We start from the raw sequence: 52,031 nt of genomic DNA, 5'->3' as shown, positions 1-52,031 counted from the left end.
GAGGGGGGGTTACCGCCTGTACCTAATTTTCCGGAAATTTCATTCAAACTATGTATGGGCCCGGAAAGGTCTGAAAGGCTGCATAAAACTGGAAACATCCGACTTGGTGTTTTTTTGTAGGGCGATTCCTTTATGGTTGTGGGTTGGGTCTCTGCTTGCTGTTGCTTGGGGGGGAGCGCTATGCCAACTAGGAAACGACTAGGCTATTGTGCTTGCTCTGAATAATTCGAACAGCGAAATTGGACTTTCTTATGAATAAAGTGCTGATCGTGGATGATCATCCTGTCATTCGTCTTGCTGTGCGTATGCTAATGGAGCGTCATGGTTATGAAGTCGTTGCCGAGACTGATAACGGTGTCGATGCGTTGCAACTTGCACGGGAACATATGCCGGATATTGTCATACTGGATATTGGAATTCCCAAACTTGACGGACTGGAAGTTATTTGCAGGCTGTCCTCAACCAAACAACCTGCGCCGTTCAAGGTGTTGGTGCTGACGTCTCAAGCTCCCGGGCATTTTTCAATGCGTTGCATGCAAGCCGGAGCTGCTGGCTATGTGTGCAAACAACAGGATCTGACCGAGCTGCTCAGCGCGATCAAAGCCGTTTTGTCGGGCTACAGCTATTTCCCGAACCAGGCTTTGAACTCGGTGCGTTCCACTATGGGTAATGCCAGCGAGGCTGATATGGTCGAGCGTCTGTCGGGGCGTGAGATGATGGTGTTGCAGCAACTGGCCCGTGGTAAGACGAACAAGGAGATCGCTGACGGTATGTTCCTCAGCAACAAGACGGTCAGTACCTACAAGACGCGCTTGCTGCTCAAGCTCAATGCCCGCTCTCTGGTTGACCTGATCGAACTGGCTCAGCGCAACGGCCTAGTGTAGAGGAGGGTATAACACCCTACGTAGCCAGGGTGACCGGCAGAAAAAAGCCTCCGTCAGGGAGGCTTCCGGTGATCGACCGCTTGGTCAGAGGTCGAAATCGTAATCGGCCAATTGCTTTTGCAGGCGTCGCTCTTCCAGAAGATTGTCGATGGTGCGGCGTTTGCTCAGATTGGTCTTGGCCACTTCTGCAACAGGTGCATCAGTTCCATCGTCATCCGACTCCACAAGGTCGTCTTCGATTTCCAATTGTTCTTTGCCAGTGCTCATAAGGTTAACTCCAGGCTAAGACTGCCGTTGGCGCTCCTTATAACGATAATCCGCGGGCGGGTAAAAAAGATTTTTTCAATCGTGAGATGAAGAAAATCAATGATTCCTCAATCGTCGGATGTCTTGTCTTTGTATTCACACAAATCTTCGATCCGACAGCTCCCGCAACGGGGCTTTCGGGCTTGGCAGACGTAGCGTCCGTGCAGGATAAGCCAGTGGTGGGAATCAAGCAGGTAGGGCTTGGGCACGAACTTCATCAGTTGCTTTTCTACCTCCACCACGTTTTTCCCGCGAGCAATTCCGGTGCGGTTGCTGACTCGGAAAATATGCGTATCCACGGCCATGGTCAGTTGTCGAAAGGCGGTGTTGAGCACCACGTTGGCGGTCTTGCGACCCACGCCTGGCAGGGCTTCCAGGGCTTCACGGGTTTGCGGCACTTCGCTGCCGTGTCGCTCGATCAGCAAACGACAGGTCTCGATCACATTCTTGGCCTTGCTGTTGTAAAGGCCGATGGTCTTGATGTACTCCGACAGCCCCTCAACGCCCAGGGCATAGATTGCTTCGGGTGTATTGGCCACGGGAAATAACTTGGCTGTGGCCTTATTGACACCCACGTCCGTGGATTGAGCGGACAGGATCACCGCAATCAGCAGCTCGAACGGTGACGAGTAAGCCAGCTCGGTCTTGGGTTCTGGATTGTCTTCGTGGAGCCTGCGAAAAATTTCCAGGCGTTTTGCAGCATTCATGAGGCGAAATGTTCCTTGCAGACGGTCAGCGGGATGTCGAAGTGGAGAGCCCTGTGTGAGGCCCTGCGAGCGATAATCCAAGCAGAATAAGCCTGACGGGCATCAATATGTGTCATGGCCGCGCCGAAAAGGCCAGCAAGGCCGGGTTCCGTGCCTGTTACAGCTCAGTCACCATGGTTATCCACCTGGCGTTGAGCTTCATCGAGTCTGTGCTGTGCATCCGCCAGTTGCTGCGCGTCGGCCTGTTGGTCCTGGGCCTTCTTCAACTCGGCGCGGCGCATCGCCAGCTGAATCTTCGCGCGTTTAAGGTCAGCAGAATTGCGGTTGGATTGTTTGGCTACCGGAGCGCCACTGAACTCCAGCGCTGCCAGGGCCTGCTCCGCCGCCTCGAACTGCTGCTGGAGGACAATCAGTTGCGATTGTTGCTCAAACGTCGGCGGATGCCCAAAGGCTTTCAAGGATTTGTGCAGTTGGGCACGGCTCATGGTTACATTGACCTTGGCCTTCTTCACTGCCGCATCGCGTGCTGCTTGTGCTGCGTCTATCGTCGTTACTTCTACAGGTGCCGAGCGCTTGGGGCGGGCCAGGCGTTCGGCGAGTTTGTGTGCTTCTTCGCGCTGCAGGCGCGCGTTACGTTGTTCGAAGCGGCGACGGGCGCGACTGCGTTTGACCTCGCGCTCAAGGCGTTCTTTATCATCGCTCGCCAAACCACCCACAAGCGCAACGACGCTGAGCGGCGCACGCATCTCGATGCAATCAACCGGACAGGGCGCCACGCAAAGGTCACAGCCGGTGCACTCGTCGATGATCACCGTGTGCATCAGCTTGGCGGCGCCGACAATGGCATCCACCGGGCAGGCCTGGATACATTTGGTGCAGCCGATGCACTCGGCCTCGCGGATGAAGGCGATTTGGGCTGGCCCGTCTCCTCGGCTGGTGTCCAGTTCCAGCATCGGCACGTTCAGCAATTGCGCGAGTCCAGCAATGGTCTCCTGACCACCGGGCGGGCACTTGTTTATCGCTTCGCCCTGAGCAATTCCTTCGGCGTAAGGTTTGCAGCCTGGGTGCCCGCATTTGCCGCATTGGGTCTGCGGCAGCAGCGCGTCGATACGTTGAATGAGGTTCATGCTGAGATCGTTGTCATGCCGGTTGATTAAACAAACAGAGCCTGATTATCCGGCAGGCAAGAAGGGAGGCTAGCTGCAAAGCCCTGTCGCCGAAACGACAAGGCTTGTTGTGCAGATTTACTTGATGCGCTGACCCGGCTTGGCGCCACTGTCAGGGCTGAGCAGGTAGATTTCTTCACCGCCAGGCCCTGCCGCCATCACCATGCCTTCGGAAATACCGAACTTCATTTTCCGCGGCTTGAGGTTGGCGATCATCATGGTCAGGCGACCATCGAGTTTGGACGGGTCCGGATAGGCGCTCTTGATCCCGGAGAACACATTGCGCCGCTCATCGCCGATATCCAGGGTCAGGCGCAACAGTTTGTCGGCACCTTCCACCGCCTCGGCCTTGACGATGAGGGCAACGCGCAGATCGATGGCGGCGAAGGCGTCGAAATCGATTTCCGGGGACAGCGGATCCTTAGCCAGTTCGCCATTGCCGGCCGGTGCGGCGTCGCCGGTGTCGGTCTGGCTGGCGGCCAGGTCTTCTTTCGAAGCGTCGGTCATGGCTTGTACCTTCACAGGGTCGATGCGCGTCATCAGCGGCTTGAACGCGTTCAACGGGTGGTTGGCGAGCAAGGTGGCGTGGTCGTTCCAGGTCAGGGGGGCGACATTCAAGAATGCCTCGGCATCGGCGGCCAGCAGTGGCAGCACCGGTTTGAGGAAGATCACCAACTGGCGGAACAGGTTGACGCCCGTGGCGCAGATCGCCTGCACCTCAGCTTCTTTGCCTTCCTGTTTGTTCAGTGACCATGGGGCTTTATCTGCGATCCAGGCGTTGGCGCGGTCGGCCAGGCCCATGATTTCACGCATGGCGCGGGCGAAGTCACGGGCTTCATAAGCATCGGCGATGCTCGGCGCGGCGGCCAGGAAGGCGTCGGTCAGCTCCGGTGCGGCATTCTCGGCCACCATCACGCCGGCATTGCCCTTGTGGATAAAACCGGCGCAACGGCTGGCGATGTTAACGACTTTGCCCACCAGGTCAGAGTTGACCTTCTGCACGAAGTCTTCCAGGTTCAAGTCCAGGTCATCGACGCCACGGCCAAGTTTGGAGGCGTAGTAGTAGCGCAGGTATTCCGGCGACAGGTGGTCCAGGTAGGTGCGCGCCTTGATGAAGGTGCCACGGGACTTGGACATCTTCTGACCATTGACGGTCAGGTAGCCGTGCACATTGATGCCGGTCGGCTTGCGGTAGCCCGAGCCTTCGAGCATTGCTGGCCAGAACAGGGCGTGGAAGTTGACGATGTCCTTGCCGATGAAGTGATACAGCTCGGCCGTGGACTCCTTGCTCCAGAACGCGTCGAAGTCCAGCTCCGGCGTGCGGTCGCAGAGGTTCTTGAAGCTGGCCATGTAGCCGATCGGCGCGTCCAGCCACACATAGAAGTACTTGCCTGGCTCGCCTGGAATCTCGAAGCCGAAGTACGGCGCATCGCGGGAGATGTCCCACTGCTGCAGCCCGGCATCCAGCCATTCGGCGATCTTGTTGGCCACGGCGTCCTGCAAAGTGCCGCTGCGGGTCCAGGTTTGCAGCATCTGCTGGAAATCCGGGAGCTTGAAGAAGAAGTGCTGGGAGTCCTTGAGCACCGGGGTGGCGCCGGAAATCGCCGACTTGGGATCCTTCAGGTCGGTGGGGGCGTAGGTGGCACCGCATTTTTCGCAGTTGTCGCCGTACTGGTCTTCAGTGCCACACTTGGGGCAGGTGCCCTTGATGAAGCGGTCGGCCAGGAACATTTTCTTTTCCGGGTCGAAATACTGGGTGATCGAGCGAGTTGCAATGTGGCCGGCTTCTTTCAATCGCAGGTAGATCTGGCTCGACAGCTCGCGGTTTTCTTCGGCGTGGGTCGAATGGAAGTTGTCGAAGTCCACCAGGAAATCGGCAAAGTCGGCGCTGTGTTCAGCCTGCACATTGGCGATCAGTTGTTCCGGCGTGATGCCTTCCTTTTCGGCGCGCAGCATGATGGCCGAACCGTGGGCGTCGTCCGCGCAGACATAAATGCATTGATTGCCGCGATGCTTCTGGAAGCGCACCCACATATCGGTCTGGATGTACTCAAGCATATGGCCAAGATGGATGGAACCATTGGCATAGGGCAGGGCGCTGGTGACGAGGATCTTGCGTGGCTCGGACATGGGGCTCGGCTACTTGATGAAACGGAGGTCGGCCACTATAAAGCGCCGGCAAATTTATTTCACCCCGTGGCGTTGTTTCAGCATCCTGCAAACTGTCGAAAGCATGCCGTTACGTGGCCGGAACGGTTAGGATAGCCGCCTGTTTCAGTCAGTCTTTTTCGGGAGTAGCCCATGAGCGCCGTGAATCGCGCAGCGGTGGAAGCCGTTCTTCGCCAGTACACCGACCCCTATTTGAACCAGGACCCGGTGAGCGCCGGCTGTGTGCGAGCCATCGAGGTCCAGGGCGATCAAGTCTCGGTCCAGTTGGAGCTGGGCTACGCCGCCGGCCTGTTCAAGAACGGCTGGGCACAGATGCTGCAGATGGCCATAGAAGGTTTGGACGGCGTACGTTCGGCCAAGGTCGATATTCAATGTGTCATCGCCGCGCACAAGGCGCAGGCGCAGATCCCGGGCTTGGCCAACGTCAAGAATGTGGTGGCAGTGGCGTCCGGCAAGGGCGGGGTGGGCAAGTCTACTACGGCGGCCAACCTGGCCCTGGCCCTGGCCCGCGAAGGCGCACGTGTGGGCATTCTCGACGCCGATATCTACGGGCCGAGCCAAGGCGTGATGTTCGGCATCGCCGAAGGCACGCGGCCGAAGGTCAAGGATCAGAAGTGGTTCGTGCCTATCGAGTCCCTGGGCGTGGAAGTAATGTCCATGGCGTTCTTGACCGATGACAACACGCCAATGGTCTGGCGAGGGCCGATGGTTTCCGGCGCGTTGTTGCAACTGGTCACCCAGACAGCCTGGGGCGACCTGGACTACCTGGTCATCGATATGCCGCCCGGCACCGGTGATATCCAGCTGACCCTGGCGCAGAAGGTGCCGGTGGCGGGTTCAGTGATCGTTACCACGCCTCAGGATCTGGCGCTGCTGGACGCGAAAAAAGGCGTGGAGATGTTCCGTAAGGTCAACATTCCGGTGCTGGGCGTCGTGGAAAACATGGCGGTGCATATCTGCTCCAATTGCGGTCATGCCGAGCATTTGTTTGGTGAAGGGGGCGGCGAGAAGCTGGCCACCCAGTATGGCGTCGAGCTATTGGCCTCGCTGCCGTTGTCGATGCTGATCCGCGAACAGGCTGATGGCGGCAAGCCTACGGTAATGGCTGAGCCTGATAGCCAAATCGCCATGATTTATCAGGAACTGGCCCGCCATGTGGGCGCGCGGATCGTGCTGCAGGAAGCGGCCATGCCATCCATGCCGACGATCACTGTCAGCGAGGATTGAGGCGAGGAGGGGGCGATTACGCTTTTGCGCAATGTCTCATGTAAGCATTCGCTTACTTTTTCGTAAGCGAATGGTTTTTTTCCTCGCCCTGGGTGGCTAAAAAATGCGAAAGACTTTTCTATCTTATTGAAACATAACAATTATTTAGGGGTGTTCTGTTACGTCGGCGTGCTGGAGTGGATGTAGCATCCCGTTGAACTTCCCTTGGAACTCTCTAACATCAGTCCTGTGTCCACGGATTGACACGGCCATCAAGGAACGATGGTTAAAGGAATATCGCGGGATGCGATTCATCAGGATGATGAAAAGGAATAAAGGGACTAAGGAAAAAATGTGGGCGGGTCATACCGCCCCTTTTTTCGCCTGTAGAAAAGTAAAAGCAGGTCCAGGAAATGCAAAAAGGCCCGCAAGGGGCCTTTTGAGGAACGGTGAGGCTATCAGCGTTCGAGATCGGCGATTTTGCCGGTCTTGCCATCCCACTCTTCGGCGTCAGGCAGAGCGTCTTTCTTCTCGGTAATGTTGGGCCAAATGTCAGCCAGCTCAGCATTCAACGCAATGAAGTTCTCCATGCCGGCAGGCACCTCATCCTCAGAGAAGATCGCGTTGGCCGGGCATTCTGGTTCACACAGGGCGCAATCAATGCACTCGTCCGGGTGGATGACCAGGAAGTTCGGGCCTTCGTAAAAGCAGTCCACCGGACAGACTTCTACGCAGTCGGTGTACTTGCACTTGATGCAGTTGTCGGTGACGACGAAGGTCATTTCTAATTTTCTCCTCAGGCGGCGGCAGCGAAACCCTTAATGGTAGGGCTCGCGAGGTTCGGGAGCGATAGTCTGCAGGCCAGGCTAAAAGCCAGCAGCATCCCAAACCGCGCGAGAGTCTACCAGTTTGCAGGCCTGTGCGTTATATCCGAGTCTTCAGTGCATATAACATTTCGAGTGCTTTACGCGGTGTCAGATCGTCCAGCTCCAGCTTGGCCAGTTCATCCAGGACGGGGTGGGGCAGGCTGGCGAAGAGATCGCTCTGATGTGGCGCGGCACTTTGTCGCTGAGTCTTGGCGGGACTGGCAACCGCAGTTTCGTGGGGTAACGCAGTGGTTTCCAGGCGACTGAGGTGTTCGCGGGCGCGGCTGATCACGTCGTTCGGCACACCGGCCAGTTGCGCAACAGCCAGGCCGTAGCTTTGACTGGCCGGCCCCGGCAATACATGGTGCAGAAACACGATACGCTCGTTGTGCTCGGTCGCGTTCAAGTGCACGTTGGCCACCAGCGGCTCGCTTTCCGGCAGTACGGTCAGCTCGAAATAGTGGGTGGCGAACAGCGTGTAGGCGCGTAAATGTGCCAAGCGCTCGGCGGCGGCCCAAGCCAGGGACAGCCCGTCGAAGGTGCTGGTGCCGCGACCCACTTCGTCCATCAGCACCAGGCTGCGTTCGGTAGCGTTATGCAGGATATTGGCGGTCTCGCTCATTTCCACCATAAAGGTCGAACGCCCACCGGCCAGGTCATCGCTGGAGCCGATCCGGGTGAAAATCCGGTCTACCAGGGACAGCTCGCAACTGGCCGCCGGCACAAAACTGCCGATATGCGCCAACAACACGATCAACGCCGTCTGGCGCATGTAGGTGGATTTACCGCCCATATTCGGACCGGTGATCACCAGCATGCGGGTATCGTCATCCAGCGACAGATCGTTGGCGACGAACGGCGTGGTCAGCACCTGCTCCACCACCGGGTGACGCCCCTGCACGATGCGCATGCATGGCTCGGTGACGAACCGCGGACAGTTGAGGTCAAGGTTGAGGGCGCGTTCGGCCAGGTTGCTCAACACGTCCAGTTCCGACAACGCGGCAGCCGTGTCTTGCAGCGGTGCCAGTTGGCCGATCAGGTCTTCGAGCAGCGCCTCATACAGCATCTTTTCCCGCGCCAAGGCCCGGCTTTTGGCTGACAGTGCCTTGTCTTCGAACTCCTTAAGCTCCGGGGTGATAAAGCGTTCGGCACCTTTGAGCGTCTGGCGGCGCTGATAGTCGATCGGCGCCTGTTCGGCCTGTTTGCTGGGCAGCTCGATAAAGTAGCCATGCACGCGGTTGTAGCCGACCTTCAGATTGGCCAGGCCAGTGCGGGCTTTTTCGCGGGCTTCCAGGTCGATAAGGAATTGCCCGGCGTTTTCGCTCAGGGCTTGCAACTCATCCAGTTCGCTGTCGTAACCGGCCTTCAGTACGCCACCGTCACGGATGATGGCCGGCGGGTTATCGATGATGGCTTTTTCCAGCAGCGCCGCCAGTTCCGGGTAGGTGCTGGTGGTCACGGCCAGTTGTTGCAGGTGCGGCGCGTCCAGTTCCGTCATGGCTGCTTGCAATTGCGGCAGGGCGCCGAGCGCATCGCGCAGGCGCGCCAGGTCGCGCGGGCGCGCATTTCGCAGGCCGATCCGCGCCAGAATGCGCTCGATATCGCCGATTTCCTTGAGCTGCGGCTGCAGCTTTTCAAAGCGGTAACCATCCAGCAGGCAGGTGATGGAGGATTGGCGCGCTTGCAGCACCTTCAGATCCCGCAGCGGACGGTTCAGCCAACGGGTCAGCAGGCGGCTGCCCATGGCGGTCTGGCAACGGTCGACCACCGATTGCAAAGTATTGTCGCGCCCGCCGGCCAGGTTGGTGTCCAGCTCCAGGTTGCGACGGCTGGCGCCATCGAGCACCACTGTATCGTCCAAGCGTTCGTGGCGCAGGCTGCGCAAGTGCGGCAGGGCGGTGCGCTGGGTTTCCTTGGCATAGCTGAGCAGGCAACCGGCGGCGCCGATGGCCAGGGTCAGGGTTTCGCAACCGAAGCCTTTAAGGTCTTGCACGGAGAATTGCTGGCACAGGCTCTTGAGCGCCGAGTCACGCTCGAAATCCCACGGCGCGCGACGTTTGGTCCCACGCCGTTTTTCCGCCGGCAAGTCCTTGGGCCAATCGTCCGGGATCAGCAACTCCACGGGATTGATGCGCTCCAGCTCCGCCAGCAGGTTCTCCCACCCCTTGATCTCCAGGACTGTGAAATTGCCGCTGGTGATATCCAGCACGGCCAGGCCGAACAAGCGCTCATCGCCCAGCACCGCCGCGATCAAGTTATCGCGACGCTCATCCAGCAGCGCTTCATCACTCACCGTACCCGGTGTAATGATGCGCACCACCTGACGTTCCACCGGGCCTTTGCTGGTGGCCGGATCGCCGATCTGCTCGCAGATCACCACCGACTCGCCCAGTTTTACCAGCTTGGCCAGATAGCCTTCGAGGGAGTGGTAAGGAATCCCACACATCGGAATTGACTGCCCCGCCGACTGCCCGCGCGCGGTCAGCGTGATGTCCAGCAACTTGGCAGCCTTCTTCGCGTCTTCGTAGAAGATCTCGTAGAAGTCGCCCATGCGGTAGAACATCAACTGATCAGGGTGCTGGTTTTTCAAGCGCCAGTACTGCTGCATCATTGGGGTGTGGCTTGAAAGGTCTGTCATACGGGGCGTTCAGCTCTTCCTGTCTATTTGACAAAGTACATCTGTCTAATACTACAGGGATTTTTTCGGCATTGTCGGCGGGAGGCCCACGTTGATTTTACGCAGGCGCAGATAACGTTGCGTCATCTTTGCATCGGTATGGCCACCGAGCTTCTGTGCGTCGTTGCCCTGGTCGTCCGTGTCGGAAAGCGACTTGGCGCGCAGGTCATGGAGGCTTGCATCTTCAACGCCGGCCTTCCTGCAACTGATTGCGAAGGCATCTTTCACCGAGCTGTAGTGCACTGGCTTGCCGCCGCGCGGGGAACAGAACAGCGTGAGCCCACGGATCTTCCTAGGCAGCGCCTTTGCGCGCGCGATCAGGTCTTCCAGGTCTGGAGTCATTTGCACCAGCAACCTTGCGTTCGTCTTCTCCTGCTTGAATGCAATGCCTTCGGCGCTGATGTCGGCCAATCGGATGGACAGCACATCACCGATGCGCTGGCCGGTCAGGTAGCACATCTCGTAGATGACGCGCATGTTGTCGCTTGAGTTGGCGCAGATCGCCTGGAACTCGCCATGGGTGATGTACCTGTCGCGCTTGTGTTCTAGGTGCCGCCGTACGCCGATGCACGGATTCGAGTCGACGATCTGCTGCTCCAGTGCGTAGGTGAACACCGCCCGCAGTACCGAGATCACCCGGTTCGACATGTTCGGCGTGTCCGCCATGTGCAACTTGAGCGCCACGACGTGGCGTTGAAGCACCTCGCGCGGCTCGAAGTCGGCGAAGGTCTCCTTCAGCCGCTCGCAAGCCGCCTCGTACTGCTTGAGCGTGTTCGGCTTCAGCGGCGGCTTTGTCCTGGTGCGCATGTGTTCCAGCGCGTCGTCGATCAGTTTGGGCATTCCGCCCATGCTGCGCTTGTCCAGAAGCATGGCGTACTCAGCGAGAGACGCCTGAAAATCCGTGCCAAGGCGCAACCACTTGCCCTTGCGGACTAAGTAGTAGGCGCCGTGCTTCTGGTACATGCACGCTGGCAGGTGCCGGTCCTTCTTGCGCGGTCGCATCTATCTCACCTCAGCACAGCCGCAACTCCGGCCCCTTCCTTGATTGAATACCACCCAGTCGCCCGATGACAACTTGGCGCAGCACCTTCGGGTGACCATCACCACCTACCGCGAACCCGTATCGTTCTGCGGTCAGCCACTTTATCTGTGCCCCTGGCTTCTTGTAGCCGGTCAGGTCGGCAACTTCCTCTGCTGTCAAAAACATTTCTACCTCCCGCCCACCGTGGGCCGCGCTGTCTTGATGATGTGGATTGCCAGGCCGAAGCTGATCAGCAGCCAGGCGCATGTGCCGGCGAAGGCGTAGAGCAGTGCCCCGGTAGTGCCGGTGTTCAGCAGGTAAGGCCCGGCCCAGAAGAACCAGCCGATGGTTCCTACCAGGTACAGCAAAGCGCCCAGCAGTATCAGGGTGAGTTTCATAGCGAACATGGGGTGTCCTTGCCGCTATAGCGGCAGAAGGTGGGTTACAGGCGGATGCGGAAAACGCCAGGCTCTTCGTAGTTGCCGATTGCCTGCTCCATGAGGGCGTAGGTTTTCGGTGCGCTTTTTGCCTTGCACCAATCCATCCCAGCCTCATCGACAAAGGCTTGGCTGATCTCTGCCCAGCTGGCTGCCAGCCCAGCCCATGCAGGACTGCGCGACTTCATCTCCGGCATGCGCTCTTTCCACTCTGGTATCAGATCCAGCAGCAGGAGGCAGCGATTGAGGTCGTCAGGGTCGTGCGGGTGATTCCAGCGATCCTTGTCAGCATTGCCTGTCATGTGGCAGTAGATCGCCTTTGCAGACATGCCTACGCGGCCATTCAGGATCCATGCCTGGGCTCGTTCCGCCACTGTTGTGTCAGATCCCGGCATGGACGTGTCGTATCCCACTGGGCACCCAGCCGATTCAAGCGCCTTGACACACGCGTCTTCGAAGCCTTTCTGCTTAACCTTTCCCTGCATCAGCAGATTCATAACCGGGACGATTGCGTCCAGTTGGCGCTGATTCAGGATGTGGCCTTTCAATTCTACGGACATAGGAATACCTCGCCCGCCGCTCACCGGCAGGCATGTAGGGGGATGGAGTGATGGCGTTGTGCCTAGATATCTGTGTTGTTGGGATGGGTGTAAAACGGGTATTCATTCCACCCAATTGCCAGGAGGGCGTGTGTCACACCAAATAGATGTTCCGATTGCCCACGCATATCGGGGTCACACGATGTTCCTCAAGTTCGACTGGCGACGTCCGAACGACGATGCACCGGTTGCCGCGAAGATCATCGAGCCCGCGTCAATTGATGGGTTGGGCGAAGTTGCTGCTGAACTGACCGGGCCCTGGCCTGACTATCCGGCGGCGCTCGATGAGGCAATGGCTGCTGCTGAGCGCTGGGTTGATAGTCAATTGCCCTGACGCCATTCGACGGCAGGTATGCAGGGGATTGGGTTAAGGAAGCGTGCTGCCGATTTGAGCTGCTACGACGGTGACTGCTTGGCGTAGCGCGCCGGCTCGTCCTGCATCGTCGGTCCAGCCGATGTTCTCGCCAAAGCCGCGACGCTCGACCACCACGTACTGCAGGTTGGTGAGCCAGAGGATGCTGAGCTGAAGCTGCACCGCAATGCGGACAGCCTGGCCTTCATCGCTGAGTGGGTTCCATTGCTCCCGGCCAGATTCTGGATCATCGTAGTAGAAGGCATCGCTCCCGCGCCGGTACTCCAGCTCGAAGCCCATTGCTTTGGCTGACAGATTTAACAGTTCATGGTCTGTCATGGCCTGCCCACCTTGTAGATGAAGACGTAGGCGAACCAGAGGGTGGCGATCATAGTAGGTGAGCCCCTGCTTCGAGCAATCCGTCCCGATCCGCGCGCAAGCTGTCGCGCTCAGCCTTGAGCTCGACAACTATGCCCAGCAACTCATCGCCGTCGGCGTTCATTTCGGCGTTGAGCGCATTGCCAATTGCGCCCATTTCCATGCTGGCCGAAAGAAGCATGCGCTGGTTGCGCTCCAGGTCGGCGATCAGCTCAAGTACCACGGATGGCGGTACCGCCATTCCGTAATCATTCAGCGCGACATAGTCGCCGCAGTCGTTCTTGGCGGCCTCGGCCAGCCGTTTCAGTTCGGTGTAGTCGGTCATCAGCATTCGCTCCAGTTCATGGCCTGGATGTATTCGCACGGGACCACCAGTACGTCAGACGGTACGGTGTTTTCGATCCTGGCATCGCCGAAATAACCTATGGCAGCCTTAGCACGCTCAAGCGCAAGTTCGGCATGGCGCATCTGCCAGGACTTGCGCTGTTTGTACGAGCGAAGTGCCAGGGATTTGTCGGTATAGGCGAACCGGCGACCGTGCTCACCGCCTTCCTTCAGCACGCGTTTGCGGTACTGCTTTAGCATCGATTCACGATGCGGGCCGCCGAAGAGGTTGTTGTGGAATTCCTCCACGATGTACCAGCACTGATCGGTTTCGCCGATAACCACGTACTTTTTGCAGGTGACTTCCAGGCCTTTCGGGTCGAGCTCGTCGACGTAGCGATAATGGTCCGGGCCGAGTTTTATCTTTTCCATGGTCGAGCTCGTCCTTGCCGCTATAGCGGCTGACTTTGAAGGGGAGGGGTTACAGAGAGGGGTTGAGGCGTTTCAGCTCGTCGAGGCAGGCTTGGATTGGTAGATTCTTTTCGGCTAGCAGCACATAGCGAGCCCCGCATTTTGGGCATGCAGCTGCCATGCAGTTTTCCGAATCACAGCCTGGGCACTTGTCCTCTATTGGTTCAGGGCCTTGCCATTCGCAATCATGGCAGGCGCCAATGCCCACTCCAGAATCATTAATTCCGACATGGTTGCAGTTATCGCACTGGCGGGCCTCTGCGCGAAGGTGGCCGCCGGAACTAACTACCGCTACCGGCGCGGGCTGCTCGGCGTAGAGCTTCACCTGCTCGCCATGCTTAAGCGAGACAGTGCTGGCGTAGATCGCATGAGTTATTCCAACCGAGGTCATCACGCCCTCAATGATTGCGTCAGGGTGGCGCGCTACCGGCTCGCCATAGGGCTTGGCGGCTGGCTTGCATGGCTTCAGGAACTTGGCGATATCCCTTTCAAGATCAGTCCAGCCGCCACCCTCAACGACTGCGCGTGCGCGCCGGAGCAGGTCAATTGCCAAGTCATTCCTCTCATTCGCTGCGGTCAGGCGCTGCTGAAGGGCGTGACGTTCACGGATCGCCTGAGCGTGCTTGCCGCGCCAATGCAGCACGGCGTCCAGTTCTTCAACCGTTTGAATTACCTTGCTCATACTCAAAACCTCAATTGTCTGTGCCGGTGTAGGTGCGCCATGGCACCTTCACGCCGTTGACCAGAAAGCCCCAGTCACCACGCCACTTGCTGGTGATGAAGAGGGTGTAGACGCCGCCGGGGGATAGTTCGTCGATCCGGTGGTACTCGCCGTGGTTGAGCCTCGCGGTGTCGCCGGCGTGACGGTCGATGTATTCGGTGGCCTGGGCGCCGGCCGGCACGTTCAGCCCTGACAGCACCGGATCTTCATGGTCGAGCAGCCGCTGTTCCGTGTACCAGCCTCGCAGGATGATGGTGCGGGCGTTCCACGGGTGGTCATGCAAATCTCGGTCTTCGTCGGGCCGCATGATGTGGTGCACGCGGAACGACCAGGGACACCACCACAGCGCTGGCTTGTGCGTTTCGCGGGAGTAGGGGTTGAACAGCCACCAGCGGCCCATATACATCTCGGTGCCGTCGGCGGACATGATGTGAAGGTATGGGGTGCGCTGGGCGCGGCCGATGAGCCAGGCGGCAACCGCCGGGCGCGCAAGCAGCTTGGCGACCAGGCGCCAGAACAGGTTGATCACGGGGAGTCCTTGCCGGGCCATGCCCGGGCGGTGGAGTGAGGGAGTTACGCGGCGTATGCTTGGCGCTGCTCGGCGCGCCATGGGTCGTTGGCTCGAGCCAGGGCGGCCATCGGCGGCGGGCTGACGCTGTTGCCGCACATGTGCACCTGCTGAGTCTTGGTGAACGGCTTGCCGTCGGCGCCGTGGCTGATGACGTAGTCGGCGGGGAATCCCTGAGCCTTGTACAGCTCGGCCGGCTTCAGCATCCGCAGGCAGATGTCGACGATCACATAGGGCGTTCCCTTGACCATCACGGTGACCATGGCCAGGCGGTCCTTTGTGGTTATCGTCGGCGCCGGCGAGTCACATGCGCTGATGTTCTCGGTGCCGTAGTAGCTGATCAGGAAGGCGGCAACCCGCAGGGCGCCTGCTTCATGCTCTGGCGAGAGGGTGAGCGACACCAGCGAACTCTTGCCGCCACCACCGGCGGTGATGGTCGGCGCTGGATCATCGAGGCCCTGGCCAATGCTGCCGCCGAATGCCCGCTCCATGAATGCGCTGACCAACCCGTGGTGCTGGCCGCCGGCGCTGATGGTGTGCAGCGGGTCGTTGAGGTCGCGCACATCGCAGTTGCCACGCAAGTGCACCAGGTTTGCCACGGCCAGTTGCTGCTGGCTGCCAGTGTTGGTGACCGTCGTCATGGGTTCGTGCATGCCCTTGGCGTGCATGGTGTTGAACCCGCCGTTCGCCTGGATCATTACCGCGGCGCTGACTGCCTGTCCGCCGCCGCTGGCAGTGACGGTGCCGACCGGCCCGCAGATGTCATTGACCCCGTGGGAGCGGCGTTTGTTCGCGCCAGAGCCCTCGCCGTGCCCGGCCTGAACGATGCAGGCGGAAGCCAGTGCTCGATGGTTCTGTGTCATCAGTGTGCCCACCGGCTGGTCCATGCCCACCGGTTTGCCGGAATACTCAGGCCCACCGGCTCCAACCATCAAGGGGCTGATCAGGGTCAGCTCACCCCGATTCGCGCACGTAACCGTGGGCAGCGGATCAAGCGGGTCATTGATACGATCGCTGCCCTGGTGCGTTGCCGGTGCGATGATTGGGCTGACCACCGAAAAGGCGCCGCCCTTTGGGTAGGAGGTGATGGTGCGCAGCGGCTCGCTGGCCGACTGCACCGTCTCTCCCGACCAGTTGGCGATCGGCACAATGAACGGCGCTGCGCTATCGATGACGAACTTCTTCATGCCCTTGGCAACGCGGCGCAGGGTGGCCGGGGCCAGGTCCTTCTTGCGGCCGAAGATGCTTTTTCCCAAGTCGGTGAAGTCGATACAGTCGGCGGCGGTTTTCCACTTTTGCTGGCCCTTGGCGGGGTTTTTGGCGTGAGTCGCCTCCGGCCACACGATTGGCTGGCCGTCGCACCGGGCGATCATGAACAGGCGCTCCCGGCTGGTCGGCGCGCCGAAGTCGCACGCCTTGATCACCTTCCACTCAACGACATAGCCCATTGCTTCCAGCAAGGTCACGAAGCGGCGCCAGGTTCGTCCCCGCTGTTTCGGGTCCGGGATCAGGAACTGCTGACCCACCGGCACAACCTCACCAGGTGCAGCAACGTCGCCGCCGAGCTTCACCACGCGGCCGGTTGCCTTGTCGCGCTTGGCGATCAGGCGACCCCACTGCAGGATCTGCTTCACGTTCTCCAGGCTGATAACTCGGGGCCGCTTCTTGCCTCCCCACTTCAAGCCAATCCACGAAAGGTTGCGGATCTCGCGCTTACGCGGTTGGCCGCCGGCCGCCTGGCTGTGATGCGTGCAGTCCGGTGACATGTGGAACCAGCCGACGGCCTTGCCACCGCACTCGGTGTCCGGGTCACCCTCGAACACGTCGGTGGTGAAGTGCTTGGCACCCGGGTGATTCACGGTGTGCATGCTGATCGCTTGCGGGCTGTGGTTCTTCGCCACGTTCACCGTGCGGCCCAGGCCCATTTCCAGCCCGGTACCGGCGCCGCCACCACCGCAGAAGAAGTCGACAACGATCTCGTCGTCCTGAGGGTTGAAGCCGAGTCCGTATTGGGTTTTGAAATCGAAGGGGTGTTTCTTCTGTTGTGCGGACATAGGGGATCCTCGCCTGCTGGCGTGATTCGTAAATTGGGTTGATGATTTGCACTCAGCAAAAACCTGACGGTGACTGCGATGAGCACGAAAACCGATGTGGAAGCGATACGCCTGATCGGCGCTGAGGTTGTCCGCCTGCTGAGCCTTCCTGATGAAGCGCTCGAAGCTGAGGTGCGCCCAGGACTTAAGTTGATCGCTGACCTGGCGAAGTGGCGTGACCTCGCCGGCCTGCCTGCTACTGAGCCGGCTGGCGTGATTCGTTAATGAGTGGGCTCATATGATTTCCCGCAGAACCAAAATCAGAAAATGAAGTCTTCATATTGGTTTGCAGCCATTAATTAAAACGGACAAAAAATCATGAGCCTAATTGACTGCCCTGAATGCTCTGCAAAAATCTCTGATAAAGCCTACTCCTGCCCCCACTGCGGAAATCCTTTTCGCGAGCCGCCATCTGGCCGCTATTTCAGCGAAAAAAATATTGGGCAGATTGCCGGGGTTACCGGCGTCTGGCTAACAGCTCCTTGGCTCGCACGGATGGTGTTTGGAGTCGTCGCTGTGATTGCGATAGCGGCAGTTTTCATAGTTCGCTCAAGCTAGAATCTAAAAATATCTGCGTCCGAGATTGATATGGGGTATTACGGGTGACCGGCATGGCGCCGGATTAAGGAGTTTGAGATGGCTACTGATCGTGAGATTTCTTTAGAAGTTGCGCTTATTTCTGTTGTTAAAGCGGCACACAAGCAGGGTGTTGACCTTAAATCATTGCTGGATTTAGCGGCGGAGGTGGTATCCAGCTTTCCGCATGAGGATCCTGCTCGAGATGATCGAATTTCTTCCGCATGCGCAGAGATAAGCAATGCTCACACTGCTGTCCTGACTGGCGTGCGGGTAAAAGCATAGTCACCCTAAAGGGCTTCAACCCCGGTCTTGGCGAACTCATCAAGCTGTCGCGACTGCTTTTCTGTCATCTCGAAATCAGGTCGCGACATGCTGACGAAGCGGGCGGATTCTTCGGCTGACGCAGCTGCCAGGTTGATCAGGAAGGTCGATACCGTTTCCTGCCATTCCTCGAAGTCATGGCGCTCGCCTAGCACCTGAAGCGCGTCATCGAGCGCTTTGGAGACAATCAACGTTCGCTTCTCGGCGCCGATCCTGTCGAGCAGCGCCTTCTCTTTCGCACGCTTGTCCCGCTGGATCTGCGCGTTGTCCTTCGCCAGGGCCTACCTCTTCGATTTCATGTGCTGGCAAATCAAGCCATGCCTGCCGTCGGCGCTGCCGCACCTGTTTGCTGATCCGCCTCATGGGTTGCTGGGCAGCTTGAAGTTGTTTTCGCTGGCGATGAGTCTGGCGCGTTTGTAGTCAACGCCGGCTTCCAGGCAAGCCTCGTGCAGCGAATACCCCTCATCGACAAGGCGCTTTAACCGCGGCGCTATCTTGTCCCGCACGGCGCGCAGCTTCTCGCTACGAGTGCTTTTGATTGGTCCGCCTTTCTCGCCTGATACGCCGCTGGCGATCTCTTCAACTGACTTGCCCGCGCCGAAAAATGCATCCATCTGGCGGTTAAGGTCAGCAATCACAGCGTCTTTCGGGTTTGGCATCGGTACACCGATCATTGCGCACCGCCTGACAGCGTCACCTTCACGCCGTCTGCACGAGACTCCAGTGCCTGGGCGAAGTTGCTGGCCTCTTTCCATGTCCAGCGGAAGCCCTTCACCTTGCCGGTGGCGAGCTCGACGATGTGATACGCCCTACCGCGGGTGATGATCTGATAGCGGATCTTCTGCACTGGCTGCTCCTTGCCGATCAGGGCGTAGAAGTCTTCGGTAGCAATGCGGGAGCGAACATGCAGGGCCGCAACCCCGTCTACGCGCTGTTGAATTGATGCGTGCATGCTGGATACCTCAGTGGGTTGCGTTTATTCGTCAGCACCCTGACCGCCTGGTATGTGTCGGTGGGCCCAGGGGAGGGAGCTGACGGATAAAGGCGAGTAAAAAGAAAGGCCCGTTGGACGTTCGGGCCTTTCACCGACGCAGTAGTTTGAGTTTTGGGCGGGACCTTGAGCGCCAGAACGCCTAGACCCCGCCGGTACATCGCCAGCGCTCACGGTGGTAGCACAGTGGATCGGTTGGCAGGCCGTCATCAGGTGGCGGTTCTGGCCGCGCATGGCTGAGCGCTGCGCCGATCAGGAACAGTAGGAGCATGAGATTCTCCGGTTGGGTTTTGATGCAGGTGGCCGCATAGCGGTATTGGTCGTCCGCATCCCGCTGCCCACTCATTGAATGGGCAGAAGTGATGCTCAGCGCTGTTTGATCAGCGGCCAGATCAGAAGCAGGCTCAGCACCGCAAGGAACCCGTCGGCGCACATGCTGATGATTCGAGATACTGAATCGATCAGCACCACGCCGACGAGCAGAGCGACGATGAGAAAAGCCCGCAGGCTTTTCACCAGCTCTGTGAAGCCCGGCATTACAGGTGGTCTTTCAGGTTCAGGCCGAGCAGCTTCGCGCTGCGCTCCAGCGCGGTCAGCTCAGCGGGTTCGATCTCGCCGTCGGCCTCGGCCACCGTCAGCATCACGTTGAGTACGGTCAACGCTTCGGCTGGGGAGTGGGCCAGGTCACCAAGTTCTTTCTCGGCGTTCTGGCGCAGGATGCGAGTGCCTGATTTGAAGTCGGTCTTGGCACGGTCGATGGTGTTGGACAGCTCCGCGCCGAATCCCTGAAGCGCCGGGTTGTTGCTGAGGATGGTTTCGATTTTCGACAGCTCGCTCTCTTCAAGCTCGCCATCAGCGGCCGCAACGTAGATTGAGCCGTACACCACCGCTTCCATCAGATCGCGATTTGCCAGCTTGGCGACTGCTGCACGGGCCTGACCGGATTTCTTGCCGAACAATTTGCCTAACATGGTGATTCCTCTGGGTTGGGTTACATCCCGCTGCACCCTGTCGCCAAGGTGCAGGAGTGATGCTTTCGGTTACGCAGTGAGGCTTGGCCTTTCCGACTGGCGAACCACACGCACTTGCGCGGTGCGGCGTTCTGGTGCCCGGCGATCGCGGCGCATGGAGTCATCGCTGATCATTGCGTGCATTGCGATCAAGGCCGCCAATGTGAAGCACATCGGGGAGATAATCTGACGGCGCATCGCCTCGGCCACCGCGGCTGTCTGGCGGGTGACGCCGAGCTTGAACATCGCGCAGGAAAGGCGCTTGGCCACGGTGCAGGCCGCAACGTCGAACTGGCGGGCAATCTCCTTCGCCGTCTTGCCCTGGGCGGTGCCCAGCAGGTACTGAACTTCCTTTGGCGCAAGGCCGAGTCCGAGATGACCCTTCCATGCGCCGCTGACGATTGTTGATTCCATCAATGTGACTCCCGGTTGGTTTCCCGTCTGGCCCTGTCGCCAAGGCCAGCCAGTGAAATCTTCCGTTCTGTTTAAAGAGCTTGATCCAGTCGGTCCCGTTTTCAGGGGCTGGGAGATCACTTCGCTGATCCCGAGCTATCTGGCGGCTTCACCAGTCGTGTATCGCCGAGTTCTACTCGGCGATGGAGCAAATTTAGAAAACTAAACAGAAATCGTCAACCGTTATTTTAGATATCTTAACTTTTGTGGCCGCGGGATACGCCCGAACGCTGATTGCGTCAAGACTTACGCGATTAGAAAAGATCGGATAATCTGCGCATTAACCTGTATGGATATACAGCAATTAAGGAGCAGCCGATGGCGAGTCCGCAGAAGAAAACCCAGCAACAAGCCCCCGTATCAGGAGTTGAGCGCCTCACGCTCAGAGTCTCCAGCATGATTAACCATCCCATCGCTCAGGACCGGAAGTGGGCAACCATCCACAGGCTTGATAGCGATGGAGAGCGTGAGTGGGAGGAGGTTATGGGCGTGCTCGCCGACGTTGACGGTATTGAGATGACTTTCAACGACGAAGATGAATCGGTCACTTTGAGCTGGGAAGCTGCGGCCGATGAAGATCCCCGGGTCCAGGATCATGATGAGTTAGATGCGGTTGAAGAGCCCGCGCCTTTCTGATGGGCATAAAAAAGCCCGCTAGGTGGCGGGCTTTTGGTTATGCCTTTCGGGCATTCCAGATCAACAGCACCTTGGCGTGGATCGTCACGTCGTCGATTCGAGCCGTTTGGTTTTCATAGTGTTTGTTGTCGGATATCAGCCTGTAGCACTCTTCGTCCATGCGCATTACACGCTTGATATACAGCTCTCCATGCCAAGTGAGAACGTATATCCCCTCGCCGATGAAATCCTTTATCCCCTTGTCGACTATCACCAGGTCTTTGTCGTTGATCGTCCCGGCCATGCTTTCGCCCCAGCCGTTGATCATCCCCAGCGATGACGCGGAGGTATAAGTAACCCCTTTCTCGCGAAGAATTTCCTCGCGCACTACTAGATTTCGAACGACCTCGGTGTAGTCGGGCGGCACCTGGCCGTGCCCCATAGCCGCTCGGATATCGTATTGAGGAATGACGATTTCTTCACTTGTGGGTCGAAGACTCGACAGATGGCTTGAGACGAAACTCCCGCCGTGCTCGGCTGGACTATCTGCTTGCTCCGCTGCCGCGAGCATCGTCTCGCGAGCCTTTTCCGAAAGATTCTTTCCAGCCCTAGACGCGAGCATTTTTGCCATCAGCTCAACCGTGGACATTCCGGCCTTAGTGTCGTCGCTGGACGCTTGATCCGGCGTACCGACGCCATCGGACAACCAATCCGGCGAGCAATCCAAAGCCTTCGCTAGCGCCAAAAGGTTTTTCCCCTTTGCGCCATTCGTGCCGCTCACCCAGAAACTGACCGTCGCCTTTGATACGCCAGTCAGCTTGCTGATGTCGGTGGCGCTGAGGTTGAGCGCCTTCATGCGTGAGATCACGCGGTCTTTAAAGTCCATATTTAGGATTCTAAACATTTCACTGTTTAGATAACTTGCCTTGTGTTGTTAAGAACTCTAAACTCGCCGGAGACAATGGAGACACGCCCATGACCTTCGACGAAGCCCTAAAACATTTCCGCACCGGGCGCGCCATCGGTGACGCGCTCCGCGTTAGCGGTAGCCGCGTTTCCCAGTGCCGCGCTGCGGGTGGTTTTTCTTACCCAATGCAGTGCGTTCTTGAAAAGGAGTCTGGTGGTGCATTGGTCGCCAATCGAGACGATGACCCGACTCAGCCATTGAAGCAGTCCGCCTGATCTGTTCGATGACGCCATTTTCCGTTTAGCGGGGAACGGCAGCTAGAGATTCTGGATTAGCTGTTAATTCATCCAGTATCCAAATCGCAGGCATAAAAAAACCGCCTGGCAGGGCGGCTTAGTACAGCTTTATCTCGAGGTGAATAGTGATCAAAAACACACCCACAGTCAACAGTTTCAGCGATGTCTCGACACTTTCAGGTGAGTCCGAAAAAGTGTCGCGACACTTAAAGCCTGCGCCGACGGCCACTCTATTTTTTTTCAAAGGGAGCTCGTTGTGAGCGTTCAAGCAATGTCCTGGGCGCTTTCTCTGCCCACTGAAACCCTGAAAGACTCAAGCGCGCGTCACGTACTGCTGTGCCTGGCCAACTACGCCGGCTCGAACGGCACAGGCGCTTTCCCTTCTGCTTCCACCCTGGCCCAAGACACAGGCCTTTCCGAGCGTACCGTGCGTTACAAGCTTGACGATCTGGAGCAGTTCGGACTCATTCAAAAAGGCAATCAGGCCATCGCTGCGGTTCACATTGATCGACACGACCGCCGCCCAGTCGTTTATGACCTTCAAATATTTCGGGGTGCAAATCCTGCACCCCGTACAAAACGGGGTGCAGATGATGCAACGGGGTGCAACCCACAACAGAACGGGGTGCAGTCTGGAACAGAACGGGGTGCAGCGGCTGCACCCAATCCATCACTTAACCATCAAGGAACCGAAGAGCAGCTGCAGCAGCGCGAGATCCAATCCGCTCTCGACGAACAGAACCGCGCCGCTGTTGAACCGCAGGATGATCGCCAACGTTTCGCCATGTTCGCCACCTGGGCTCCGAACGAGAAGGCGCTGTCGGATCAAATCGCAATCGCCGGGCTTCCTGCCGATGCCGTTCCTGAGCAGGCGATCAGAGCTTTCATGGGCTTCTTCGTTGCCAAGCCAGCAACCATCGATACCTCGGCAGGCTGGTGCTACCGACTGGTTCAGTGGGTCAAGCGCGAACGCGTCAAAGCTTTGGGGCAGGGCAAGGCGCCTGACTTCGATGACACCAGCTGGGCAAACGATCTGGGAGACCTGTGATGGAAAACAAGAAGCCACGCAGCACCGAACAACTGCTCAGCACAATGGGCAACCTGCCACCGGTAGCGCTGGTTCAGCCGAAGCAGTTGCCGCCAGGCACCGCCGACGTCGTGAACGCGCTGTTCAAAGAATTGCAGGCGATTTTCCCTGCCTGGAAACAGGCTTGGCCTGATGCCGATTCGTTGAATGCCGCCAAGCGCAGCTGGATCAAGGCGTTCATCGTTGCGGGGATCACGACCCTTGAGCAGATCCGTTACGGCCTACAGAACTGCCGCCAAATCGGCGGCGACTTCGCGCCAAGCGTCGGCAAGTTCATCAAGTGGTGCCAGCCGACGCCCGAGATGTTGGGCATTCCCTCCCACGATAAGGCGTTCCGTGAGGCGCTCGAAAACTCACACCCAAGCCGTTTCGGCGCGCGCACTTGGTCCCACGTTGCAGTGCGACATGCTGCGCTCCAGTGCGAGATGCACAACCTTGGCGACCTGATTCCAGAAAAGGCCAGCAAGGTCTTTGACCGGGCGTACGACATCACCATCCGCCTTCTGGTACAGGGTCTGCCTCTTGAGGAAATCGCCGTCGGCATCGGTTACGACGGCAACAAGTCAGCCGCGGAACGTGCCTCCGAGCTCACTGAGCGGGTCGCCTCTGCTCAGGTAGCCAGAATGGGGATCACGACTGACGGCAAGGCGGCTCGGCAAGAGCTGATGGCCAGATTTGGTATCGGGAGGCGCGATGAGCAAACTCACCAAAGCCGCGCGTGACCGCGATTGCCAGGTGCGCTTCCCTGGCTGTTCTTGCGAGCCGTCCACCACAGTCCTGGCGCACTACCGCTTGGCCGGCACATGCGGCGTTGGCTTGAAACCGAACGACTTCCAGGCGGCTTGGGCTTGCGGCTATTGCCACGACATCGCCGACGGCCGCCTGCGGGCGCCGGTGCAACTGTCCCGCGACGAGGTTCGTTTGTATTTGGCCGAGGGCGTCATGCGCACCCAGGACATCCTGATCCGTGAAGGGAGGGTGAAACTTTGAAGCCCTATAACCCACAGTCCGTTGGTGCGAAACCCGCGCGCGCCAAGTCCATCGACCGTGAGGGGCTGGAGCAGGCCGCCTTGCTCAAGGAGATCAGCCTGCGCTATCCCGCTGCCGCGAAGCTGATCTACCACGTCCCTAACGGTGGGCACCGGCACAAGCTGGTGGCGATCAAGCTTAAAGAGCAGGGCGTGAAGGCCGGCGTTCCCGACCTGGTACTGCCCATGGCCCGCGGCGGGTACTTCGGCCTGTACATCGAATTCAAGGCCCGGGCGCCGTATGACGCCGCCGTCTCCCCGGCCCAGGACGCATACCTGCAGGCGCTGACCGATCAGGGTTACCTGGCCATCGTTTGCCGTGGGCACGTCGACGCTATTGAGGCGATCAGAGCCTACCTTCTTCAACCTCAAACTAAGGCTGCCGCATGACTGCATACGAACAGTTCCTGATTGTTGTCTTCGTCGCCATTGTGGTTGGCGTTTTTTGTGGTCACCTCATTAATCAAAGGCGTGAGCGCTCCATTAAAGAGTTCGAGCGATCCCGTCGGGAAAGAAAAGCAGAGGTAGAGCGTTTGGCGAGGAAGGCGCTATGACCACTGCCGCGGTGAAAATCACACAAGCAGAAATCAAGCGGCAGTCGGCTGGCACTGTTCAGGACCTGCGCGACCTTGAGAACAAGGGCCTGTACCTGCGCTTCAATAAGGCGCGAACCGGTGGTTCATGGTTCCTAGTGTTGAAAGGGGAGTGGAACCACATCGGCACTTACCCTGAGCTTTTTCATTCCCAGGTGGTCGCTGCGCTCCCGGCGATCCGTCTGCGCCTGGCCGCTGGCGAAGGCGCGAGCCTGTCCAAGTGGAACAGCGTCGGCGAGCTGCTGGACTGGTTCGCTGATCGCATGTCGCGCGATCGAAATCTGTCGAGCAAGCGCAAGAACACCGGCGCCTCGATCATCAAGTGCCACTTGAAACCGCGCCTGGGCGACCTGCCGCTGATCGCCATTGACAAGGCTGCGCTCGACACACTGCTGATGTGGCCGCTTCAAGAGACGGTTTCCATCGACTACGTGCGTTCGGCATTCCAGCTGCTGGCCCTGGCGTTCCGTCAGGCAGCCAAGCTGGGGATGATCACATCCAACCCGATGGCGGCGATCCGGTTCAATGACTTCTCAAAGGCGAAGGTCGGCATCAAGCCATCCCGTCTTCGCGGTGTCCAGTTGGAAGGCCTGATCGCGCAGCTGGCCAACGTGATGACCACTGCACCTCTGGATTCGATGCTCGCGCTGATGATGCTCTGCCACGGGACACGGATCGGCGAAACCCGGCTGGCCCGCTGGTCGCACATCAGCCTTGCCGAGCGCGAGTGGTTCATCCCGGCCGAGAACACAAAGACAGGTGTCGAGCATCACTTGCCCCTTACCGAGCAGGTGTGCGCGCTGCTGACTCAGTACCGCGAAGGTCAGTACGCCCGAGGCTATGAGGGCCAATGCATGTTCCCGGCGCGCAACGGCAAGGCGCTGGGCGAGGCTCAGGGCTGCGCCGTGTTCCGTCGTTTGGGGCAGGGCGAGTGGACCAGTCATGACCTGCGCAAGGTGGCCCGTACTGGCTGGGCAGATCTCGGCATCGACCACCTGATTGGCGAGCTGCTGATCAACCACGCCATGGGCCACAACGTGAAGGTGTACATCCAGTCGGACGTGATGAGTCGCAAGCGTGATGCCCTGGAGCAGTGGCACGCGCATCTAGATCAAAAAGGCTTTGCAGCGATTCACGGATTGACCGGCTTTAGATTTGAAGATTCCGGTAATTCACTGAAAGCCACGGAGCATAAGGGCTGCGAGGCCAATCAATATTCAACCATAGGCGAGGTTTAAAAATGATGAAAAAGAGCAGTGGCCCCGCATTTGTGCGTTGCCTGATACCAATGACCGAGTGCCCCTCATGCCATGGTGCCGGCCTAATCCGCGGCGTGTTCCATCAGCTCGAATGCATTGGCTGCCACTCTTCGGGTTTTGTTCACGCCGAGACGCTTGAGCCTCTTCTGATGCATGACCTGGTGATCCAGTTAGGGCTGAAACTGCGGAGCGTGCGGGCCGTGGTGAAGTCGTTGGAGCGCGGCCCTAGTCATCAAGGTGAGTCCGCCCAGTACAACCAGAACAACCGTCGCGGTGCCGGCGGCACCAACTTCACAGGGGATTGAGCCATGGCTATGTATAAAGACGTGATGGGCACCCTTGTGCGGGTGCTGGCTGCGGACACCATCGACAACAGCACCAAGCAATCCTGGCAGAAGCTGATCGACGCCGATCTTCGCCAGGGCGGCACAGGTAGCACGCTGTCTGTGCGTGACAAGTTCGATTACGACTGTTGCCTGTACGCGCTGCTTCACCGTCAGCTTGAGCCGGCTCAGTGGGATGTGCTGGTGGCCAAGTACTCCACGCACAAGGCCAACAAGGTCGGTGCCATTGGCAGATTGGTAGCGCGCATGGTTTCGCCGGCACCGCAGCTGTTCATCTATAAGGCGCTGACGGCCTGGGCCATACCGAAGCTGAAGGGCGTGCAGGTCGGCAAGCGCTCCACCGACATGATCGTACTGCCCGCCGAGTTCTACGACATGAACACTTGGGATCTGGCCGGCTCGCCGGAGCGCACGCGCCGCAACTGGCGAGGCGGAATCCACAAGCGTTTGGAGAAGCTCGAAGAGCAGGCCGTGATCCACGCGACCGAGATATTCGACCGTGAACAAATCTTTGTAGATGCCGCTTGACCCATTGGCCGACTGGCCGTAAATTAACCCCATCATGTCGATCTTGCGCGTTATGAGAGACGACCCAAAATTCTGAGCCCCGCCACTGTGCGGGGCTTTTTCGTTTCTGGAGTATCGGATGGACCCTACTGACCTCGGTCCGGGCACAGCTACCTGGCTGGGCGGTAGTGCCACTGTCGTGCTGGGCGGGCTGCTCTGGCTTCGTAAGTTCCTGTCTAAAGACGCGACCGATCGGGCCATGGATAACGCCGATATCGGCACGCTGCGCCGGCTCAATGAGCTGTTGAACCAAGAGCGTGCGGCCCGCAAAGAAGCTGAGGCCCGCGCCGATCAGTTCGCGAAAGAGCGGAACGATCTCGCCGCCGCCGTTGGCAGGATGGAAGGGAAGATCGAGGCCCTCACCAGCCAGGTCGGACAACTCACCGAGCGCGTTACGCTGCAGAGCGAAGAGATCCACCGCCTGCGCACCAAGCTTGGAGGTATCGCCTGATGGACAGATGCGCACTGGAATTCATTGCTCGCCGGTGGTGGAGGCGCGCTGAGGTCTGGGCCATTGCTGTGCTGCTGGTTGTTGGTGGTGCTGTCCTTGGCTATCAGGCGGCGTACTGGGCACTCGCCGATAAGCAGAGCAACCAGATCACGGACATTCGCAAGGCCTACGACACAGCAATGGAAGAGCGGGACAAGCGTCTTGAAGAGCTGACCCGCAAGACTGGCACCGCCGCCGACAAAGCTACTAAGGCCGCAACAACTGCAGCTCAGGCCGCAGACAAGGCCGACGAAGCGCTCAGTCGCGCGGCTCAATGATTCGGAGTAGATGCGGCTATGCCTTTGAGGCCAAAAAAGCCATGCAACGCGCAGGGCTGCAATGTCCTTACCCGCAATCCTCGCTACTGTGATGACCATGCGGACATCGGCAAGAGTGCCGAGGCCAAGCGGAAGGAGCGGCGACGCGAGACCAGCGCGCAGCGCGGCTACAGCTATAAGTGGCAGCAAGCGCGCAAGACGTACCTGACCAAGCATCCGCTCTGTGTCGAGTGCGAGCGCCAAGGTCTCGTGGTTGCTGCCACTGACCTCGATCACGTCGTCCCCCACAAAGGCGACATGGGCGTGTTCTGGGATAGCTCGAACTGGCAATCCCTTTGCCACGCTTGCCACAGCAGGAAGACAGCGTCTGAGGACGGCGGCTGGGGAAACCCATCGAGAAACCGTGCAAATTGACCGGCAATCTCGCTCAAATGATCGCGATTCTCGTTTGGGTAGGGGGAGGGTCAAAAGTCTGGGGTTTTCGGTAGCTAGACCGTCCCCTTGGCCTTTTTCTTACACCCGCGAAATTAAAAATTCAGGAGTTGCGCGATGGGAGGCACCGCCACGGTCGCCGGCCGTGGTCGCAAACCCAAGCCAACGGCCAAAAAAGCACTCGCCGGAAACCCTGGCAAGCGCGCGCTTAACACAGCCGAACCGCAGTTTTCCAAGATCACCCAGATCGACCCGCCGGAGTGGTTCAGCCCGCGGGCCGCCACCATGTGGAACATGATTGTCCCGGAGCTGTTGCGGGAGAACGTAGTGGCGATCACAGACCTGCACAACGTTGAGGCCTTCTGTAGTGCTTACGACAACTGGCGCCTTGCGCAGGAATCGATCCAGTTGCATGGCATCGTCGTCACCGGGGCCACTGGTGGGCCGATGAAGAACCCCGCACTTACCGCCGCGAACGAAACGATGCGCCAGATGGTGACGTTCGGTTCAATGCTGGGCCTAGACCCGGCCAGTCGCACACGACTGATCGGCGGCAATAAGGAGAAAGAAACCAACGAATTTGCCAACCTGCTGAGAACCTGATGACCAAATCTGCCCACCCCAATGTCGACAAGGCAATGGCGTGGGGTCGGTCGCTGCTCCGCGGGAAGGTGCCGGCATGCCGTTATATCCACCAGGCAGTGCAGCGTCATTTCGATGATCTGGCGGCGAGCCGCAAGCGCGGTTTCCGTTTCAAGTTCGACGCGGCGAAGGCAGAGAAAAAGCTCAAGCTGATGCAGCTGCTCCCGCACACCAAGGGTGAATGGGCATTCAAGCGTCAGCTGATCACGCTGGAGCCCTGGCAGCTTTTCGGCCTAGCCGTGACATTCGGCTGGGTAAAGAAGAAGGGCGGGCACCGCCGGTTCCGTGAAAGCTACTGGGAAGTGCCCAGGAAGAACGGTAAGTCTGTTGTCGCCGGCGGCGTGGGGATCAGCATGTTCGTCGCCGATGGCGAGTTCGGTGCCGAGGTATACGCCGGTGCGACCACGGAGAAGCAAGCGTGGGAGGTTTTCCGGCCGGCCAAGCTGATGGTTAGCAAGTCGCCGATGCTGATTCAGGCTGCCGGCATCGAGGTGAATGCCTCGAACATGAACATCCCGTCCGACTTCAGTCGCTTCGAACCCCTGATCGGCAATCCTGGCGACGGTGCATCGCCGAGCTGCGCCATCGTCGATGAATACCACGAGCACCCAACGTCGGCCCAGTACGACACCATGCTCACAGGCATGGGCGCAAGGCGTCAGCCGCTGATGTTCATCATTACCACGGCCGGCGCCGACATTGAGGGCCCTTGCTACGACAAGCGCCGCCAGGTCGTCGAGATGCTGGCCGGTACGGTGCCGGATGAAGAGTTGTTCGGCTGGATCTGGACGCTCGATGAGGGCGACGACTGGACCGATCCGAAGATGCTGGCCAAGGCCAACCCGAACCACGGCGTATCGGTGTTTCAGGAGTACCTGGAAAGTCAGCAGGCTAGGGCTATTCGCTCGGCGCGCTTTGCCAATACCTTCAAAACGAAGCATCTCAACCTCTGGGTTAGCGCCAAATCCGGCTTCTACAACATGGAAAGCTGGAAGGCTTGCGAAGACACGTCGCTGACCTTGGACCAGTTCGAGGGCCAGGAGTGGATTGCCGGTTTCGACTTGGCGCGTAAGCTCGATATGAACTCAAGGGCCAGGCTGTTCTGGCGCGTCATCGATGGGAAGAACCACTATTACAGCATTGCGCCGAAGTTCTGGGTTCCCTACGACACCGCCTTCAACACCGATAACAAGCGTATGGCTGAGCGCTTCCAGGCCTGGATTCATTCCAAGCATCTGGATGTGACCGACGGTGCGGAGGTCGACTATCGCGAGATCCTCGAGGACACCAAAGAGGCAAATCATCACGCCCCGGTGCGTGAATGCCCAATTGACCCGCATGGCGCCACAGGCCTGAGTCACGACCTTGATGACCAGGGTTTTGAGCCGATCACGATCACTCAGAACTACACCAACATGTCCGACCCCATGAAGGAGTTGGAGGCCGCCATTGAGGCGGGCCGTTTTCACCATGATGGCAATCCGATTATGACCTGGTGCATAGCCAACGTGATTGGCAAGAACATGCCGGGGAACGACGACATTGTCCGTCCAATCAAGCAGGGCGACGACAACAAAATCGACGGCGCCGTAGCTCTGATCATGGCGATCGGGCGTGTCCTGGCAAACCTTCACCCCGAAGACACTCTATCTGACCACATCTCAAAGCACGGAATTCGAACTCTATGACCGACGAAATCAAGCCGCCAAAGCTGGAGGCGCTGAAAGAGGCTGCCCCCGATCTCGTCGGCGTCCTTGGTTTGGCATTGCTGACTCGTGGTCTTTGGTCCTGGATGGGTGAGCCCCTGGCGTTGACTGTCTGTGGTGCGCTGTTAATCATCTTGTCAGTGGTCTCTATTATTCGAGGGGGCCGCTGATGCTTCGCGCAATGCTTGGAAGGAAGAGCGGAACCCAGGTTATTGATACGCCAGAAAAGCTGGCTCAGGCTCTGGGTGCGGGCTACGAAAGCAATGCCGGCCAGCGCGTAACAACTACCAGCGCCATGCAGCAATTGGTCGTATTCAACTGCGTTCGGGTGTTGGCCGAGTCGATGGGGATGCTGCCTTGTCGGCTACTTAAGCAGACCGGTCGAGTGCGATTACCCGCAACGACACATCGGCTCTACCCACTCATTACTATGGCGCCAAATAGTTACATGACCGCCCAAGAGTTCTGGGAGATGTTGGTGGCGTGTCTGTGTCTTCGTGGCAACTTCTATGCCTACAAGGTGATGGCGCTGGGTAACGTGGTTGAGCTATTGCCGCTCAGCCCTGACATCGTTACGCCAAAACTCAAAGACGACTGGACGGTTGAATACACCGTCAACTTTAAGTCTGGGACACGGACGCTGACCCAGGATGAGCTGTGGCATGTGCGGTTATTCACGCTTGACGGGCTCAACGGGTTAAACCCAATTGCCTATGCACGCCAAGCGCTGGGACTGGGCCAGGCGATGGACGCTCACGCCGCCAAGCTGTTCACCAACGGCGCCGTGACCAGCGGCGTCCTGCGGACCGAGCAACAGCTCACCGACGAGGCATTTGGTCGACTGAAAGAGGATTTCCAAGGCCAGCACATGGGGGTGGCGAACGCCTATAAACCCATGATTCTGGAGATGGGGCTGGACTGGAAGCCAATCAGCCTCAACGCCCAGGACACCCAGTTCATCGAATCCAAAAAACTGACCGAGGCCCAGATCTGCGGGTTGTTCCGTGTGCCGCCACACCTGGTGGCCAGCATGGAAAAGATGACGCTCAACAACATTGAGCACATGGGCATGAGCTTCGTGAACTACTCGCTGGTTCCGATCATGACCCGTATCGAGCACCGCATCCAAGTGGGGCTGCTCAACGATAAAGACCGCCTGACGCATTACGCCAAGTTCAACGCTGGCGCGCTGATGCGCGGCGATCTGAAAGGCCGGTATGAGTCCTACGGCAAGGGCATTCAGTGGGGGATTTTGAGCCCGAACGACTGCCGCGAACTGGAAGACGAAAACCCCCGAGAAGGCGGCGACATCTACCTCACCCCAATGAACATGACTACCAAACCAGAGGCTGCCGACGATGCAGACAAAACAGCGCCTTGACGTGCCGCTGACCATTAAGTCGGTCAGCGACAGCGGCGAGTTCGAAGGCTACGGCTCAGTGTTTGGCGTCGTGGACAGCTACAGCGATGTGGTTGTCCGCGGTGCATTCGCAGCAAGCCTCGCCAGGTGGAAGGAAAAAGGGCGCCTGCCGGCAATGCTCTGGCAGCACCAAATGAGCGAGCCGATTGGCGTTTACACCGAGATGCGCGAGGACGACGTTGGTCTGTACGTCAAGGGTCGCCTTCTGGTTGAGGCGGACCCGCTGGCCAAGCGTGCGCACGGACACATGAAAGCAGGAAGTCTTACTGGACTGTCCATCGGCTACATGCTCGAGGACGGCGGTTACGACTACGACAAAGAAAAGGGAATCTGGCTGCTGAAGGCAATCGACCTGTGGGAAGTATCCCCGGTCACCTTCCCGGCTAACGACGAGGCCCGGATCACTGATGTGAAATCTCTGCTGGCCCGCGGCGAAACACCGCCGCCCAGCAAAGTGGAGCGAGCCCTTCGAGAGGTTGGGTTTTCTGGCTCCCAGGCCAAGGCCTTTATGGCTAAAGGCTACGGCGCAGTTTCACCGCGAGAGGCGGGTGCCGACGAAGCACTGCAATTCCTAAAAACTCTATCTGATCGAATGTAAGGAGCCTCTCATGGCTGTTGAAATCAAAGACGTACAAGACGTTGCCGAAGCGCTGGGCAAAAAGTTCGACGAGTTCAAAGAGAAGAACGACAAGCGTATCGACGGCCTGGAAGCAGAAAAAGGCAAGCTGTCCGGCCAGGTCGATACGCTTAACGAAAAGCTGACCGAGCTGGATGCGCTGAAGGGCGATCTTGAAAAAGAGCTGCTCGCCCTGAAGCGCCCGGACGGTACCGGCACCAAGGCTGCCAGCGAACACAAGGCTGCATTCATGCAGTTCGTGCGCAAAGGCACCGAAACCGGCCTGGGCGAACTTCAGGCTAAGGCATTGCAGGTTGGCGTTGATGCGGATGGCGGCTTCGCGGTTCCTGAAGAGCTGGACCGCAGCATCATCGAGTTGCTGCTCGACACCTCGCCTATGCGTCAAGTCTGCAACCAGATCACCGTTGGCAGCCCAGACTACAAGCGTCTGGTGAACCTCGGTGGCAACGGTGCCGGCTGGGTGGGTGAAACCGATCCACGCCCAGCGACCAACACCCCAAAGCTCGGCAACATCTCTGCGTTCATGGGTGAGTTGTACGCCAACCCACAAGCCACTCAGACCAGCCTTGACGACATCTTCTTCGATGCCGAGGGCTGGTTGAATGGCGAGGTTGCCCGCGATTTCGCTGAGAAGGAAGGCAGTGCTTTCCTTAAGGGTGATGGCGTCAACAAGCCGAAAGGCCTGCTGGCTTACGGTCTGGATGTGAAAGACGACGAAGCTCGCGCATTCGGCGTTTTGCAAAAGCTTTTGAGCGGCACCGCTGGTGCGATCACTGGCGACAGCCTGATCAACCTGATTCACGCCCTCAAGGCGGGATACCGCGCCAACGGCACCTGGATGATGGGCAACCTGACCGTCGCCTACGTCCGCAAGCTGAAGGACAGCGAGGGCAACTACCTGTGGCGCCCAGGCCTGGAAGCGGGCGCCCCATCGGTTCTGCTGGGTTACGGCATCACCGAAAACGAAGACATGTCAGATGTTGCGGCTGACGCCAATGCAATCGCATTCGGCGACTTCAAGCGCGCCTACACCATTGTGGATCGCATCGGCACCCGCGTGCTGCGTGACCCCTACACCAACAAGCCGTTCGTTGGCTTCTACACCACCAAGCGCGTCGGCGGCATGCTGGTCGACTCCCAGGCCGTGAAGGTCCTCACCCTCAGCGCTGCTGCCTGAATGGGCGGGCGCCTTCGGGCGCCCAGCCTCTTGGAGTATTTATGCCGATTATTTTAGTGAAGAAGCCGTTCCCATTCTCTGCGGATGGAAACCATGTGATCGAGGTTCCTGCAGGCGAGCAGGATGTCTCGGAGCGTTGCGCGCTGGTGGCGGTCGAGCACCTGGGCGTGGCGTCCTACCCCAGTCAACTGGACGCCAGCGGTCTGAAGCTGGATGGTCCGACCATTGCTGAGTTTGTTGCGGCGGGCTACTTGGCGGTGAATTACCCACCCGAGGGCTACGCATCGCGTAGCACGCAGGAAGAAATCGACGTAGCCATCGAGGCGCAGAAAGAAACTGACCCGCTGAAGATGAAGGTTCCGGATCTGAAGGCCTGGCTCACCAGTAAAGGGATTGAGTTCGATCCCTCCGCCAACAAAGAGGCTCTTCAGGCGTTGGTGCCAAAGGGTGATTGATCTTCCCATCGTCAAGGCTCACTTACGGGTCGACCATGACGATGAGGACGCGCTGATTCAGGGCTACACGGATGCAGCCCTCAGTGCGTTTGAGACCTGGACAAATCGGACGCTTGTCGATCCAGAGACGGCTTTGCCAGATCCGGTTGGCAATGCGCTGTTGATGACCAAGGCGATTAAACAAGGAGCGTTGTTGCTGATCGGTCACTGGTATAGCGGTCGCGAAACAGTGGTCATTGGAACAATAACTGCAGAGCTTCCAATGGCAACCAATGCGCTCTGGAAGCCTCACCGCTGGGTGAATGTATGAGAGCCGGACCGCTGCGCCACCGGGGCACGATGTTCAAGCCAGTGCTTACCAAGAACAAAACAGGCGGATTCGAAACTTCCTGGGTCGAAGTGGGCAAGGTTTGGTCGGAGGTTACGTTGCCTACGGGGCGGGTATCACCCGTGGCCGAGCAACTGAAAGCGGTGGTAACAGCGGAGATTCGAGTGCGTCCCCGCCCTGATGCGGTCGCAGGCAATCGCTTGGTCTACCAGGCGAATGGAATCGCCACCACCTACCTGATCGAAGCTGCGCTGCCGAACAACGAGCGCGACATGCTTCGATTGCTCTGTTCAAACGTACCTAATCCGTAGAGGTGAATCATGAAAGTAGTTGCCTTGGGCACTCTTTCCGGCGCTACCGGCGACCGGGAAAAAGGTGAAGAATTCACGGTTGACGCCAAGCTTGGTGCCGACCTGGTGGGTCGCGGCTTGGTCGATCCTGCGCCCGATGCGCCGCCAGCCGCTGAAAAGGCCGGAAAGGCCAAGGAGTAATCCATGGCTGCCCGCCGTTCGCGCATGTCCGGCGACTTCAAGCTTCGCCGAACGCTACGCACACTCCATCAATCCATGGATAACGAGCTGGCTCCGGTGATGCGCGACAGTGCCGAGCGCATTCTTTCGACGATGAAGAACCTGATCCCGAAAGACACTGGTGCGGCTGCTGCCGCACTGACGGTGTTTGTTTCGCAAAGCGGCCTTGACGCCCAGATCGGTATCCGTGGCAAGAAGAACAAGCAAAGGTTCTTCTACATGCGGTTTGTCGAGTACGGGACCAAGGGCTACACCGGCAACAAGCGCGCCGGGGGGAGAACTCGCAGGCCAACGAATAAGGCCGACGGCTCGAACTTCTTCGGCAAGTACCCGGACATTCCTGCGCGCCCCGCGCATCCATGGCTTCGCCCGGCTAAGGACGTGAACAGGGAATATGTGGTGGCCAACATCAAGGCCGCCATCGGTCGAACGCTGAGTAAGGCGAGCAAGGGGCTTACCAATGGCTGATCCGTCTGTTGCGTTACAGGAGGCGCTGTTCGCTAGGCTTGCAACGGAGGTCTCATGCCCGGTGTACGACGGCGCTCCCATGGATTCGCCGATGCCGTACGTTTCCATTGACCGCGAAATTTCCACCAACATCACTCCTATCGCTGGCAGGAAGCGCGAACAGCGCCTGATTTATCTGTCGGTTTGGTCGGACGCCCACGGGCAGGCCGAGGTGAAGCGCATTCTCGGTGAGGTTGTAGCTGCCCTGGACGAGCGCCGGCTGCCTTTGAGCGTTGGGCGCGCTGTCTCGGTAAGGGTCGAGCAAGCGGACTCCCAGCGCGAACCCGACGGCGTCACGTATCAAGGATCGGTCACGGTCCGCGTCATCACCACCCACTAAACCCAACACCCGGCCGCCCTGCGGCTTTATCCAATGTGCCTTTGGAGGAACCCCCATCATGGCCGAAGACAACCTCAATACAGCCGCCGGCTGCCGGATCAGTATCGGCAGCAAGAACGGCGCGGATACAGAAGCGCTCTACAAGGCAGACACCTACGTCGAAATTGGCGAAGTGGAAGACCTTGGCGAGTTCGGTGATACCTTCAGTTCGGTGACCTTCACCTCGCTGCGCGATGGCCGCGTGCGGAAGTACAAGGGCACCGCCGATGCTGGTGACATGACCTTGACTGTCGGCCTCGACAACGGCGACCTGGGCCAGGCCAAGCTGAAGATCGCTCACCGCGACCGCAGCAAGGGCGACTACAACATCAAGATCACGTTGAACGATGGCGATCCTGATGCTACCCCGGCGATTCTGCCGACTACGTTCTACTACCGTGGCAAGGTAATGAACAACACAGTCGCCGCCGGCGCTGCTGACAACGTGGTTCGCCGCAACGTCACCATCGGCATCAACTCCGACATCCTGGAAATCCTCCCGGCTGCCGCCGCCTAACCTGCGGGGCTCCGGCCCCGAACCTCAAGGATTCGACGCATGAGCAAGACCCTTTACGGCACCGTCGAGATCAAACTCGGCGACGAGACCTACATCCTGACCCCGACGCTCGGCGCTGTGCGTGCTATCGAGGCTCACTTCGGCGGGCTGCGCGGCGCTTCCCAGGCCATCAATGCGCTGAGCGTCGACGGTTGCGCGGTAATCATCGCCGGCGGTGCTGGCTTGAAAGGCAAAGCGGCCGAGGCTGTCGCTGAGCAGGTATGGCAGGCGGGCGTGGTGGACGTTTCCGTGCAGCTGAACGCTTACCTGGTGGCCCTGTACAACCCGAAAGGCCCTGACGCGGGAAAGGAAAAGCCGGCGGCGGCGTAAGTGCTGTCGAGAACGGCAGCTACGTCGACCGGCTCTACGCGGTAGCCACCGGCTGGCTGGGTTGGCCGCCGGAGCTGGCCTGGTCCACTCCCATACCCGAACTGTTCCTGGCCATGGATGCCAAGATCGAGTGGGCGCAGATGACCAACCCCTTCGGCACTGGCAAGACAAAGGCCAAGGCCGAGAAGCCTTCGGCATCCACCGTGGCGGATAAGCTGCGCCATGCTCTGACCGGCAGGCAGACAGCTTGAGCCATGTTATTTCTGGTAGATTGCGCTCTCAAATGGAGAGGTAGCTACGTCATGAAAAAGGTACTCACTTTAATAGCGGTATGCCTGCTGGTAGCCTGCAGTACATACGGCAAGCCTGTTACTCAAGCCCAACTTGACCAAATCAAACAGGGCGTAACAACCAAGCAGGACTTGCTCAGCAGTTTTGGGAAGCCTTTGGTTACCGCGCGAAACTCCGATGGAACGCAAGTTATGTCTTGGGGTTATGCAAAGGTAGGTTTCGCTGGCTCCAGCTACACCAATCAAGCATTGAGTGTTGTGTTGGACTCCACCGGCAAGGTGGCGAGCTTCACCACTACAGATACCGCGAACCCGTGACCCGCTTTAGAAATAGAACACGAAGAGCCCAGCCACGTGCTGGGTTTTTTTTGCCTGGAGAAAAGTATGGCCGACACTGACGTACACGGGATGCTGGTGCGCATTGAGGCGACTACGCAACAGCTGCGCAGTGAGCTGAACCGTGCTGATAACGCTGTCGGCAATGCAAGCAAGAAAATCGACGGTAACCTAGGCGTAGTGGACCGTGCCTTTAATCGCATGGGGTTATCCGCAGAACAAGCTGGAAAGCTCGCCGGCACTGCGGTCGCCAGCCTGGTCACTGGCGCCGCCGCTGCCGGCGCCGCCTCCCTGGCAATGCTCAAGCAGACCGCAGAGGCGACAGCCGAGACGCAGCGCTGGGCCAAGTCGCTTGGGATGAACACTCGGTCACTCCAGGAGTGGCAGTACGCCGCCGAGCGCGCCGGTCTATCCGGCGACAACATGGCCGATATCTTCAAGGACATTGGAGACAAGATCGGTGACGTGCTGATCACTAACGGCGGTGAGGCGGTAGACGCGCTGAACAAGCTAGGGCTTTCGGCCAAGGCGCTTGCCACGCTCACACCTGACCAGCAACTGCTGGCGATCGCCAAAGGCTTGGAGAGCGTCGGCACTCAGGCTGAGAAGATCAACATCCTTGAAAGCCTTGGCAACGACCTATCGCGGATGCTGCCCTTGCTGGACAACAACGCCGAGGGCTTCCGCAAGCTGGCGAAGCAGGCCGGCGACTACGGCATTGCGATGGACCAGAAGCAGATCGACGCTCTTGTGAAGACCTACGATCTGCTGAAGGATATGGAAGACCAAGCCAAGGGTCTCAAAAACGAGTTCGCTGCCGGTCTGGCCAGCGTTGATATCAGTCCCTTGCAAGACTCGATGGATTCACTGCACGCCATTGTCACTGATCCCGAGTTTCAGCAGGGCATGACCGACCTGGCGGCGATGGTGCTCAAAATAACGGGTGCTGCTGCTCAGGGCATAGCCCGCCTCCCGGCGGACGTGCAAAGCCTGATCAACCAGTACCAGGTGCTCAAAGCATCGGCGTTCGGCTCCGACAAGGACCGCCACCTGGCTGGCGTTGCCAAGCAGCAGGAACTGGTCGACAACCTGGCCGCTTACAACAATGCATCCGGGCCACTGGGAAAGATTGCTACTGACCCGTCGCTGTACGTTGGTGACGCTCTGCTGAACAAGGACTGGAAGGCCGCCCAGCGCGAGGCCGAGGCCAAGCTGGACCAGTACAAGCGCTACACCAAGCAAATGGGGTGGGATGACGGCAAGTCGGAAACACCAGAGACGCCAGCGACCGTGCTTCCAGCCACCAGCATCACCGGCTTGCTGGGCAAAAACGGTCCGGATAAAGCCGCTGAGGCCGCGCAGAAGGCACTGGACAACGCCTTCAAGACGACGGAGGAAGGCTACAAGCGGCAGATTGCGCTGATCAACACCACGGGCGACAAGCAGAAAGACGCCACCGAGGTAATGAAGCTTTCGTTCGAGCTGCAGGAGGGCAAGCTCGGCAACCTGAGCGAAGCGCGCAAGAAGGAACTCATGGGGTTGGCCGCCGAGCTCGATAAGCTCAAAGAGATCCAGAAAGCTAATGAGGACGCCCTCAAGCTGACGGCGTTTAAGAATGCGCAAGCGTTGGCCACTCAAACCACAAAGGACGGGTTTGATCAGGAGCTTGCCGGCGTTGGGATGGGCGACAAGGCCCGTGACCGGATGCGTGCTGACCTGGCAATGCGCCAAAAATATGCAGCTGATGTGGCTAACCTTGAGGAGCAGCACAACACCGGTCAAATAGGAGACTCGCTATACGCGAAGGAAACGGCGGTCCTCAAGCGCGAGTACGACAAGCGTTTGCAAGATCAGCAGAACTTTTATGCTGCCACTTATGAGCAGCAAGCCAATTGGATGAACGGCGTCAACGAAGCGTGGGCGAACTACGCAGACGCGGCGAGGGACTATTCTGCCCAGGCCGCAGACCTCACTAACACAGCGCTACAGCAAGGCACCAGTGGTCTCGGCACGTTCTTCTCGGACGTGGCCAGTGGCGCAGAGGATGCCGGCGACGCCCTGGGTGACATGGTCGGTAACTTCGCCAAGTCAATGCTTAATGCTCTCAGTGACATGGCCGCCCAGTGGCTGATCTACCAAGGTGTGCAACTGTTGGTGGGTAAGACTACCCAGGCGGGCGCCGCGACGACATTGGGTGCGAATGCTGCGGCGATGTCGCTCCAGGCGGGGCTCAACGCGTACGCGTCAACGGCCGCTATCCCGATCATCGGGCCAGCGGCTGCGCCTGCCGCGATGGCTACAGCACTGACCGTCACCGGCCCTCTTGCGCAGGCGGTGGGCATGACTGCCCTCTCGGGTATGGCGCACGACGGTATCGACTCGGTTCCAGAAGACGGCAGCTGGTTCCTGCAAAAGGGCGAGCGGGTGACCACTGCTCAAACCAGCGCGAAACTGGATGCAATGCTGTCCAGGATCGACAACAGCCTGGGCGGTGCCCAGCCCTATGCGCAGATCGGCGCTGGCAGCCTGGAGTCAGTTGGTAATGGACGTGCTGCCATGGTCGACTCCGGCGGGGCATCGAGTGCGCCTACTGGCGGCCCCGTTCAGATTGTCTATAGCCCTCAGGTAACAGTTCAGGCTCAACCAGGCATGAGCGACCAGGATGCTCGACGCCAAGGAGAGGCGATGGAAGCGGGGCAGGAGGCTCAGTTCAGGAGATTCCTCCAACGTGAAATGGGGCAGAACGGTCTGCTGTGGAGGCGTTGATGGCTGAGACATTTGATTTTGACGTTGAGGCTGGGGCAGACGGCGATGTCAGTCAGCGCACATGGGAGAACCAGTTCGGCGATGGCATGGCCCAGGCCGGGGGGATTGGTATCAACACCAAGAGCCAAGTCTGGAACCTGGTGCACACCGGCGAAGACTACCCCGGCGAAGAGTTGCCGGAGTTGATCAAGTTCCTCGATCGACACGAAGGCTACAAGGCCTTCCGCTACTCGCCGCCCGGGGAACCAGAAGGCTGGTACCGAACCAACGGCTACAAGAAGAAAGCGCTGGGCGCGAACATCTACACCGTCACCTTTTCGGTGAAGCAGGTGTTCAACCCCCGACCCTAACCCTTATCGATCCCCGCCCGTGCGGGGATTTTCGTTTATGGGGCCCCATGAACTACAGCTCAGACATTCAAAAGCTCGAGCCTGGCAACCAGATCAGGCTCTACGAGCTCGACGCTACACGCCTGGGCGCGACGGTTTGGCGTTTCCATGGTCACGCCCATGAGGGCGACATCATCTGGCAGGGACAGCTTTATTCGCCGCTGCAGATAGAGGCCAAGGGATTCGACATCCGCGGCGACGGCCGACCAGCCACACCCACGCTGCAGGTTGACGACGAGCTCGGCGGCGTGCGCGGCGCGATCACCGCCCTGTGCTTCCAGTTCCGTGACCTGGCCGGCTCCAGGGTTAAGGTCATCGAGACCTTCCGCCACTTCCTGGATGCGGCCAACTTCCCCGATGGGAACCCGGAAGCCAGCAACCAGAGCAGGACGAACCTCTGGTTTATCGAGCAGAAGACCGAGGCTCTGCCCAGCATCTCTGTCACGTTCTCGCTGTCGAGCCCCACCGACATGGAGGGGCAGATGCTACCTTCCCAGCAGATCACCAAGCTTTGCCGCTGGGCCTGCCGCGGCGGCTACCGGCAAGAGGCCTGCGCCTACACCGGCGCCGCGATGTTCGACAAAAAGAACCAGCCCACGGATAACCCTGCCCTGGATCGCTGTGGTGGCTGGTGGAGCAGCTGCAAGCTTCGCGGCAACACGCGGCGCTTCGGCGGGTCCATGGGCGCAAGCCTTATTGCAAGTTCGAGGTAGCCATGCGAATCAATCAAAAACTGCAGGATGAGATCCGCGCGCACGCTGAGCGGGACTATCCGGCCGAGGCTTGCGGGGTGGTCATCAAGTCCGCCGCCGGCCGTGAGTACGTGCCTTGCGTAAACTTGGCCACCACGCCGCGCGAGCACTTCCAAATCGACCATAAGGATATGGCCCGGGCGGAAGATCGTGGCGAGGTGCTGGCGATCATCCATAGCCACCCCGACAAGGCGCCGGCGCCGAGCATGGCCGACCGTGTCAGTTGCGAACTGCATGAATTGCCCTGGGGCATTGTCGCCTGGCCCGGCGGTGACTTCGAGTGGTTCAAGCCTTCGGGCTTCCAGGCGCCGCTGCTGGGCCGAGACTTCTCCCATGGACTGCTTGACTGCTGGGCCGCGTGCCGTGACTGGTACGCGCGCGAGGCGGGCCTGCAGTTGCCAAACTTCGAGCGCTCCGACCTGTGGTGGGAGCAGAAAGACGGCCCAAGCCTCTACGAGGACAACTTCGCGGCGACTGGTTTCTACCAGGTAAACGAGGCGAAGCGAGGCGACATGCTGGTGTTGCAGATCCCCACGCCAGGCCGGGAGTGCTATTTCCCGAATCACGCAGTGATTTACCTGGGCGATGAGCCGTCGCTGATCAGCGAGTCGGCGCCGAAACTTGGTGGCTCCGGGCCGTTCATTTACCACCACATGCCTGGCCGCCTGGCTGCCCGTGAAATCTACGGTTGGTCGATGGCGAACCGCGTCAAATTGATCCTCCGGCACAAGGACTACCGCCCATGACCATGCGCACCATCAAGCTCGGCGGCGTGCTGGGTAAGAAGTTTGGCAAGAAGTACACCCTGGATGTTCACAGCTTCCGTGATGCCATGGCGGCGCTGTGCATGATGAAGCCGGGCTTCGAGAAGTACCTGCGCACCGCAGAAGAGCGCGGCCTTGTGTTCGCCGTGTTCGTCGATGAGCGCAATCTGGGCGAGCAGGAGCTTGACCTGGTGGGCCGGGGTGAGGGCGATATCCGCATTCAGCCGATTATCCAGGGCAGCAAACAGGCGGGTATGTTTCAGACGCTGCTCGGCGTGGTGCTGATCGTGGCCGGCCTGTTTACTGGTGGCACCACCTCAACTCTGGGGATGGGCCTTCTCGCCGCCGGCGCCGCTGTTGGCCTGGGCGGCGTTGTGCAAATGCTGTCGCCGACCACCAAGGCCACCGCCGATGGCCAGAACGATGACGGCAACAACCCGAGTTACGGCTTCGGCGGGGCGGTGACGACTATTGCCCAGGGCAACCCATACCCCCTGCTTTACGGCGAGCGCGAGATCGGCGGCGCGGTCGAGTCTGGCGGGATCTACACCCAAGACAATGCATGAGGCTGTTTAACCTTTGAGCTTTCCGATAGACGAGGTTGGGTCTTTTGGGTCGGATACTTTTGCAGAAGTTGAAGGGTTTTTTTTATCGGAAACAACCGCCATCAACTCTCGAAAAGTCTTAAATGTGTTAATTGCCTCCAGAGCAAGCTGGGTCGCAACTACATACTTAAGCCCTTCGATTTCTACTATTTCGTGATGTGCTCGATTCTCCAAGTACTTTTTTTCAATTCTTAAATTTTTGAAATACTGCAAGGCATATCGTGCCGTCTCTCTGCTAGGGCAAGTGCAGTGCAAGTTGTCGCCCTCTTTTATCAACCAGGCCACAGCGTCCGTTTCATTGGAAAGGTTGCCGTTTTTATCTACGTCTTCTACTCGAAATTCGATCATTGAGGCTCTCCATGTCGGTGAGCTGCTTGTATATCAAAACCTCAAACGAAGCAAAACCAATCTGCAAGCTACAGCTAAGAGTTAACTTTTTAAGCCACAACCTGCTTCGGCGGGTTTTTGCATTCTGGAGGGCGCATGAGCGCAGTAGCAAAGAAGGCGCGCCGGGCAGCACCTCGTAAGCGCCGGGCTGTGATTGGCGGAAAGGGCGGCCAGGCCAAGCAGAAGCAGCCGAGCATCGCCTCCAATAGCGTGCCATCGATCTCTACCGCGCGAATCACCTACCTGTGGAGCTGGGGTCCTATTGTTGGTCCGGTCGACGACTTGCGCTCAGTCAAGCTCAACGGAACCCCCGTGAAGGCTGCGGACGGCACGATCAACTATCCCAGCGTGAAGTGGCAATTCCGTTCTGGTGAGCTGAATCAGGAGCGCCTGGAGGGAATACAGGAATCCAGTAACGAGATCGACGTCAAGAAGGAGTTGATCTACGGAACGCCGTGGCTGCACACGATCACCAACTCGATGAGCGATGCCGTGCGCATCCGCCTGAGTTGGCCAACACTTCGCCGTCAGGACGCCGCCGGCAACATCAATGGCGTGCACATCGATTACGCCGTGGACATATCCACCGACAACGGCCCCTACGTTGAAGTGCTGGTATCGGCCGTAGATCGCAAGAACATCACGGAGTACGAGCGAGCGCACCGCCTGGAGTTGCCCGCCGGCAACCGCTGGACTATTCGCGTCCGCCGCCTGACTCCAAATGCAAACTCCGACCTTGTCGTCGACCAGATGATCGTCAAGGCAATTGCCGAGGTGGTCGACAGCGATCAGGAATACCCGCTCACCGCCGTCAGCTGTCTTGAGTACGACGCCCAGACTTTCGGCGGAGATATTGCCAAGATCGCCGTCCTCATGCGTGGCCGCATTATTCGTGTGCCGAGCAACTACGACGCGACAACTCGCACCTACGCAACGTCGGGCACCGGCACAAGCAACGGCATTTGGGACGGCACCTTCAAGGAGGCCTACACCAACAACCCGGCGTGGATCTTCTACGACCTAGTGCTGCACCCGTACTACGGGCTCGGCGACCGGATCGACGCGACAATGGTTGATCGCTGGTCGCTCTATCGCATCGCGCAGTACTGCGACCAAATGGTTCCGGATGGGAAGGGGGGCATGGAGCCGCGCTTCACCTGCAACCTCTATTTCCAGAAGCAGGCCGAAGCCTACGCCGTGCTTCAGGACCTGGCGTCAATATTCCATGGCCTGGCCTACTGGGACGGCAGCCAGATCGTGGTCAATGCCGATATGCCCGGCGACCCGGTGTACACGTACAACCAGACGCAGATCCTGAGCAATGGCGCTATCAAGTACGAAGGCACCCGCGCTCGCGATCGGCACACGCTCTACATGGTGTCCTGGGACAATCCGGATCAGGGCTTTGAAACCGACAAGGAGCCGGTGTTTGATGATGAGGCTATGGTCGAGCTTGGCGGAATCGTGCGCGACACCTCCATCGACGCCATCGGCTGCACATCCCTGGGTCAGGCGCAGCGCGCTGGGCAGTGGGCGGCGCTGACCGAAAAGCTGCAGACCCAGGGCGGTGTGTTTCGGGTCGGGCTCGACGGTGATATTCCAAAGCCTGGCCAGGTCATCGCGGTAGCCGACCCTATGCTGGTTGGCCGGAACAACGGCGGCCGGATAGCTGCGGCCGCTGGACGGGTGGTTACGCTCGATCGCGATACCGTGGTGCCGGTCGGCGCGCGGCTGATGGTCAACCTGCCTAGCGGCAAGTCCGAAGGGCGGGTGGTGAAGTCGGTTGCTGGGCGCGACGTCACAGTGATGGCCGATTTCAGCGAGCAGCCCCAGGCCGAGTGTGGCTGGATATTGGACTACGAAGACCTGAAGCTGATGCAGTTCTACGTCCGCAACGTCACGCGGCCGGAGTGGCACCAGTTCCAGTTTGAAGTTATTCAGCACGACCCGAGTAAGTTTGAAGTAATCGACAACGGGGCCGTGGTGGACCCTCGGCCAATAACCGGTATTCCCGTGGGCAGTCAGGACGCTCCGGCCCGGGTGATGCTCAGCCAGCACGTCGTCATCGAGCAGGGGATTGCGGTCACCGTCATGTCCATCGCGTGGGACGCGGCACCGAACGCTGTGGCTTATGACGTTGAATGGAAGTGGGGCGCGCGCGAATGGGTCACTGTGCCGCGCACTGCCGAGCAGATGGTCGATGTGCGCGGCATTTACTCCGGCCAATACATGGCCAGGGTGCGGGCGGTGAGTGCGCTCAATGTGTCCTCGATCCCGACCACGTCGGCACTGACCAACCTGGAAGGGAAGGTTGGCCTGCCGCCGGCGGTGGCGTTCCTGACCACCTCCAGCCTGGTCTATGGCATTGGCATCCAGTGGGGCTTCCCGCCGGGCGCCGAGGACACCCAGCGGACGGAGCTTTGGTACAGCCAGTCACCGGACCTAACCACTGCGCTGAAGCTGAGCGACTTCAGCTACCCGCAGGCCAAGCATGAGATGCAGAACATCCTAGCCGGGGCCAGCGTCTACTTCTGGGCTCGCCTGGTGGACCGTACCGGCAACGTCGGGCCGTTCTGGCCGATCCCGGGCGCCGTTAATGGCCGGGCCAGTTCTGACCAGACCGAGTACGACAAATACTTCGCCGAGAAGATCGGCAAGGGCGCGCTGTACCAGAGCCTGCGGGAAGAGATCGACCTGATTACTGGTGATGGGCCGGGCTCGGTCAACGACCGTTTAGAGAAAGCCAAGCAGGAGTTGGAGAACCTGATCTCTGAAGTGGTGGATGCACTGGAGTACGTTCCAACAAAGACCTACGCCAAGGGCGATATGGTTCGGGTGGGCCAGCAGCTATTCCAGGCGACCAAGGCGGTACCGGTCGACACCATTCCGCCTAACGCCAACTACTGGTTCAACCTAGGCACCATCGCCGAAACGAATGCAGCGATGGCCCTGGAAATCAGTCAGAACAAGTCCGCTATCGAGGAAGTGGACGGTAAGGTCACGGCCACTGCTGAACGCCTGGAAGGCGTCTATGCATTGGTGAAATCTGATTCTGCAGGCTCGGAGCAGGGCAGTGCGGGTGACGACACCGCCTCGGCCGGGGCCTGGTCGCTGATGTCCGCAATTGCTGAGCGGGATTTTGCTCAGTCGCAGCGGACGGATATTGTCGAAGCCAAGGTCCAAGAAAACACAGCCAGCATTCTGGATGTATCCAAAACGGCAGCGAGTGCTACGTCTGCTCTGGCAGAGCGAGTTACCACCATTGGGGCCAAGGTCAGCAGTAACGAGGCAGCTTTCAAGCAGGAAACCTCCGCGCTAGCAGACGCTGATAAGGCATTGGCTCAAAAGATTGAAACCGTGCAAGCGTCATCCGGCGAGAACGCGGCTGCAATTCAGGTGGTTAGCAAGGCCCAAGCCACCACTGACGGGAAGGTTTCGTCGATGACGACGATCAAGGCCGAAACCACCAGCAACGGCAAGAAGGTGATGGCAGGGCTTTCCCTGGGCTCTGACGGCAATACATCGGAGATCCTCGCGTTTGCTCAACGCTTCGCAATTGTGGATGAGGTGAGCGGGCAACTGATAACGCCATTCGTGGTGAGTGGTGGCCAGGTCTTCATAAACCAAGCGGTCATCAACAAGGCATTCATCCAGGAGATCATTCTGGGGATGACGCTGAAATCAGAGACGGTCGACTCCAAGGGGCGGCCGCTGCTGGAGATCAACGTCAAGGCCGGCACGTTCACGCTTCGCAGCGCCGGCACCGGTGGCTCGACACTGCTCAACAACGATGGCCTTTCGGTGTACGACATCAACGAGCTGCTGCGTGTATTGGTGGGGAGGCTTTCGCCATGACCTATGGAGTGAGAACGTGGAGCGCGAATGGCGTGCTCGAAATGGATACCGACAGCTACACCTATCAGGTGCTGCACAATGCAGTCTATACGCTCGCCATGGGCGCCGTAGTTACAGCAAACATTGCCGGGTTCAACCCGGCAACATGCACAGCCGTCATACTTCCTACCCAGGCCGCAGCTAACAACTACTGCTACAGCGCTATGCCGTTTATGTCGGTAGGCGTCGGTTCGGTTGTTGTACGTTCAAAACACCCAAATGAACCTGGCGCTATAGGATCGACAATACAGTTCAGGTTGCTTGTAATGAGGTTCAAAAATTGAAGTTCGGTCTATCTGTTGTAAACGATGGAAGCTATGTACAGATAGACTCAGAGCAACCTAGGCTTTGTGCGCTGTACAGTGGAACCTATCAGGCATCCGGCAGTTCGTCGGTGTCAGTGTCGTTCCCATCCGCCATAACCACGCCGGAGCCGCCGTGCGTATTCATTCAGAACAGCTCGGCTAGACCGAATGAGCTATACACGAGCATGACCATAAGCGGCGGTCCTGGTGCTTGGACTGGGTTTTCAATAACGTCCCTGAACATTGACTTCAGGCCAACAGGCAAGTGGTTTGCGGCAGTGTTCGCGTCAATCACCAAGGCCGATTACGGGCTCAGGATGTGGGGCGCAAATGGCGTGTTGATTTTCGACTCAGGGGCTGCTCCGGTGATCTTCACGAGGGCCAATAACTCATGGTCATATCAGGGGCAGATAGTTCTAAATGCGACAGCACAGGCTTACTACTGGGCGAATGGATCTGTTGCGCCACTGCAATCTGATGAGTACTTTATGATCAACCCATTCTCGCGAGGAATACTACAGAACCACACAAACTGGCTAACATCAGCTGTAAGGTTCAACTATTCAGAGAACAGGCTACAGGTGTTTGGGATTAGCGCTCTCTCACCATGGACAAATATCGGCGCCCCCGGCGCTGTATTTGCCAGACTCCCCGGCACCTGATCGGATACTCATTAATCGATCTAAACGACCCGCTATGCGGGTATTTTTTCGCCTGGAGAAAACTATGGCAAGACAAGAAATTATTCTCGGTACGCCGCCTACAGGTCTCGGAGGCGACACGCCGCGAGTGGCGAACTCAAAGATAAATGCAATGACCTCGGAACTCTACCAGGGCATTGGCACACCTACTTCGCCTCTTCCGGTTTCGAAAGGTGGGACTGGGGGAACTTCACAAGCTACCGCGCAGACGGGTTTAGGTTTAGTCAAAGTTACCTCTAGTATTGATAGTACAAGCGGGAATCTGCTACTAGCAGGTTGGGGTGGTCTTGGGGGGCAATTGCAAAGTAGGTCATACACGCCCGACCAAATGTTTACTACCCAAGCCGGCGGTTCATTCTCATACGCTAATAACGGGGGAGCCTACCCGGCTGGTGTTACCGACGGCGCACTGATCAACATGGGGTATGACACCGCCGGTCAGTTTGCCTATCAACTTTTGGGTGATTGGCGTACGGGTAGTCTTTATAGAAGGGGGCGCGCTGCCGGTACTAGCGGTGCATGGGGGAAAATCTACGATTCTTTAAACTCCGTAGCTGATCCCATTAGCTCAGGCGGGCTTATGTCCTCAGCTCTAATCGGAGGATACCTCGTAAACAGGTATGCGAACGGTGAGGTTAACGTAAGGGGGATAGCCCCTCTTACAGCTACGATTGCGGCTAACGCTTTCACAACTATTTTTGTATCCCTACCCATTACTTTGGTTAACGGCGCTCTTGGAGCTGCATTTAAGTCTACTACCAACGCGCAACCACAAATAACTTACGACTTCTACGGGGTGGTCGCTGAATACCTTTCAGACCTAAGCACGATAGCCTTCATCATCAGAAACGGGGCAACCGCTCAAACGTTTCAACCAACTATTAACGTGTGGGGGCGCTGGAAATGAAAATTACAATGTTTCCTTTCTTGTCCGACTGGCCGCTTGAGGCTTCTGTTTCTGGTGATGTGATCACGATAAACGGAGAAGAAATTGACTTGTCCGGTATTCCAGACGGATTCCGTTTACCGGGTGACGCTGTAGGCAATAAATTTTTTGTAGGAACCGAATATGTCGAGCGCATCGGCAAAACTCTGCATTTTACTTTGCGTCTTCCAGTTCAGTGGGATAGCCCGGAAGAATACCGCAATCCTCCCGAACCTATCGTTATCGACGCCCGTAGCGGCCCGGTGAAGTTTCCCGATACCTCGCCTTTGGTGATCCCTGCAACTGAACTTCCTGATATCCGAGGAGGAAAAGAAAATGGTGGACTTGAGTAAGCTTGAACCGATTAAAACGGCGCAAGACATAACGGATGAATTGAGCCTGGGTCGGGCTCGGGCGTATCTGAGCCAGACCAACTGGCATGCCTTCGCTCTGCTTGAGGATGGCACACCGATTCCGGACGACATCAAAGACGCACGCGCAGCAGCTCGCGCAACGATCAATCGGTTGAGCCCTCCACCAGCGTCTTGAGTTTTTGCCAAACACCGCCACCCGCCACGAGCGGGTATTTTTTTGCCTGGAGAAAGTTATGCCGATCACCGAGCAGCAATTGCTGCATATCCTCCCGAACGCCGGCCGCCAAGCCGGCGTTTTTGTTCCTGCCTTAAACACGGCCATGAGCCGTTACGGCATCGTGGGCACCGTGCGGGTGGCGGCGTTCATCGCCCAAGTAGGGCACGAATCTGGACAGTTGCGATGGGTGCGCGAAATCTGGGGCCCCACCGCGCAGCAGGCCGGCTACGAAGGCCGCGCTGACCTGGGCAATACACAGAAGGGCGACGGCTCCAAGTACCGCGGGCGCGGCCTGATCCAGATCACGGGCCGGGCGAATTACGCGGCATGCGGCGAGGCGCTGGGCCTGGACCTCATCAGCAATCCGGAACTGCTGGAGCTACCACAGCACGCCGCGATGTCGGCGGCTTGGTTCTGGTCAACTATTGGGCTGAATACACTCGCTGATCAGGGGCAGTTCGCGAAGATCACCAGGCGTATCAATGGCGGGCTCACCGGCCAGGACGACCGCCAGGCGCTATACGACAAGGCGCTGAAGGTGCTGGCATGACGTCGATGCAGAAGCTGGCGGGCCTATTGATGCTGATGTTGGCGCTGATGGCCAGTGCCGCGGGCGTGACCTGGCAGGTACAGGACTGGCGGATGGGTAAGAAGTTGGCCGAGCAGGCCGGCCTGCACCAGGGCGACCTGGCCAGGATCAGCATGGCCGCTGCCGCCCAGGCCCGCGCTGAACAGGACAAGCGCCTGGCCACCGAGCAACAGCTGGCCATCCAGGACCAACAACACACCAAGGAATTGACCGATGCCCAACGTACCCAAGCTGCTCTGCGCGATCGCCTTGCCACTGCTGATGTGCGGCTGTCAGTCCTTATCGACGCAGCCGATACAGCCGGTGGCTGCAACATGCCTACCGCCACCGGCGCCGTCGGCGTGGTTCATGCAGTCCGTCGAGCCCAACTTGACCCAGCGCATGCTCAAAGAATTCTCGGCATCACCGGCGACGGGGATCGAGGACTGATTGCTTTACGGGCATGCCAGGCATACGTAAGGACCATCACGCAATAATGGCTATTAGACATCGTTGCGTATTCGAAAAATCGAGGCCATTCTTTTTGTTCTCAAAAATGACAGTGCCTTATGGACAAGCAACTGGCGGGCCTCTCAATCCTTCTCACGGTCTGTTGGATCAGTGCCGTAATTTTTGTCATGTGGATTTTCAGCTGACACCTCCAATTTGCGTTATCAGCGTCTCGCCTTTGTTGCGCACATTGCCCACGGCTGTGTCGACCTTGTACCACTCGAACACCTCGGCCGGCTCGCCCTGATGGAGCACCATCTGCTCGGCGCGCTCCTTGGGGGTGGCCGGGTCCAACCATTCGCGAGCCAGTTCGGGATTCAGCACCACGGGCCGCCGGTCATGGATGTCCACCATGCCGCCTGCGCTGTCGGCAGTGATGATCACAAATCCGTCATGCTCACCTGGGCCTTCGTTAGCGTTGGGTAGCTGGCCAATAGCGGCGCAGTAGATCGGCGCCCCGTCGCGCCGTCGGATCAGATAGGGCTGTTTCTTCTGCCCGCCTTCATCGACCCATTCAAACCAGTTATTGATTGGTGTGATTGCACGGTGCGGCCAGATTGCCCGGAAAAACGGGCCGTGGGCGACTTTCTCGACGCGGGCATTGATCGGCGCGGCGCGATCCGTTGCCCAGTGCGGTCTCCATCCCCAGCGCACCGGATCAGCCAAAAGGAGTTCGCCCTGTACGTGGAGCACGGCGACCTGGGTGGTGGGGGCGACGTTGTATCGCTCCAGGGGCAGTTCGCCGACCGAGTTGACCATGGCGTTCGGCATGCTGAGGGCCGCAACGAAGTCATGAATGCCGCTGTACTGTGAAAGGCGTCCGCACATAACTGTCTCCGCTCGTCGGGCTTGATGAACAGCCGCGCGCCGGCCGATCTCTACACTGTAGACACCGGCACCGGAGATTCGTCATGACAACTGATATACAGCAGGTCAACGAGATGGAAGCGTGGCATGCGCTGCTCAATGACGCCGAATTCACGGCAGGCGGCCCTGAGTATCGCTATGAAACGCGCCTCGCACTGGCCGACAACATGTTGGAGCGAGGCGTGATCGACAGCGGAGAATGGCGCGAGCTGGTCGAGGAGGCTGTTGCAGGTTATGCGGACGACGTCGGCTGAGTGCCAGCTGTACTGACAAAGCCGTTACCTGTGCAGTTGCTGCAATCCTCGCGCTGTCCGAATCGGTCCAGGCAGGCACCGCACTTGGTGAACTGGGCGGAGAGCAGTAGAGGACGGGCCTTGCGATAGCTCTCAAAATCGCGGCTCTCCAAGGCGACCTGTGCGCAATCTACCAGCGCACGGTAGATATCGGCATCGCAGATAACTGGGTAGACCTGCCCATAGATAAATTGCGCGGTCTGTACCAGATCGTACAGCTCACCAG

The 52,031-nt window shown here is 58.6% G+C and carries 74 protein-coding genes (1 of these 74 cut by a window edge); 47 read left to right on the top strand and 27 right to left on the bottom strand.

The annotated features are described in order from the left end of the window. Positions 1-251: 251 nt before the first annotated feature. On the top strand, positions 252-884 hold the full coding sequence (locus YA0848_RS08390) for a response regulator transcription factor (RefSeq protein ID WP_034096139.1): 633 nt from the start codon (positions 252-254) through the stop codon (positions 882-884). Positions 885-968: 84 nt separating this feature from the next. On the opposite strand, the gene YA0848_RS08385 is transcribed toward YA0848_RS08390, so the two are convergent. The 4 genes from YA0848_RS08385 to metG form a co-directional block, all read right to left on the bottom strand. Then, the gene (locus YA0848_RS08385; protein ID WP_034096140.1) at positions 969-1,151 is read right to left on the bottom strand and encodes a PA3496 family putative envelope integrity protein; all 183 of its coding nucleotides are present in this window, start codon (positions 1,149-1,151) and stop codon (positions 969-971) included. A gap of 107 nt (positions 1,152-1,258) precedes the next feature. Beyond that, positions 1,259-1,897, bottom strand: coding sequence for an endonuclease III (gene nth / locus YA0848_RS08380; protein WP_034096141.1), 639 nt, complete (start codon positions 1,895-1,897; stop codon positions 1,259-1,261). A gap of 164 nt (positions 1,898-2,061) precedes the next feature. Continuing rightward, the gene (rsxB, locus tag YA0848_RS08375) at positions 2,062-3,024 is read right to left on the bottom strand and encodes an electron transport complex subunit RsxB (RefSeq protein WP_047881572.1); all 963 of its coding nucleotides are present in this window, start codon (positions 3,022-3,024) and stop codon (positions 2,062-2,064) included. A gap of 117 nt (positions 3,025-3,141) precedes the next feature. Beyond that, positions 3,142-5,193: a methionine--tRNA ligase gene (gene metG, locus YA0848_RS08370; protein ID WP_034096143.1), complete on the bottom strand. Its 2,052-nt coding sequence runs from the start codon at positions 5,191-5,193 to the stop codon at positions 3,142-3,144. A gap of 171 nt (positions 5,194-5,364) precedes the next feature. Here metG and apbC point away from each other — a divergent pair, with 171 nt between their 5' ends. Beyond that, positions 5,365-6,459, top strand: a complete 1,095-nt coding sequence (gene apbC / locus YA0848_RS08365; protein WP_034096144.1) for an iron-sulfur cluster carrier protein ApbC — start codon at positions 5,365-5,367, stop codon at positions 6,457-6,459. A gap of 437 nt (positions 6,460-6,896) precedes the next feature. Here the strand turns inward: apbC and fdxA are convergent, their stop codons facing one another. The 6 genes from fdxA to YA0848_RS08335 form a co-directional block, all read right to left on the bottom strand. After that, the gene (gene fdxA / locus YA0848_RS08360; RefSeq protein WP_034111970.1) at positions 6,897-7,220 is read right to left on the bottom strand and encodes a ferredoxin FdxA; all 324 of its coding nucleotides are present in this window, start codon (positions 7,218-7,220) and stop codon (positions 6,897-6,899) included. A 142-nt stretch (positions 7,221-7,362) separates the two neighbouring features. After that, positions 7,363-9,942: a DNA mismatch repair protein MutS gene (gene mutS / locus YA0848_RS08355; RefSeq protein ID WP_169902713.1), complete on the bottom strand. Its 2,580-nt coding sequence runs from the start codon at positions 9,940-9,942 to the stop codon at positions 7,363-7,365. Between the two features lie 51 nt (positions 9,943-9,993). Further along, positions 9,994-10,983, bottom strand: coding sequence for a tyrosine-type recombinase/integrase (locus YA0848_RS08350; RefSeq protein WP_198712458.1), 990 nt, complete (start codon positions 10,981-10,983; stop codon positions 9,994-9,996). Positions 10,984-10,993: 10 nt separating this feature from the next. Continuing rightward, the gene (locus YA0848_RS08345) at positions 10,994-11,188 is read right to left on the bottom strand and encodes a DUF4224 domain-containing protein (RefSeq protein WP_005785292.1); all 195 of its coding nucleotides are present in this window, start codon (positions 11,186-11,188) and stop codon (positions 10,994-10,996) included. Between the two features lie 2 nt (positions 11,189-11,190). Beyond that, on the bottom strand, positions 11,191-11,409 hold the full coding sequence (locus YA0848_RS08340) for a hypothetical protein (RefSeq protein ID WP_198712457.1): 219 nt from the start codon (positions 11,407-11,409) through the stop codon (positions 11,191-11,193). 35 nt (positions 11,410-11,444) lie between these two features. Next, the gene (locus tag YA0848_RS08335; protein ID WP_198712456.1) at positions 11,445-11,999 is read right to left on the bottom strand and encodes a hypothetical protein; all 555 of its coding nucleotides are present in this window, start codon (positions 11,997-11,999) and stop codon (positions 11,445-11,447) included. Between the two features lie 181 nt (positions 12,000-12,180). Here YA0848_RS08335 and YA0848_RS08330 point away from each other — a divergent pair, with 181 nt between their 5' ends. Next, positions 12,181-12,372: a hypothetical protein gene (locus tag YA0848_RS08330; protein ID WP_221440259.1), complete on the top strand. Its 192-nt coding sequence runs from the start codon at positions 12,181-12,183 to the stop codon at positions 12,370-12,372. Between the two features lie 33 nt (positions 12,373-12,405). On the opposite strand, the gene YA0848_RS08325 is transcribed toward YA0848_RS08330, so the two are convergent. Genes YA0848_RS08325 through YA0848_RS08300 form a run of 6 tightly spaced genes read right to left on the bottom strand, consistent with a single transcriptional unit; the run spans position 12,406 to position 16,906 of the window. Further along, the gene (locus YA0848_RS08325) at positions 12,406-12,729 is read right to left on the bottom strand and encodes a hypothetical protein (RefSeq protein WP_198712440.1); all 324 of its coding nucleotides are present in this window, start codon (positions 12,727-12,729) and stop codon (positions 12,406-12,408) included. Positions 12,730-12,778: 49 nt separating this feature from the next. Continuing rightward, complete coding sequence (locus YA0848_RS08320; protein WP_198712439.1) at positions 12,779-13,093, bottom strand: hypothetical protein; 315 nt, start codon at positions 13,091-13,093, stop codon at positions 12,779-12,781. Continuing rightward, positions 13,093-13,524 (bottom strand): hypothetical protein, encoded by a 432-nt coding sequence (locus tag YA0848_RS08315; RefSeq protein WP_198712438.1) that lies wholly within the window; start codon positions 13,522-13,524, stop codon positions 13,093-13,095. The genes YA0848_RS08320 and YA0848_RS08315 overlap by 1 nt, the downstream gene beginning before the upstream one ends. 49 nt (positions 13,525-13,573) lie before the next feature. Then, on the bottom strand, positions 13,574-14,245 hold the full coding sequence (locus YA0848_RS08310; protein ID WP_198712437.1) for a hypothetical protein: 672 nt from the start codon (positions 14,243-14,245) through the stop codon (positions 13,574-13,576). Between the two features lie 10 nt (positions 14,246-14,255). After that, a complete protein-coding gene (locus YA0848_RS08305) occupies positions 14,256-14,813 on the bottom strand; it encodes a hypothetical protein (RefSeq protein ID WP_198712436.1) in 558 nt (185 codons plus the stop codon). 44 nt (positions 14,814-14,857) lie between these two features. Then, entirely contained in the window at positions 14,858-16,906 is a 2,049-nt protein-coding gene (locus tag YA0848_RS08300) for a DNA cytosine methyltransferase (RefSeq protein ID WP_198712435.1), read from the bottom strand. 78 nt (positions 16,907-16,984) lie between these two features. Here YA0848_RS08300 and YA0848_RS08295 point away from each other — a divergent pair, with 78 nt between their 5' ends. Next, on the top strand, positions 16,985-17,170 hold the full coding sequence (locus YA0848_RS08295; protein ID WP_078825168.1) for a hypothetical protein: 186 nt from the start codon (positions 16,985-16,987) through the stop codon (positions 17,168-17,170). 411 nt (positions 17,171-17,581) lie between these two features. Further along, positions 17,582-17,806, top strand: coding sequence for a hypothetical protein (locus YA0848_RS08290; RefSeq protein WP_124356040.1), 225 nt, complete (start codon positions 17,582-17,584; stop codon positions 17,804-17,806). Positions 17,807-17,811: 5 nt separating this feature from the next. On the opposite strand, the gene YA0848_RS08285 is transcribed toward YA0848_RS08290, so the two are convergent. From YA0848_RS08285 to YA0848_RS08260, 7 genes are all read right to left on the bottom strand, one after another. Beyond that, a complete protein-coding gene (locus tag YA0848_RS08285; RefSeq protein WP_232925069.1) occupies positions 17,812-18,036 on the bottom strand; it encodes a hypothetical protein in 225 nt (74 codons plus the stop codon). Between the two features lie 168 nt (positions 18,037-18,204). Continuing rightward, positions 18,205-18,519 carry a hypothetical protein gene (locus YA0848_RS08280; RefSeq protein WP_198712434.1) on the bottom strand — a complete coding sequence of 105 codons (315 nt, stop codon included), beginning with the start codon at positions 18,517-18,519 and terminating at the stop codon, positions 18,205-18,207. After that, the gene (locus YA0848_RS08275) at positions 18,516-18,797 is read right to left on the bottom strand and encodes a hypothetical protein (protein ID WP_198712433.1); all 282 of its coding nucleotides are present in this window, start codon (positions 18,795-18,797) and stop codon (positions 18,516-18,518) included. Before YA0848_RS08275 ends, YA0848_RS08280 begins: the two co-directional genes overlap by 4 nt. A gap of 181 nt (positions 18,798-18,978) precedes the next feature. Beyond that, positions 18,979-19,107, bottom strand: coding sequence for a hypothetical protein (locus YA0848_RS36395; RefSeq protein WP_269835991.1), 129 nt, complete (start codon positions 19,105-19,107; stop codon positions 18,979-18,981). 95 nt (positions 19,108-19,202) lie between these two features. Continuing rightward, on the bottom strand, positions 19,203-19,373 hold the full coding sequence (locus tag YA0848_RS08270) for a DUF3927 family protein (RefSeq protein ID WP_198712432.1): 171 nt from the start codon (positions 19,371-19,373) through the stop codon (positions 19,203-19,205). After that, a complete protein-coding gene (locus YA0848_RS08265; RefSeq protein WP_169902703.1) occupies positions 19,373-19,807 on the bottom strand; it encodes a tellurite resistance TerB family protein in 435 nt (144 codons plus the stop codon). The genes YA0848_RS08270 and YA0848_RS08265 overlap by 1 nt, the downstream gene beginning before the upstream one ends. 69 nt (positions 19,808-19,876) lie before the next feature. Beyond that, a complete protein-coding gene (locus YA0848_RS08260; protein WP_198712431.1) occupies positions 19,877-20,260 on the bottom strand; it encodes a response regulator transcription factor in 384 nt (127 codons plus the stop codon). A 357-nt stretch (positions 20,261-20,617) separates the two neighbouring features. On the opposite strand from YA0848_RS08260, the gene YA0848_RS08255 reads away from it, so the two are divergent. Next, positions 20,618-20,935: a DUF1654 domain-containing protein gene (locus tag YA0848_RS08255; RefSeq protein ID WP_198712430.1), complete on the top strand. Its 318-nt coding sequence runs from the start codon at positions 20,618-20,620 to the stop codon at positions 20,933-20,935. A 37-nt stretch (positions 20,936-20,972) separates the two neighbouring features. Here the strand turns inward: YA0848_RS08255 and YA0848_RS08250 are convergent, their stop codons facing one another. Beyond that, positions 20,973-21,800 (bottom strand): S24 family peptidase, encoded by an 828-nt coding sequence (locus YA0848_RS08250; protein WP_198712429.1) that lies wholly within the window; start codon positions 21,798-21,800, stop codon positions 20,973-20,975. An 89-nt stretch (positions 21,801-21,889) separates the two neighbouring features. Between YA0848_RS08250 and YA0848_RS08245 the strand changes: the two genes are divergently transcribed. The 33 genes from YA0848_RS08245 to YA0848_RS08085 all read left to right on the top strand — a co-directional run bounded on the left by YA0848_RS08245 (position 21,890) and on the right by YA0848_RS08085 (position 42,725). Continuing rightward, positions 21,890-22,096 (top strand): hypothetical protein, encoded by a 207-nt coding sequence (locus YA0848_RS08245; protein WP_169903743.1) that lies wholly within the window; start codon positions 21,890-21,892, stop codon positions 22,094-22,096. Positions 22,097-22,388: 292 nt separating this feature from the next. Further along, entirely contained in the window at positions 22,389-23,165 is a 777-nt protein-coding gene (locus tag YA0848_RS08240; protein WP_198712442.1) for a helix-turn-helix domain-containing protein, read from the top strand. Beyond that, positions 23,165-23,926, top strand: a complete 762-nt coding sequence (locus YA0848_RS08235; RefSeq protein ID WP_198712428.1) for a replication protein P — start codon at positions 23,165-23,167, stop codon at positions 23,924-23,926. Before YA0848_RS08240 ends, YA0848_RS08235 begins: the two co-directional genes overlap by 1 nt. Beyond that, positions 23,898-24,194: a DUF1364 domain-containing protein gene (locus YA0848_RS08230; protein ID WP_198712427.1), complete on the top strand. Its 297-nt coding sequence runs from the start codon at positions 23,898-23,900 to the stop codon at positions 24,192-24,194. Before YA0848_RS08235 ends, YA0848_RS08230 begins: the two co-directional genes overlap by 29 nt. Beyond that, the gene (locus tag YA0848_RS08225; protein WP_198712426.1) at positions 24,191-24,622 is read left to right on the top strand and encodes a VRR-NUC domain-containing protein; all 432 of its coding nucleotides are present in this window, start codon (positions 24,191-24,193) and stop codon (positions 24,620-24,622) included. Before YA0848_RS08230 ends, YA0848_RS08225 begins: the two co-directional genes overlap by 4 nt. After that, on the top strand, positions 24,619-24,786 hold the full coding sequence (locus tag YA0848_RS08220) for a hypothetical protein (protein WP_198712425.1): 168 nt from the start codon (positions 24,619-24,621) through the stop codon (positions 24,784-24,786). The genes YA0848_RS08225 and YA0848_RS08220 overlap by 4 nt, the downstream gene beginning before the upstream one ends. Then, on the top strand, positions 24,783-26,063 hold the full coding sequence (locus YA0848_RS08215; RefSeq protein ID WP_198712424.1) for a tyrosine-type recombinase/integrase: 1,281 nt from the start codon (positions 24,783-24,785) through the stop codon (positions 26,061-26,063). Before YA0848_RS08220 ends, YA0848_RS08215 begins: the two co-directional genes overlap by 4 nt. 170 nt (positions 26,064-26,233) lie before the next feature. After that, complete coding sequence (locus tag YA0848_RS08210) at positions 26,234-26,389, top strand: hypothetical protein (RefSeq protein ID WP_198712423.1); 156 nt, start codon at positions 26,234-26,236, stop codon at positions 26,387-26,389. 3 nt (positions 26,390-26,392) lie between these two features. Next, positions 26,393-26,956, top strand: coding sequence for a hypothetical protein (locus YA0848_RS08205; protein WP_198712422.1), 564 nt, complete (start codon positions 26,393-26,395; stop codon positions 26,954-26,956). Between the two features lie 118 nt (positions 26,957-27,074). Beyond that, entirely contained in the window at positions 27,075-27,446 is a 372-nt protein-coding gene (locus YA0848_RS08200) for a chemotaxis protein (RefSeq protein ID WP_167418559.1), read from the top strand. Then, positions 27,446-27,763, top strand: coding sequence for a hypothetical protein (locus tag YA0848_RS08195; protein WP_167418560.1), 318 nt, complete (start codon positions 27,446-27,448; stop codon positions 27,761-27,763). The genes YA0848_RS08200 and YA0848_RS08195 overlap by 1 nt, the downstream gene beginning before the upstream one ends. Positions 27,764-27,781: 18 nt before the next feature. Next, positions 27,782-28,177 carry an HNH endonuclease gene (locus YA0848_RS08190; protein WP_198712421.1) on the top strand — a complete coding sequence of 132 codons (396 nt, stop codon included), beginning with the start codon at positions 27,782-27,784 and terminating at the stop codon, positions 28,175-28,177. Between the two features lie 135 nt (positions 28,178-28,312). Further along, positions 28,313-28,798 (top strand): phage terminase small subunit P27 family, encoded by a 486-nt coding sequence (locus YA0848_RS08185; RefSeq protein ID WP_038449236.1) that lies wholly within the window; start codon positions 28,313-28,315, stop codon positions 28,796-28,798. Further along, the gene (locus YA0848_RS08180) at positions 28,798-30,525 is read left to right on the top strand and encodes a terminase large subunit (protein ID WP_198712420.1); all 1,728 of its coding nucleotides are present in this window, start codon (positions 28,798-28,800) and stop codon (positions 30,523-30,525) included. The genes YA0848_RS08185 and YA0848_RS08180 overlap by 1 nt, the downstream gene beginning before the upstream one ends. Further along, entirely contained in the window at positions 30,522-30,713 is a 192-nt protein-coding gene (locus YA0848_RS08175; protein WP_198712419.1) for a hypothetical protein, read from the top strand. Before YA0848_RS08180 ends, YA0848_RS08175 begins: the two co-directional genes overlap by 4 nt. Beyond that, positions 30,713-31,924: a phage portal protein gene (locus tag YA0848_RS08170; protein WP_198712418.1), complete on the top strand. Its 1,212-nt coding sequence runs from the start codon at positions 30,713-30,715 to the stop codon at positions 31,922-31,924. Before YA0848_RS08175 ends, YA0848_RS08170 begins: the two co-directional genes overlap by 1 nt. Continuing rightward, on the top strand, positions 31,902-32,561 hold the full coding sequence (locus YA0848_RS08165) for an HK97 family phage prohead protease (protein WP_198712417.1): 660 nt from the start codon (positions 31,902-31,904) through the stop codon (positions 32,559-32,561). The genes YA0848_RS08170 and YA0848_RS08165 overlap by 23 nt, the downstream gene beginning before the upstream one ends. Before the next feature lie 10 nt (positions 32,562-32,571). Then, a complete protein-coding gene (locus YA0848_RS08160) occupies positions 32,572-33,777 on the top strand; it encodes a phage major capsid protein (protein WP_198712416.1) in 1,206 nt (401 codons plus the stop codon). A gap of 41 nt (positions 33,778-33,818) precedes the next feature. Then, complete coding sequence (locus YA0848_RS08155) at positions 33,819-34,232, top strand: HeH/LEM domain-containing protein (RefSeq protein WP_198712415.1); 414 nt, start codon at positions 33,819-33,821, stop codon at positions 34,230-34,232. Next, positions 34,225-34,542 (top strand): head-tail connector protein, encoded by a 318-nt coding sequence (locus tag YA0848_RS08150; protein ID WP_198712414.1) that lies wholly within the window; start codon positions 34,225-34,227, stop codon positions 34,540-34,542. Before YA0848_RS08155 ends, YA0848_RS08150 begins: the two co-directional genes overlap by 8 nt. Continuing rightward, entirely contained in the window at positions 34,539-34,871 is a 333-nt protein-coding gene (locus YA0848_RS08145) for a head-tail adaptor protein (protein ID WP_198712413.1), read from the top strand. Before YA0848_RS08150 ends, YA0848_RS08145 begins: the two co-directional genes overlap by 4 nt. Positions 34,872-34,880: 9 nt before the next feature. Beyond that, positions 34,881-35,051, top strand: a complete 171-nt coding sequence (locus tag YA0848_RS08140) for a hypothetical protein (protein ID WP_198712412.1) — start codon at positions 34,881-34,883, stop codon at positions 35,049-35,051. Positions 35,052-35,054: 3 nt separating this feature from the next. Continuing rightward, on the top strand, positions 35,055-35,558 hold the full coding sequence (locus YA0848_RS08135) for an HK97-gp10 family putative phage morphogenesis protein (protein ID WP_198712411.1): 504 nt from the start codon (positions 35,055-35,057) through the stop codon (positions 35,556-35,558). Beyond that, entirely contained in the window at positions 35,551-35,937 is a 387-nt protein-coding gene (locus YA0848_RS08130) for a DUF3168 domain-containing protein (protein ID WP_198712410.1), read from the top strand. Before YA0848_RS08135 ends, YA0848_RS08130 begins: the two co-directional genes overlap by 8 nt. A 58-nt stretch (positions 35,938-35,995) precedes the next feature. Then, complete coding sequence (locus YA0848_RS08125) at positions 35,996-36,493, top strand: hypothetical protein (protein ID WP_167418572.1); 498 nt, start codon at positions 35,996-35,998, stop codon at positions 36,491-36,493. A gap of 39 nt (positions 36,494-36,532) precedes the next feature. Continuing rightward, positions 36,533-36,862 (top strand): hypothetical protein, encoded by a 330-nt coding sequence (locus tag YA0848_RS08120; RefSeq protein ID WP_198712409.1) that lies wholly within the window; start codon positions 36,533-36,535, stop codon positions 36,860-36,862. 56 nt (positions 36,863-36,918) lie between these two features. Then, positions 36,919-37,113, top strand: coding sequence for a hypothetical protein (locus YA0848_RS08115; protein ID WP_198712441.1), 195 nt, complete (start codon positions 36,919-36,921; stop codon positions 37,111-37,113). A gap of 51 nt (positions 37,114-37,164) precedes the next feature. Next, a complete protein-coding gene (locus YA0848_RS08110; RefSeq protein WP_167418574.1) occupies positions 37,165-37,470 on the top strand; it encodes a hypothetical protein in 306 nt (101 codons plus the stop codon). A gap of 66 nt (positions 37,471-37,536) precedes the next feature. Beyond that, on the top strand, positions 37,537-40,254 hold the full coding sequence (locus tag YA0848_RS08105; protein ID WP_198712408.1) for a phage tail tape measure C-terminal domain-containing protein: 2,718 nt from the start codon (positions 37,537-37,539) through the stop codon (positions 40,252-40,254). Further along, positions 40,254-40,604 carry a phage tail protein gene (locus YA0848_RS08100; protein WP_181081618.1) on the top strand — a complete coding sequence of 117 codons (351 nt, stop codon included), beginning with the start codon at positions 40,254-40,256 and terminating at the stop codon, positions 40,602-40,604. The genes YA0848_RS08105 and YA0848_RS08100 overlap by 1 nt, the downstream gene beginning before the upstream one ends. A 47-nt stretch (positions 40,605-40,651) precedes the next feature. Then, a complete protein-coding gene (locus tag YA0848_RS08095; protein WP_198712407.1) occupies positions 40,652-41,356 on the top strand; it encodes a phage minor tail protein L in 705 nt (234 codons plus the stop codon). A gap of 2 nt (positions 41,357-41,358) precedes the next feature. After that, entirely contained in the window at positions 41,359-42,141 is a 783-nt protein-coding gene (locus tag YA0848_RS08090; RefSeq protein WP_198712406.1) for a C40 family peptidase, read from the top strand. Continuing rightward, the gene (locus YA0848_RS08085) at positions 42,138-42,725 is read left to right on the top strand and encodes a tail assembly protein (RefSeq protein WP_198712405.1); all 588 of its coding nucleotides are present in this window, start codon (positions 42,138-42,140) and stop codon (positions 42,723-42,725) included. The genes YA0848_RS08090 and YA0848_RS08085 overlap by 4 nt, the downstream gene beginning before the upstream one ends. A gap of 6 nt (positions 42,726-42,731) precedes the next feature. On the opposite strand, the gene YA0848_RS08080 is transcribed toward YA0848_RS08085, so the two are convergent. Further along, on the bottom strand, positions 42,732-43,112 hold the full coding sequence (locus tag YA0848_RS08080; RefSeq protein WP_198712404.1) for a hypothetical protein: 381 nt from the start codon (positions 43,110-43,112) through the stop codon (positions 42,732-42,734). Positions 43,113-43,247: 135 nt separating this feature from the next. On the opposite strand from YA0848_RS08080, the gene YA0848_RS08075 reads away from it, so the two are divergent. The 7 genes from YA0848_RS08075 (at position 43,248) to YA0848_RS08045 (ending at position 50,632) form a co-directional block, all read left to right on the top strand. Beyond that, positions 43,248-47,006 (top strand): phage tail protein, encoded by a 3,759-nt coding sequence (locus YA0848_RS08075; RefSeq protein ID WP_198712403.1) that lies wholly within the window; start codon positions 43,248-43,250, stop codon positions 47,004-47,006. Next, positions 47,003-47,329 (top strand): hypothetical protein, encoded by a 327-nt coding sequence (locus YA0848_RS08070; RefSeq protein WP_104902949.1) that lies wholly within the window; start codon positions 47,003-47,005, stop codon positions 47,327-47,329. The genes YA0848_RS08075 and YA0848_RS08070 overlap by 4 nt, the downstream gene beginning before the upstream one ends. Then, positions 47,326-48,012 carry a hypothetical protein gene (locus YA0848_RS08065; protein WP_198712402.1) on the top strand — a complete coding sequence of 229 codons (687 nt, stop codon included), beginning with the start codon at positions 47,326-47,328 and terminating at the stop codon, positions 48,010-48,012. Before YA0848_RS08070 ends, YA0848_RS08065 begins: the two co-directional genes overlap by 4 nt. A 64-nt stretch (positions 48,013-48,076) precedes the next feature. Next, entirely contained in the window at positions 48,077-48,958 is an 882-nt protein-coding gene (locus YA0848_RS08060) for a hypothetical protein (RefSeq protein ID WP_169903983.1), read from the top strand. Next, positions 48,955-49,329, top strand: a complete 375-nt coding sequence (locus YA0848_RS08055; protein ID WP_184336432.1) for a hypothetical protein — start codon at positions 48,955-48,957, stop codon at positions 49,327-49,329. The genes YA0848_RS08060 and YA0848_RS08055 overlap by 4 nt, the downstream gene beginning before the upstream one ends. A gap of 254 nt (positions 49,330-49,583) precedes the next feature. Continuing rightward, positions 49,584-50,117 carry a glycoside hydrolase family 19 protein gene (locus YA0848_RS08050; protein ID WP_198712401.1) on the top strand — a complete coding sequence of 178 codons (534 nt, stop codon included), beginning with the start codon at positions 49,584-49,586 and terminating at the stop codon, positions 50,115-50,117. After that, positions 50,114-50,632 (top strand): lysis system i-spanin subunit Rz, encoded by a 519-nt coding sequence (locus YA0848_RS08045; RefSeq protein ID WP_198712400.1) that lies wholly within the window; start codon positions 50,114-50,116, stop codon positions 50,630-50,632. Before YA0848_RS08050 ends, YA0848_RS08045 begins: the two co-directional genes overlap by 4 nt. 151 nt (positions 50,633-50,783) lie before the next feature. On the opposite strand, the gene YA0848_RS08040 is transcribed toward YA0848_RS08045, so the two are convergent. After that, on the bottom strand, positions 50,784-51,473 hold the full coding sequence (locus YA0848_RS08040) for an SOS response-associated peptidase family protein (RefSeq protein ID WP_169868971.1): 690 nt from the start codon (positions 51,471-51,473) through the stop codon (positions 50,784-50,786). Positions 51,474-51,556: 83 nt separating this feature from the next. On the opposite strand from YA0848_RS08040, the gene YA0848_RS08035 reads away from it, so the two are divergent. Continuing rightward, complete coding sequence (locus YA0848_RS08035) at positions 51,557-51,766, top strand: hypothetical protein (protein WP_123479056.1); 210 nt, start codon at positions 51,557-51,559, stop codon at positions 51,764-51,766. Here the strand turns inward: YA0848_RS08035 and YA0848_RS08030 are convergent. Next, positions 51,745-52,031: the final stretch of a hypothetical protein gene (locus tag YA0848_RS08030; protein ID WP_169868970.1), read on the bottom strand. Its footprint extends 439 nt past the window's final position; only the last 287 of its 726 coding nucleotides appear in the window; the start codon falls outside the window, past its right edge; its stop codon occupies positions 51,745-51,747. The genes YA0848_RS08035 and YA0848_RS08030 overlap by 22 nt on opposite strands.

Origin of the sequence: Pseudomonas sp. S4_EA_1b (assembly GCF_016307435.1) — a bacterium.
In the GTDB taxonomy this organism is placed as follows: Bacteria; Pseudomonadota; Gammaproteobacteria; order Pseudomonadales; family Pseudomonadaceae; genus Aquipseudomonas; species Aquipseudomonas rhodesiae.
Note: the sequence above shows the minus strand (reverse complement) of the source record. Positions and strands in the feature narration are given on the sequence as shown.

Excerpts from the sequence above, each read along its gene's own strand:
- apbC (WP_034096144.1), top strand. The coding sequence starts at position 5,365 with ATGAGCGCCGTGAATCGCGCAGCGGTGGAAGCCGTTCTTCGCCAGTAC.
- YA0848_RS08190 (WP_198712421.1), top strand. The coding sequence starts at position 27,782 with ATGCCTTTGAGGCCAAAAAAGCCATGCAACGCGCAGGGCTGCAATGTC.
- YA0848_RS08145 (WP_198712413.1), top strand. The coding sequence starts at position 34,539 with ATGAGAGCCGGACCGCTGCGCCACCGGGGCACGATGTTCAAGCCAGTG.
- YA0848_RS08035 (WP_123479056.1), top strand. The coding sequence starts at position 51,557 with ATGACAACTGATATACAGCAGGTCAACGAGATGGAAGCGTGGCATGCG.
- YA0848_RS08160 (WP_198712416.1), top strand. The coding sequence starts at position 32,572 with ATGGCTGTTGAAATCAAAGACGTACAAGACGTTGCCGAAGCGCTGGGC.
- fdxA (WP_034111970.1), bottom strand. The coding sequence starts at position 7,220 with ATGACCTTCGTCGTCACCGACAACTGCATCAAGTGCAAGTACACCGAC.
- YA0848_RS08300 (WP_198712435.1), bottom strand. The coding sequence starts at position 16,906 with ATGTCCGCACAACAGAAGAAACACCCCTTCGATTTCAAAACCCAATAC.
- YA0848_RS08385 (WP_034096140.1), bottom strand. The coding sequence starts at position 1,151 with ATGAGCACTGGCAAAGAACAATTGGAAATCGAAGACGACCTTGTGGAG.
- YA0848_RS08175 (WP_198712419.1), top strand. The coding sequence starts at position 30,522 with ATGACCGACGAAATCAAGCCGCCAAAGCTGGAGGCGCTGAAAGAGGCT.
- YA0848_RS08210 (WP_198712423.1), top strand. The coding sequence starts at position 26,234 with ATGCATGACCTGGTGATCCAGTTAGGGCTGAAACTGCGGAGCGTGCGG.
- YA0848_RS08330 (WP_221440259.1), top strand. The coding sequence starts at position 12,181 with ATGTTCCTCAAGTTCGACTGGCGACGTCCGAACGACGATGCACCGGTT.
- YA0848_RS08340 (WP_198712457.1), bottom strand. The coding sequence starts at position 11,409 with ATGTTCGCTATGAAACTCACCCTGATACTGCTGGGCGCTTTGCTGTAC.
- YA0848_RS08280 (WP_198712434.1), bottom strand. The coding sequence starts at position 18,519 with ATGATCGGTGTACCGATGCCAAACCCGAAAGACGCTGTGATTGCTGAC.
- YA0848_RS08195 (WP_167418560.1), top strand. The coding sequence starts at position 27,446 with ATGGACAGATGCGCACTGGAATTCATTGCTCGCCGGTGGTGGAGGCGC.
- YA0848_RS08080 (WP_198712404.1), bottom strand. The coding sequence starts at position 43,112 with ATGATCGAATTTCGAGTAGAAGACGTAGATAAAAACGGCAACCTTTCC.
- YA0848_RS08245 (WP_169903743.1), top strand. The coding sequence starts at position 21,890 with ATGACCTTCGACGAAGCCCTAAAACATTTCCGCACCGGGCGCGCCATC.
- YA0848_RS08170 (WP_198712418.1), top strand. The coding sequence starts at position 30,713 with ATGCTTCGCGCAATGCTTGGAAGGAAGAGCGGAACCCAGGTTATTGAT.
- YA0848_RS08125 (WP_167418572.1), top strand. The coding sequence starts at position 35,996 with ATGGCCGAAGACAACCTCAATACAGCCGCCGGCTGCCGGATCAGTATC.
- YA0848_RS08350 (WP_198712458.1), bottom strand. The coding sequence starts at position 10,983 with ATGCGACCGCGCAAGAAGGACCGGCACCTGCCAGCGTGCATGTACCAG.
- YA0848_RS08235 (WP_198712428.1), top strand. The coding sequence starts at position 23,165 with ATGGAAAACAAGAAGCCACGCAGCACCGAACAACTGCTCAGCACAATG.
- YA0848_RS08055 (WP_184336432.1), top strand. The coding sequence starts at position 48,955 with ATGAAAATTACAATGTTTCCTTTCTTGTCCGACTGGCCGCTTGAGGCT.
- YA0848_RS08220 (WP_198712425.1), top strand. The coding sequence starts at position 24,619 with ATGACTGCATACGAACAGTTCCTGATTGTTGTCTTCGTCGCCATTGTG.
- YA0848_RS08060 (WP_169903983.1), top strand. The coding sequence starts at position 48,077 with ATGGCAAGACAAGAAATTATTCTCGGTACGCCGCCTACAGGTCTCGGA.
- YA0848_RS08230 (WP_198712427.1), top strand. The coding sequence starts at position 23,898 with ATGAGCAAACTCACCAAAGCCGCGCGTGACCGCGATTGCCAGGTGCGC.
- YA0848_RS08315 (WP_198712438.1), bottom strand. The coding sequence starts at position 13,524 with ATGGAAAAGATAAAACTCGGCCCGGACCATTATCGCTACGTCGACGAG.
- YA0848_RS08155 (WP_198712415.1), top strand. The coding sequence starts at position 33,819 with ATGCCGATTATTTTAGTGAAGAAGCCGTTCCCATTCTCTGCGGATGGA.
- YA0848_RS08390 (WP_034096139.1), top strand. The coding sequence starts at position 252 with ATGAATAAAGTGCTGATCGTGGATGATCATCCTGTCATTCGTCTTGCT.
- YA0848_RS08265 (WP_169902703.1), bottom strand. The coding sequence starts at position 19,807 with ATGTTAGGCAAATTGTTCGGCAAGAAATCCGGTCAGGCCCGTGCAGCA.
- YA0848_RS08310 (WP_198712437.1), bottom strand. The coding sequence starts at position 14,245 with ATGAGCAAGGTAATTCAAACGGTTGAAGAACTGGACGCCGTGCTGCAT.
- YA0848_RS08085 (WP_198712405.1), top strand. The coding sequence starts at position 42,138 with ATGACCATGCGCACCATCAAGCTCGGCGGCGTGCTGGGTAAGAAGTTT.
- YA0848_RS08105 (WP_198712408.1), top strand. The coding sequence starts at position 37,537 with ATGGCCGACACTGACGTACACGGGATGCTGGTGCGCATTGAGGCGACT.
- YA0848_RS08260 (WP_198712431.1), bottom strand. The coding sequence starts at position 20,260 with ATGGAATCAACAATCGTCAGCGGCGCATGGAAGGGTCATCTCGGACTC.
- YA0848_RS08290 (WP_124356040.1), top strand. The coding sequence starts at position 17,582 with ATGGCTACTGATCGTGAGATTTCTTTAGAAGTTGCGCTTATTTCTGTT.
- YA0848_RS08320 (WP_198712439.1), bottom strand. The coding sequence starts at position 13,093 with ATGACCGACTACACCGAACTGAAACGGCTGGCCGAGGCCGCCAAGAAC.
- YA0848_RS08095 (WP_198712407.1), top strand. The coding sequence starts at position 40,652 with ATGAACTACAGCTCAGACATTCAAAAGCTCGAGCCTGGCAACCAGATC.
- YA0848_RS08050 (WP_198712401.1), top strand. The coding sequence starts at position 49,584 with ATGCCGATCACCGAGCAGCAATTGCTGCATATCCTCCCGAACGCCGGC.
- rsxB (WP_047881572.1), bottom strand. The coding sequence starts at position 3,024 with ATGAACCTCATTCAACGTATCGACGCGCTGCTGCCGCAGACCCAATGC.
- YA0848_RS08270 (WP_198712432.1), bottom strand. The coding sequence starts at position 19,373 with ATGCCGGGCTTCACAGAGCTGGTGAAAAGCCTGCGGGCTTTTCTCATC.
- metG (WP_034096143.1), bottom strand. The coding sequence starts at position 5,193 with ATGTCCGAGCCACGCAAGATCCTCGTCACCAGCGCCCTGCCCTATGCC.
- YA0848_RS08135 (WP_198712411.1), top strand. The coding sequence starts at position 35,055 with ATGGCTGCCCGCCGTTCGCGCATGTCCGGCGACTTCAAGCTTCGCCGA.
- YA0848_RS08215 (WP_198712424.1), top strand. The coding sequence starts at position 24,783 with ATGACCACTGCCGCGGTGAAAATCACACAAGCAGAAATCAAGCGGCAG.
- YA0848_RS08165 (WP_198712417.1), top strand. The coding sequence starts at position 31,902 with ATGCAGACAAAACAGCGCCTTGACGTGCCGCTGACCATTAAGTCGGTC.
- YA0848_RS08335 (WP_198712456.1), bottom strand. The coding sequence starts at position 11,999 with ATGTCCGTAGAATTGAAAGGCCACATCCTGAATCAGCGCCAACTGGAC.
- YA0848_RS08325 (WP_198712440.1), bottom strand. The coding sequence starts at position 12,729 with ATGACAGACCATGAACTGTTAAATCTGTCAGCCAAAGCAATGGGCTTC.
- YA0848_RS08120 (WP_198712409.1), top strand. The coding sequence starts at position 36,533 with ATGAGCAAGACCCTTTACGGCACCGTCGAGATCAAACTCGGCGACGAG.
- YA0848_RS08140 (WP_198712412.1), top strand. The coding sequence starts at position 34,881 with ATGAAAGTAGTTGCCTTGGGCACTCTTTCCGGCGCTACCGGCGACCGG.
- mutS (WP_169902713.1), bottom strand. The coding sequence starts at position 9,942 with ATGACAGACCTTTCAAGCCACACCCCAATGATGCAGCAGTACTGGCGC.
- YA0848_RS08100 (WP_181081618.1), top strand. The coding sequence starts at position 40,254 with ATGGCTGAGACATTTGATTTTGACGTTGAGGCTGGGGCAGACGGCGAT.
- YA0848_RS08275 (WP_198712433.1), bottom strand. The coding sequence starts at position 18,797 with ATGCACGCATCAATTCAACAGCGCGTAGACGGGGTTGCGGCCCTGCAT.
- YA0848_RS08200 (WP_167418559.1), top strand. The coding sequence starts at position 27,075 with ATGGACCCTACTGACCTCGGTCCGGGCACAGCTACCTGGCTGGGCGGT.
- YA0848_RS08295 (WP_078825168.1), top strand. The coding sequence starts at position 16,985 with ATGAGCACGAAAACCGATGTGGAAGCGATACGCCTGATCGGCGCTGAG.
- YA0848_RS08240 (WP_198712442.1), top strand. The coding sequence starts at position 22,389 with ATGTCCTGGGCGCTTTCTCTGCCCACTGAAACCCTGAAAGACTCAAGC.
- YA0848_RS08185 (WP_038449236.1), top strand. The coding sequence starts at position 28,313 with ATGGGAGGCACCGCCACGGTCGCCGGCCGTGGTCGCAAACCCAAGCCA.
- YA0848_RS08130 (WP_198712410.1), top strand. The coding sequence starts at position 35,551 with ATGGCTGATCCGTCTGTTGCGTTACAGGAGGCGCTGTTCGCTAGGCTT.
- YA0848_RS08070 (WP_104902949.1), top strand. The coding sequence starts at position 47,003 with ATGACCTATGGAGTGAGAACGTGGAGCGCGAATGGCGTGCTCGAAATG.
- YA0848_RS08075 (WP_198712403.1), top strand. The coding sequence starts at position 43,248 with ATGAGCGCAGTAGCAAAGAAGGCGCGCCGGGCAGCACCTCGTAAGCGC.
- YA0848_RS08255 (WP_198712430.1), top strand. The coding sequence starts at position 20,618 with ATGGCGAGTCCGCAGAAGAAAACCCAGCAACAAGCCCCCGTATCAGGA.
- YA0848_RS08205 (WP_198712422.1), top strand. The coding sequence starts at position 26,393 with ATGGCTATGTATAAAGACGTGATGGGCACCCTTGTGCGGGTGCTGGCT.
- YA0848_RS36395 (WP_269835991.1), bottom strand. The coding sequence starts at position 19,107 with ATGCTCCTACTGTTCCTGATCGGCGCAGCGCTCAGCCATGCGCGGCCA.
- YA0848_RS08345 (WP_005785292.1), bottom strand. The coding sequence starts at position 11,188 with ATGTTTTTGACAGCAGAGGAAGTTGCCGACCTGACCGGCTACAAGAAG.
- YA0848_RS08090 (WP_198712406.1), top strand. The coding sequence starts at position 41,359 with ATGCGAATCAATCAAAAACTGCAGGATGAGATCCGCGCGCACGCTGAG.
- YA0848_RS08045 (WP_198712400.1), top strand. The coding sequence starts at position 50,114 with ATGACGTCGATGCAGAAGCTGGCGGGCCTATTGATGCTGATGTTGGCG.
- YA0848_RS08040 (WP_169868971.1), bottom strand. The coding sequence starts at position 51,473 with ATGTGCGGACGCCTTTCACAGTACAGCGGCATTCATGACTTCGTTGCG.
- YA0848_RS08110 (WP_167418574.1), top strand. The coding sequence starts at position 37,165 with ATGAAAAAGGTACTCACTTTAATAGCGGTATGCCTGCTGGTAGCCTGC.
- nth (WP_034096141.1), bottom strand. The coding sequence starts at position 1,897 with ATGAATGCTGCAAAACGCCTGGAAATTTTTCGCAGGCTCCACGAAGAC.
- YA0848_RS08180 (WP_198712420.1), top strand. The coding sequence starts at position 28,798 with ATGACCAAATCTGCCCACCCCAATGTCGACAAGGCAATGGCGTGGGGT.
- YA0848_RS08250 (WP_198712429.1), bottom strand. The coding sequence starts at position 21,800 with ATGGACTTTAAAGACCGCGTGATCTCACGCATGAAGGCGCTCAACCTC.